The sequence below is a fragment of the Calothrix sp. FACHB-168 genome, assembly GCF_963889195.1.
Lineage (GTDB): Bacteria > Cyanobacteriota > Cyanobacteriia > Cyanobacteriales > Nostocaceae > Aulosira > Aulosira anomala_A.
Map to the genome: position 1 here is coordinate 57,672 of NZ_CAWPNJ010000026.1, position 57,671 is coordinate 115,342.

The 57,671-nt window shown below is 39.6% G+C and carries 50 protein-coding genes and 1 pseudogene (2 of these 51 cut by a window edge); 24 read left to right on the forward strand and 27 right to left on the reverse strand.

Annotation, left to right across the window (positions count from 1 at the left end; all coding sequences use genetic code 11):
- Positions 1 to 549, forward strand: partial view of a DUF6753 family protein gene (locus AACW45_RS16445; protein ID WP_242045682.1) — the 3' portion only. Its footprint begins 198 nt before the window's first position; the window shows 549 of its 747 coding nt (coding positions 199–747); the start codon falls outside the window, past its left edge; the stop codon is at positions 547 to 549.
- Between the two features lie 382 nt (positions 550 to 931).
- Here AACW45_RS16445 and AACW45_RS16450 read toward each other — a convergent pair whose 3' ends face one another.
- Positions 932 to 1,123 (reverse strand): hypothetical protein, encoded by a 192-nt coding sequence (locus tag AACW45_RS16450; protein WP_190633607.1) that lies wholly within the window; start codon positions 1,121 to 1,123, stop codon positions 932 to 934.
- A 220-nt stretch (positions 1,124 to 1,343) separates the two neighbouring features.
- Between AACW45_RS16450 and AACW45_RS16455 the strand changes: the two genes are divergently transcribed.
- The 10 genes from AACW45_RS16455 (at position 1,344) to AACW45_RS16500 (ending at position 19,237) form a co-directional block, all read left to right on the forward strand.
- Positions 1,344 to 5,192: a hypothetical protein gene (locus AACW45_RS16455; protein ID WP_190633608.1), complete on the forward strand. Its 3,849-nt coding sequence runs from the start codon at positions 1,344 to 1,346 to the stop codon at positions 5,190 to 5,192.
- Positions 5,193 to 5,355: 163 nt separating this feature from the next.
- A complete protein-coding gene (locus AACW45_RS16460) occupies positions 5,356 to 5,532 on the forward strand; it encodes a KGK domain-containing protein (RefSeq protein ID WP_313933783.1) in 177 nt (58 codons plus the stop codon).
- A gap of 631 nt (positions 5,533 to 6,163) precedes the next feature.
- Positions 6,164 to 6,532: a hypothetical protein gene (locus AACW45_RS16465; protein WP_190633609.1), complete on the forward strand. Its 369-nt coding sequence runs from the start codon at positions 6,164 to 6,166 to the stop codon at positions 6,530 to 6,532.
- Between the two features lie 67 nt (positions 6,533 to 6,599).
- Positions 6,600 to 9,266: a hypothetical protein gene (locus AACW45_RS16470; RefSeq protein ID WP_190633610.1), complete on the forward strand. Its 2,667-nt coding sequence runs from the start codon at positions 6,600 to 6,602 to the stop codon at positions 9,264 to 9,266.
- 19 nt (positions 9,267 to 9,285) lie between these two features.
- Positions 9,286 to 11,310, forward strand: a complete 2,025-nt coding sequence (locus AACW45_RS16475) for an ARC6/PARC6 family protein (RefSeq protein ID WP_190633611.1) — start codon at positions 9,286 to 9,288, stop codon at positions 11,308 to 11,310.
- Complete coding sequence (locus AACW45_RS16480; RefSeq protein WP_242045683.1) at positions 11,307 to 12,071, forward strand: M15 family metallopeptidase; 765 nt, start codon at positions 11,307 to 11,309, stop codon at positions 12,069 to 12,071. The genes AACW45_RS16475 and AACW45_RS16480 overlap by 4 nt, the downstream gene beginning before the upstream one ends.
- 810 nt (positions 12,072 to 12,881) lie before the next feature.
- Positions 12,882 to 13,094, forward strand: coding sequence for a hypothetical protein (locus AACW45_RS16485; protein ID WP_190633612.1), 213 nt, complete (start codon positions 12,882 to 12,884; stop codon positions 13,092 to 13,094).
- Between the two features lie 118 nt (positions 13,095 to 13,212).
- Positions 13,213 to 14,736: a pentapeptide repeat-containing protein gene (locus AACW45_RS16490; RefSeq protein WP_190633613.1), complete on the forward strand. Its 1,524-nt coding sequence runs from the start codon at positions 13,213 to 13,215 to the stop codon at positions 14,734 to 14,736.
- Between the two features lie 27 nt (positions 14,737 to 14,763).
- On the forward strand, positions 14,764 to 15,564 hold the full coding sequence (locus AACW45_RS16495; RefSeq protein ID WP_242045685.1) for a hypothetical protein: 801 nt from the start codon (positions 14,764 to 14,766) through the stop codon (positions 15,562 to 15,564).
- A 67-nt stretch (positions 15,565 to 15,631) separates the two neighbouring features.
- Positions 15,632 to 19,237 carry a hypothetical protein gene (locus tag AACW45_RS16500; protein WP_190633614.1) on the forward strand — a complete coding sequence of 1,202 codons (3,606 nt, stop codon included), beginning with the start codon at positions 15,632 to 15,634 and terminating at the stop codon, positions 19,235 to 19,237.
- 66 nt (positions 19,238 to 19,303) lie between these two features.
- Here the strand turns inward: AACW45_RS16500 and AACW45_RS16505 are convergent, their stop codons facing one another.
- From AACW45_RS16505 to AACW45_RS16520, 4 genes are all read right to left on the reverse strand, one after another.
- Complete coding sequence (locus AACW45_RS16505; RefSeq protein ID WP_190633615.1) at positions 19,304 to 22,525, reverse strand: RNaseH domain-containing protein; 3,222 nt, start codon at positions 22,523 to 22,525, stop codon at positions 19,304 to 19,306.
- A gap of 2 nt (positions 22,526 to 22,527) precedes the next feature.
- Positions 22,528 to 25,941: a pPIWI_RE_Z domain-containing protein gene (locus AACW45_RS16510; RefSeq protein WP_190633616.1), complete on the reverse strand. Its 3,414-nt coding sequence runs from the start codon at positions 25,939 to 25,941 to the stop codon at positions 22,528 to 22,530.
- 1 nt (position 25,942) lies between these two features.
- Complete coding sequence (locus tag AACW45_RS16515; protein WP_190633617.1) at positions 25,943 to 27,442, reverse strand: restriction endonuclease-related protein; 1,500 nt, start codon at positions 27,440 to 27,442, stop codon at positions 25,943 to 25,945.
- Positions 27,443 to 27,792: 350 nt separating this feature from the next.
- Positions 27,793 to 28,197 (reverse strand): hypothetical protein, encoded by a 405-nt coding sequence (locus tag AACW45_RS16520; protein WP_190633618.1) that lies wholly within the window; start codon positions 28,195 to 28,197, stop codon positions 27,793 to 27,795.
- Between the two features lie 47 nt (positions 28,198 to 28,244).
- Between AACW45_RS16520 and AACW45_RS16525 the strand changes: the two genes are divergently transcribed.
- The 3 genes from AACW45_RS16525 to AACW45_RS16535 all read left to right on the forward strand — a co-directional run bounded on the left by AACW45_RS16525 (position 28,245) and on the right by AACW45_RS16535 (position 33,698).
- Positions 28,245 to 32,147, forward strand: coding sequence for a CHAT domain-containing protein (locus AACW45_RS16525; RefSeq protein ID WP_190633619.1), 3,903 nt, complete (start codon positions 28,245 to 28,247; stop codon positions 32,145 to 32,147).
- Between the two features lie 207 nt (positions 32,148 to 32,354).
- On the forward strand, positions 32,355 to 32,990 hold the full coding sequence (locus tag AACW45_RS16530) for a hypothetical protein (RefSeq protein ID WP_190633620.1): 636 nt from the start codon (positions 32,355 to 32,357) through the stop codon (positions 32,988 to 32,990).
- 60 nt (positions 32,991 to 33,050) lie between these two features.
- Complete coding sequence (locus AACW45_RS16535; protein ID WP_339385083.1) at positions 33,051 to 33,698, forward strand: hypothetical protein; 648 nt, start codon at positions 33,051 to 33,053, stop codon at positions 33,696 to 33,698.
- Between the two features lie 70 nt (positions 33,699 to 33,768).
- Here the strand turns inward: AACW45_RS16535 and AACW45_RS16540 are convergent, their stop codons facing one another.
- The 7 genes from AACW45_RS16540 to AACW45_RS16570 form a co-directional block, all read right to left on the reverse strand.
- Positions 33,769 to 34,527: a DUF928 domain-containing protein gene (locus AACW45_RS16540; RefSeq protein ID WP_199331154.1), complete on the reverse strand. Its 759-nt coding sequence runs from the start codon at positions 34,525 to 34,527 to the stop codon at positions 33,769 to 33,771.
- A 67-nt stretch (positions 34,528 to 34,594) separates the two neighbouring features.
- On the reverse strand, positions 34,595 to 35,824 hold the full coding sequence (locus tag AACW45_RS16545) for a CHASE2 domain-containing protein (protein ID WP_096648870.1): 1,230 nt from the start codon (positions 35,822 to 35,824) through the stop codon (positions 34,595 to 34,597).
- A gap of 72 nt (positions 35,825 to 35,896) precedes the next feature.
- Positions 35,897 to 36,385: a hypothetical protein gene (locus AACW45_RS16550; protein ID WP_096648868.1), complete on the reverse strand. Its 489-nt coding sequence runs from the start codon at positions 36,383 to 36,385 to the stop codon at positions 35,897 to 35,899.
- Positions 36,386 to 36,684: 299 nt separating this feature from the next.
- Positions 36,685 to 37,017 (reverse strand): hypothetical protein, encoded by a 333-nt coding sequence (locus AACW45_RS16555; protein WP_199331155.1) that lies wholly within the window; start codon positions 37,015 to 37,017, stop codon positions 36,685 to 36,687.
- A 10-nt stretch (positions 37,018 to 37,027) separates the two neighbouring features.
- Positions 37,028 to 37,183, reverse strand: coding sequence for a hypothetical protein (locus AACW45_RS16560; protein ID WP_199331156.1), 156 nt, complete (start codon positions 37,181 to 37,183; stop codon positions 37,028 to 37,030).
- A 42-nt stretch (positions 37,184 to 37,225) separates the two neighbouring features.
- Complete coding sequence (locus tag AACW45_RS16565) at positions 37,226 to 37,390, reverse strand: hypothetical protein (protein ID WP_190633622.1); 165 nt, start codon at positions 37,388 to 37,390, stop codon at positions 37,226 to 37,228.
- Positions 37,391 to 37,471: 81 nt separating this feature from the next.
- A complete protein-coding gene (locus AACW45_RS16570) occupies positions 37,472 to 37,702 on the reverse strand; it encodes a helix-turn-helix domain-containing protein (RefSeq protein ID WP_045873569.1) in 231 nt (76 codons plus the stop codon).
- A gap of 142 nt (positions 37,703 to 37,844) precedes the next feature.
- Here AACW45_RS16570 and AACW45_RS16575 point away from each other — a divergent pair, with 142 nt between their 5' ends.
- Positions 37,845 to 38,864, forward strand: coding sequence for a hypothetical protein (locus AACW45_RS16575; protein WP_190633623.1), 1,020 nt, complete (start codon positions 37,845 to 37,847; stop codon positions 38,862 to 38,864).
- Here the strand turns inward: AACW45_RS16575 and AACW45_RS16580 are convergent.
- The 5 genes from AACW45_RS16580 to AACW45_RS16600 form a co-directional block, all read right to left on the reverse strand.
- On the reverse strand, positions 38,861 to 39,358 hold the full coding sequence (locus AACW45_RS16580) for an aminoglycoside phosphotransferase (protein ID WP_190633624.1): 498 nt from the start codon (positions 39,356 to 39,358) through the stop codon (positions 38,861 to 38,863). The two genes, AACW45_RS16575 and AACW45_RS16580, sit on opposite strands and share 4 nt — an antisense overlap.
- 117 nt (positions 39,359 to 39,475) lie before the next feature.
- Positions 39,476 to 39,697 carry a hypothetical protein gene (locus AACW45_RS16585; protein WP_190633625.1) on the reverse strand — a complete coding sequence of 74 codons (222 nt, stop codon included), beginning with the start codon at positions 39,695 to 39,697 and terminating at the stop codon, positions 39,476 to 39,478.
- 211 nt (positions 39,698 to 39,908) lie between these two features.
- The gene (locus tag AACW45_RS16590) at positions 39,909 to 40,187 is read right to left on the reverse strand and encodes a hypothetical protein (protein ID WP_190633654.1); all 279 of its coding nucleotides are present in this window, start codon (positions 40,185 to 40,187) and stop codon (positions 39,909 to 39,911) included.
- Between the two features lie 136 nt (positions 40,188 to 40,323).
- On the reverse strand, positions 40,324 to 40,692 hold the full coding sequence (locus tag AACW45_RS16595) for an aspartyl protease (RefSeq protein ID WP_190545907.1): 369 nt from the start codon (positions 40,690 to 40,692) through the stop codon (positions 40,324 to 40,326).
- Positions 40,689 to 41,006, reverse strand: a complete 318-nt coding sequence (locus AACW45_RS16600; protein WP_190633626.1) for a hypothetical protein — start codon at positions 41,004 to 41,006, stop codon at positions 40,689 to 40,691. The genes AACW45_RS16595 and AACW45_RS16600 overlap by 4 nt, the downstream gene beginning before the upstream one ends.
- A gap of 50 nt (positions 41,007 to 41,056) precedes the next feature.
- Here AACW45_RS16600 and AACW45_RS16605 point away from each other — a divergent pair, with 50 nt between their 5' ends.
- The 3 genes from AACW45_RS16605 (at position 41,057) to AACW45_RS38425 (ending at position 42,499) form a co-directional block, all read left to right on the forward strand.
- On the forward strand, positions 41,057 to 41,254 hold the full coding sequence (locus AACW45_RS16605) for a hypothetical protein (RefSeq protein WP_190633627.1): 198 nt from the start codon (positions 41,057 to 41,059) through the stop codon (positions 41,252 to 41,254).
- A gap of 380 nt (positions 41,255 to 41,634) precedes the next feature.
- Positions 41,635 to 42,102 carry a GNAT family N-acetyltransferase gene (locus AACW45_RS16610; protein ID WP_190633628.1) on the forward strand — a complete coding sequence of 156 codons (468 nt, stop codon included), beginning with the start codon at positions 41,635 to 41,637 and terminating at the stop codon, positions 42,100 to 42,102.
- A gap of 4 nt (positions 42,103 to 42,106) precedes the next feature.
- A complete protein-coding gene (locus tag AACW45_RS38425; protein ID WP_190633629.1) occupies positions 42,107 to 42,499 on the forward strand; it encodes a nuclear transport factor 2 family protein in 393 nt (130 codons plus the stop codon).
- 7 nt (positions 42,500 to 42,506) lie between these two features.
- On the opposite strand, the gene AACW45_RS16615 is transcribed toward AACW45_RS38425, so the two are convergent.
- The 4 genes from AACW45_RS16615 to AACW45_RS16630 form a co-directional block, all read right to left on the reverse strand.
- Positions 42,507 to 43,304: a WGR domain-containing protein gene (locus AACW45_RS16615; protein ID WP_190633630.1), complete on the reverse strand. Its 798-nt coding sequence runs from the start codon at positions 43,302 to 43,304 to the stop codon at positions 42,507 to 42,509.
- A 67-nt stretch (positions 43,305 to 43,371) separates the two neighbouring features.
- Positions 43,372 to 45,051 carry an AAA family ATPase gene (locus AACW45_RS16620; protein ID WP_190633631.1) on the reverse strand — a complete coding sequence of 560 codons (1,680 nt, stop codon included), beginning with the start codon at positions 45,049 to 45,051 and terminating at the stop codon, positions 43,372 to 43,374.
- Between the two features lie 76 nt (positions 45,052 to 45,127).
- Positions 45,128 to 45,325, reverse strand: a complete 198-nt coding sequence (locus tag AACW45_RS16625; RefSeq protein WP_190633632.1) for a hypothetical protein — start codon at positions 45,323 to 45,325, stop codon at positions 45,128 to 45,130.
- A gap of 12 nt (positions 45,326 to 45,337) precedes the next feature.
- Positions 45,338 to 45,724, reverse strand: a complete 387-nt coding sequence (locus AACW45_RS16630) for a hypothetical protein (RefSeq protein ID WP_190633633.1) — start codon at positions 45,722 to 45,724, stop codon at positions 45,338 to 45,340.
- Positions 45,725 to 45,849: 125 nt separating this feature from the next.
- On the opposite strand from AACW45_RS16630, the gene AACW45_RS16635 reads away from it, so the two are divergent.
- Positions 45,850 to 46,005, forward strand: coding sequence for a hypothetical protein (locus AACW45_RS16635; protein ID WP_190633634.1), 156 nt, complete (start codon positions 45,850 to 45,852; stop codon positions 46,003 to 46,005).
- A gap of 210 nt (positions 46,006 to 46,215) precedes the next feature.
- Here AACW45_RS16635 and AACW45_RS16640 read toward each other — a convergent pair whose 3' ends face one another.
- From AACW45_RS16640 to AACW45_RS16660, 5 genes are all read right to left on the reverse strand, one after another.
- The gene (locus AACW45_RS16640) at positions 46,216 to 47,349 is read right to left on the reverse strand and encodes a hypothetical protein (protein ID WP_190633635.1); all 1,134 of its coding nucleotides are present in this window, start codon (positions 47,347 to 47,349) and stop codon (positions 46,216 to 46,218) included.
- A 420-nt stretch (positions 47,350 to 47,769) separates the two neighbouring features.
- Complete coding sequence (locus tag AACW45_RS16645) at positions 47,770 to 48,693, reverse strand: hypothetical protein (RefSeq protein WP_190633636.1); 924 nt, start codon at positions 48,691 to 48,693, stop codon at positions 47,770 to 47,772.
- 117 nt (positions 48,694 to 48,810) lie between these two features.
- Complete coding sequence (locus tag AACW45_RS16650; protein WP_313933784.1) at positions 48,811 to 49,029, reverse strand: trehalase family glycosidase; 219 nt, start codon at positions 49,027 to 49,029, stop codon at positions 48,811 to 48,813.
- 69 nt (positions 49,030 to 49,098) lie between these two features.
- Positions 49,099 to 49,395: a hypothetical protein gene (locus AACW45_RS16655; RefSeq protein WP_096648835.1), complete on the reverse strand. Its 297-nt coding sequence runs from the start codon at positions 49,393 to 49,395 to the stop codon at positions 49,099 to 49,101.
- Positions 49,396 to 49,552: 157 nt separating this feature from the next.
- Positions 49,553 to 49,915: a DUF6876 family protein gene (locus AACW45_RS16660; RefSeq protein ID WP_096648833.1), complete on the reverse strand. Its 363-nt coding sequence runs from the start codon at positions 49,913 to 49,915 to the stop codon at positions 49,553 to 49,555.
- A 189-nt stretch (positions 49,916 to 50,104) separates the two neighbouring features.
- Here AACW45_RS16660 and AACW45_RS16665 point away from each other — a divergent pair, with 189 nt between their 5' ends.
- The 3 genes and pseudogenes from AACW45_RS16665 (at position 50,105) to AACW45_RS16675 (ending at position 51,516) form a co-directional block, all read left to right on the forward strand.
- A complete protein-coding gene (locus AACW45_RS16665; RefSeq protein WP_199331157.1) occupies positions 50,105 to 50,434 on the forward strand; it encodes a hypothetical protein in 330 nt (109 codons plus the stop codon).
- Between the two features lie 87 nt (positions 50,435 to 50,521).
- A pseudogene (locus AACW45_RS16670) lies at positions 50,522 to 50,777 on the forward strand (hypothetical protein).
- 184 nt (positions 50,778 to 50,961) lie between these two features.
- Positions 50,962 to 51,516: a hypothetical protein gene (locus tag AACW45_RS16675; protein ID WP_190633638.1), complete on the forward strand. Its 555-nt coding sequence runs from the start codon at positions 50,962 to 50,964 to the stop codon at positions 51,514 to 51,516.
- A gap of 188 nt (positions 51,517 to 51,704) precedes the next feature.
- On the opposite strand, the gene AACW45_RS16680 is transcribed toward AACW45_RS16675, so the two are convergent.
- A complete protein-coding gene (locus tag AACW45_RS16680; protein ID WP_190633639.1) occupies positions 51,705 to 52,784 on the reverse strand; it encodes a tyrosine-type recombinase/integrase in 1,080 nt (359 codons plus the stop codon).
- A 257-nt stretch (positions 52,785 to 53,041) separates the two neighbouring features.
- Here AACW45_RS16680 and AACW45_RS16685 point away from each other — a divergent pair, with 257 nt between their 5' ends.
- Both AACW45_RS16685 and AACW45_RS16690 read left to right on the forward strand, forming a co-directional pair.
- On the forward strand, positions 53,042 to 53,536 hold the full coding sequence (locus AACW45_RS16685) for a hypothetical protein (protein ID WP_190633640.1): 495 nt from the start codon (positions 53,042 to 53,044) through the stop codon (positions 53,534 to 53,536).
- 214 nt (positions 53,537 to 53,750) lie between these two features.
- On the forward strand, positions 53,751 to 57,671 hold the 5' portion of the coding sequence (locus AACW45_RS16690; RefSeq protein ID WP_190633641.1) for an nSTAND1 domain-containing NTPase. Its footprint extends 447 nt past the window's final position; the window shows 3,921 of its 4,368 coding nt (coding positions 1–3,921); it begins with the start codon at positions 53,751 to 53,753; its stop codon lies beyond the right edge, outside the window.

Genomic DNA, 57,671 nt, shown 5'->3' on the forward strand with positions numbered 1-57,671 from the left:
GCTACCGGACAATTAGAAGCAATGCTGAAAGATGCACCCGACACTTTGCAGTTGCTCTTCAAGAACTGGAATCGGGACTTAGCTCGTAACTTGGAACTAGTGGAACACGTAGCAGTCGAGCGGCAGAAGGTTGCTATAGACCGAGCAGCCCACGCCCTCATTCACAAAGCACAGCTAACAGAGGGCAGACAAATTCTCACCGCCGTATTCCCTGCCGCCCTCTTAATGTTTTTTATCCTGGGTATGGGCTTCATTATGGGACTGAGCGTCCCACCTTTGATTACTGGGATACTGGGTGGAGGATATACAGATGTACAGTCAAACCTCTTGACTTGGAATCAATTGGAGGCAATGAATTGGGCGCTGTCCAAAGAGGGCAAGTTTGCCAAGAATTTAATCGAGTGGAATAAAGGCTACCTAGAAAATGGAGAATGTCTCAAGGATGTCCAAAAGTTAGGGATCGTCTTGTCACAATACGGACGTAAGGCCAAGTCAGGGCATTGCCTTATCTGGGCTACCCCGCCGGAGAAGCGTAAGTTTGTTGAGTGAACACAAACAATAAAGTTCTAAACCCAGACGTAAACTCGTAAACCAACTGTCACATACTGAATAGATTAGTTCAAGTGAAAAGAAGGGTAAAGCCAGATAAATTTTACCCAGAACTTGTTTTGAGTACGAAAATATTCAGTGTGACAGTTTAAGAGTTTATTGTTTGTGCTTCAGCATCAATGGAAGATAAATCTTCTACTCAGTTGAGAACTTTATTTTTAGTTGACTTTCTAAAGCCAACCCAGTATTAAAGCTTTCAGATACTTCCCAGTTGAGAACTTAATTGTTTGCTTACATTGAGCCATAAGTATGGCTTTGATGTTGTAAAGTTTGCAAAAATTAAGCAATTTAGCTATGAGAATTTGCTTAATTCAGCATTTGGCTAAAACTCTTCGCCCTCTTCTTGCCAACCGCTTTCTCTCACCTGTTGTTTTTCTTCTACAAGTGCCTTTTTTTCCCTCTCTTCATTGGGGTCGTATAAGTCATCCAGACTTACATAGCCTTCACTGAGCAGTTCTTCAGCAGTCATCGATGCTACTAGCTGGTATCTACTTGTTTTTGGTTGCTTAACCATCTGCTTCGCCTCTTGTGCGATACCAACTCCTATTCTAATTTGTATTCACCGAATTTTAGATTTTGCATTGAAAATTCAAAATTTAAATATATTCCAGAGCAAGTGAATTTATACTCGCTCCGCGAGAAGCAAGCTACGTGGAGAAAATCAAAAATTATTTCACTTATTCTGCGGAACTGAGTTCTTCACAAAAGTTTTTAATAGTACCTAATATGCTTCTATGACTCTAACGCTAAATCATTTTGATACAAAAACCAAGCAAGATACAGGGGTAAAAGAAAAACTTGAGAACACACTTGCTGAATATTTATTTCCAGGTGTGCAGTTTAGCATTGGTACAGCTTATCCCGAAGCTACAGTACCGGAAGACTTGGGAGAGCATAACGGCATGACTCTACAATTTTCGGCAGGTAAGAGGATGTTCTTTGCCAACAACCCTACTGTCCGCCAACAACTTTACCCCAACCCTTCAGATGGAGCAGCTTACCCTTTACCTTTCACACCCTGTCGAACTTTTCAAGAATTACGAAATGTCAGAATTCTAGTAATTGATGATACGACCGGAGAAAATGGTGGTGTCATAGCCAACAACGATGCCAAAATGTTGGTCGGTGATTGTAAGGGTTTAATAGATAAAAATTTTGCTCAAGCCAATAATATAGAACTGCGTGCTTTTCAGTTCAGACTGGGTATCAAACCCCAACAAGAAAATCCAGAAATGCGAATTGCCAAAGGCACGCTTGCACCTGCAAGCTTAGATAAATTTGGAGAGTCTTTTTTTAGAATGGGTGGCAGTCTAAAAACAAGTAATTTGCGTACTAAAACAGGCTACGACATGGTACTTGCAACCTCTTCCTTTAAAGGCAGAAAAGGAGAAGATGCCATTAAGCCAGGAGAATATATGCTCACCATTGGTTTGGGTGTCAAAGCAGTGGCTCAATATCGGGAACACAGTTTAGGAACTCAGATTTTAGTCAATTATCCTCAAGCAGTGAAGCAAGAAATATTGCCCATTATCAAGCAGCAAGCAGAAAAACTAGCTCAAGACCAAAAAGACTCCAGGCGACTGGCACTGCGATATGTTGAAACTTACGAACGCCGCAAAGCATTGTTGTCCAAAATTATAGGAATTGAACCAGATATCAAAGCAGATATAGAAGACAAATTTGCTATCTTTGATGCTTTAAGTTCGGGTAGCGAAGGCGAAGACATCCAAGAAAGTGAATCTTTAAAGTCAGAACCAAAAGATTTATTAATGTATTCGTTATTAAAAACTGACTTAGAGAATTATTGCCAGATTATTGAACATCCCAAAATCATTGCTGAACTTCAAAATTTTGTGCGTAAACAATGGGTTGAAATTGCCACTGGACGCTCTATCAAATTTACATCAGGTCTGGCTCAACCAAGTTTAGATTTACAGAGTGATGAAATCTGTATACCTTATATCAAAGAGGGAGAAGAAATTATAATTACTCGTTCGCCATTGATTAACTCGAATGGCGTTATTACTTTAAAAAACAAGCATCTGCCAGAAATGCTAGATGGTTGTGTATATATACATCCTAAAACTGCAATGGAAAATATGCAGTGTGATTTTGATGGTGATTTACTGGCTTTTGCTCAAGCTAAAGACTTTCCTCAGCTAGCAGCAGAAGTGAAAGAAAAAAATTTACCAGAAAATCGTTATTCCGATATTGTTAAGAAAGCTAAAGTTCCATATCAAGGTACGTTTGAAGAAATTGCTGTATCAGCAATGGAGAATAAAATTGGGATTATTGCTAATGAAATTCAAAAAAATGTAGCACTGCAATGTGAAATTGATGCACTACCCCACGCAGAAAAAAATAAATATCTGAGTCAAGTATCGGCGCATTTAGGAAAGGTACTGGCTAAACACCAAGCAGGTAAATTACAAATTCCAGATAAAATACTTCAGCAGATAATTCAAGTTACTCAACTACAAAGTGCGGCTATAGATAATAATCAAGTCGAAAATCAATTGCAGTTAATCCAAAAATTATTGAAAGACTGTTTAGCTGAACTAGGTAATGAGCTACAAGTAGCGGCTGATGGCCCAAAAAGTGCTTTACGACCTGAAGATTCTATTATTCAATACTGTCAGACTATAACGGCTTACAAAGAAATCGAGTGGTTGGCTGATAAAAAAAATCCAGAGGCTTTTACGAATAGAAGTATGAAGACTAATGGTTATAGTCCTATTGATTTAATGATTAAGCAGACAAATCAAATTTTTGAACCAAATCAACTTGTATCTCAACCCATTGAAACTTTTAGAAACTTGTATCCAGGAGTTGAATATACCCCTGTCCAGAAAGAGTATGCTCAAGAGATAAAAAATAATTATAACTTATTAGTTAAACAGCAGATTGAATTAGAAGAACAGAGAAAGCTAGAAATAGGCCCATATATGGTCATTACTTCTCCAACTAGTGGGAGAACATTAGAAATTACTAATTTAATTACCTATGAACCTGCTAAAAAACCGGAATTTTGGCAAACTACAGAAATAAATATTCAGATAAAATCAAGAAAACCGACTCCTAAAATGCCACATCATTTGTTGGCTTGTATTAAATACAATACCTCTGATGGAGCAGAGACAGTTGTACCAATTGGCACAATTAGTCTTAAATCAGTTCAAGAGCATAATCCACAGCCAGGAATGATAATTAATCAAGGTAGTATAAAATTTAATTTTGGTATTAGTGAGGGTATGATAGATGCCCTAAAACAGCAAAATCAAGAATATATAGAATCTATAAAAAATAATCTTCAACCTGTAGAGAAGTTACAGTTAGCAGCAGTTATTCACGATGTAAGTCATACAGAAGAAAGTAAAAAATATTCTGGTTTACGTCGAGCTAGTGTAGCGTTTTCTCTGTTCAACGATGAAGTATTAGCTCAACTGAAGCAGTTACAATTTACTAATATGAGAGTAATTGGAACTCAGTTTAATGAATGTGCTAACAGAAATTTTAGAGGTGAAAAGGTTGCCATTAAACTTGAGAATGCTGCTCATCCCCGCGACCCATGCCAGACCGCTCGTTGGATAATAGTCGAGGGTAAAAAACTCGGCACTATTGATGCTCGTTCTCCTCATCTGCTTGCTGGATGTGAGACACTGGCCACTATTACATCCTCTCCCAGTACTAGTATTATTGTCACAAGTTTAAAAAATTCGCATCATAGATTACAGATTGATAATATTAATAAATATGCTTTAGCTGCTCATCAATGGCAAGGAGAGCAAGCTAATATAACTCTGGAAGTGCGGCGAAAAGACCCTCACCAAGCACCAATAGTTTTTGCTAAGATTGGAAATCAAATATTAGGAAGTTTAAACAAACACTCAGTAAGTTTTTTGCAAGAAAGACTAGCAACGGTCGGTAGAGAAATTCACGGTTTTACAATTGTTGGTGCTGTTAATAATGCCCCTGCTAGTTATGTAGATATCGTTATTGATCCCGCGACTGTTAAGTATCCAGAAATTCAAATAGAAGAACAAGTTAGTCAAAATTCGGGTAAAGACAAAGTAGCTATCGCATCTCCTAAAAAGCAAGAAGAGATTGAGCATAAAATCGCCACTGTCGTATTTTTTGAAGCCCCGGTTGATCAAGCACATCAAGCTAAAACCAATATGGTTATGTGTAATATGGTGAAGCGTGCTGTTGACCGAGCAGTAGAGCGAGGCTTTAATACAGTTCACTTTGTGAATGCTTCACCATACAAGTCAGAAAATCCCTCATCAGTTTTGCTGACAATTCAACAACTGGCGCAAGCGCGAGAAGATATCAAAATCGACTTATCTACCGCAGCCAATGTCAAAATTGCTATGCAGCTTTTAAAACAACCCCATGATATCGTTATTGGTGTCAGCAGCATAGAAACATCTGGAATTATTAACTATGCATCTCATCAAGGAATACCTGTGGCAGCATATATTCCAGAAAATGGAGAGTTTGATAGGCGTAATTTACCTGAAAGAGAGGCTACTACTCAGAAGGCAGTTACAGTAAAAACAAAAGATTTAGAACATGAGCGTTAGGTAAGGGGCGTGGGTATTAATAGATACTCTTGGCGAACTCATAGGGGATTTATACCAATTCTATGTGAGGCTGCACATTAACGTCCTCACTGGGGCTAAAGGAACAAAGCCCCCCTAACGCAGGCTAATTATATGCATCTTCATAGAGAATTGGTATCAGGGAATAAATTGCGAGGTGATTAAATTTGGTAGTTCTGGGTGGCAAAAAGGAAGATTAAGAGCCAAAATAGTTTTGGAATTTTGCCCTGATGAGCCACTTATTGAAGAAAAAGCTCTAACCCATGAACCAGAATCATCTCAGGATGGATATTTGTCAAATGATGAAATAGAAAAATTTTAATAGTGATCGCTTCTGTTGAATTTACCACTCGTTTAGAAACAGCATTAAACAAAGTAGTTTAGTTGGTAGGTGCGATCGCCCCCAATCCCCACCTCCATGAACGAAACTCACGCCCTCGGCATCACCGATACTTAATACGCCGGATTTGTGCAACAAAGTTCCTGCGGCGATGATCGATTCCCAATAATGGGAATCAAGTTTTGTATGAGAGCCATCACGTAAATAAAGCTATGTGTGCAAAGGGATTCGGGCAATCTCATAACCCAAAAACCGACAAGCTTCGCATTATTTCGGCTAATAATGACGGGATCGCATTCTTAAAAGTGACTATTGTATTCCGAAGCATATTATAAAGCAATTATATATTCTTTTTATAAAAAAAAGACAGTAAATATACTGTCATAAAAGCTAGTATGCTAACTAAAAAATTTACCTAACAATCTGGATATAAATATAATATTTTCTCTGCTATGTCCAAGGACTATTCTGGTTTTAACCTCCAAAGAAAGGAAAGTCATTTAAAGGGAAAAATCTTCAAGGAGCGGATTTTAGCCATGCAGACATGGACATAATAATGGTGCGTTCTAGCACCATTTTTTATATATAAACCTACAACCAAGGAGATACAGCAATGACTGGTGATCGCAGTATCAATACTGGCGGCGGTAACTACAACGAGCACATTCAAGGCAACTATGTTCAAGGTAATTACTACGCTGCTAGACAACCCCAAAGCCTGGCCGAAGCTGCTGCTGAGATTCAAAAACTCCTCGAACAGTTAGATAAGTCATACTCTACTGAAACGACAGCAGGCAAGATGGCGATCGCTACAGAAACCATAAACCAAATCGACAGTAACCCTACTTTAGCTGCTCGGATACTTAGTGCTTTAAAAGCAGGTGGTATCTCTGCATTCGAGCAATTCCTTAACCACCCCGCAGCCAGCTTTGTAATTGGTGCGTTAGAAGATTGGCAAAAGACTAAGGCAACTAAAGCATGATGTTGCATTTCATCATAGCTTATAGGATTATCTGACTGCGATTTTAAAAATATATTTGGTATAAAAAATGACGGAAGATAATAAACCTAATCAGCGTGATATCAATACAAGTGGCGGTAATTACAACGAGTATATTCAAGGGACTTATGTTCAAGGTAATTACTATTACGGTGGGAATCAAGATAATTTTGTTGAAATAAATTTTGAAGAATTAAAGTCACAGTTTGACAATTCACCAGATGTTAAAACAGACCTTCTTAGTATCCTGGAAAAGGAGAGGCTTTTGGTATTAGGCGGCGATACGGGAGTTGATAAAAATGAACTAGCCTTGCATCTTGCTTTTCTCCTTGCCAAAAAGCTTAACGGTTCTAGCAATAGTGGCGTATCTGTAAAGCAGTGGAAACGTAGTTCAAGTTTACAGATAGTTGATATAGAACTCGAACTGCGAAATACGGAATCTCCCACTATTTTTGTCTTAACTGAGATTGAACCTAAAAATATCGGTTTTTATGGGTTACCACAGGCTCATCAAACTGCGCTCTCTCTAAAGAAACATTGGGTCTTAGCTAGCACTGATAAAAGTTTTTCTAGCTGGCATTTAGAAAATGAGGCAAGAAGATTTTTCCCAATATTGAAGTATGATATTGACGCTTTACTAAACAAAATTGAAGAACAATTAAAAAAATATAACTTGCAGCAAGAATTGTCGGATTGTTTAATCATTAATAATCAATCACTCGAATTAGTTGCTCAAGATTTAAATAATCCAAAAAATGTTATCCACTTTGTTGAACTCTTTCGTCAGGAGGTAGAAAAAAATAGAGATAACTCAGAACCAACACCAATAAATGTCAATACTCTCATTGCACTTGCTAAAAATGATGAAAAGTTTATTCGGAGATTGTACTATCAAGTTTTGACTCCTCGTGAGCAGCTACTTGCATTAGGTCTAAGCTTCTTTAATGGTTGTTTTGAAGACCAGCTTTTTGCAGCTCTTGAGCAAGTTCTTCTGAAAGCTTGGCGCAAAAGAGATCCATCTTTACCAGCTCTGGATTACTGCGATTTAGATGAACTCAAAGATAATTATTTTGATTTTTCTCAAAATGATTTCTATGAAATTACATCATCTAATTTTAAAGTAGTTGACACAAAAAATTATAAAATTGATATTCGTTCTATTAAAATTATATCGTTAGAAAATCGCCGATTACTGTATAAAGTAGCATGGGAAAGTCATCGCAGACAAATCATAAATGCATTAGAAGTATTAACTGATATTGTTAAAGAGTCTGCTGTAGAAGCCAATCACTTTCTTTCAGGAAAATGGGAATTATATGGTGATCCAGTACGCCGTGAAAAACTATACAGTGTGATTAGCCAAACAATCAGCGATATCGGCTTAGTTTCTACCAGTGCACTGAGTACAGTTCAAGGCCCTTTGCTTCGGCTAGCCACAGATGAAAACTCAAAGGTAAGAGCAGTTGCAGCAAGTGCCATTGCACGCTGGTACAGTTCTGGCAATAAACAGCAGCAAGAACTGTTTAGGACTCTTCAAACATTTTATGATATTCCTTTGAAAAAAGAGGATAAATTAGAAGAATTAGAAGAAAATGACTGGAATATTGGAGCAATAAATGAAGAGATTCAATTGGAAAATAAAGGGAATAAACAAAATTCAAGTAAAAATGTTATGGACAAAATAATTAATTTTTTTAATAAGATTTTTAAGGATTTTCAATCAGATGAAGAGAATGAAGAAAAAAATTATTATCTCGATAAAGATGCAGGAGTACCAGACTATATTGGGGCTACTATAGCTGTTGCTATTGGTGATGTAATTTATGAGTACTATGGAGAAAACGAACTATCCAAAGATTTCCATAAATGGCTCGAAGAATTATTGGAAAGTAGACTTCGATTTGTTCATCTTTACTTTGCTTACTATACTCTATTTTGGGTAGTGCCGCTTCATATTAAAGAAGAAGCAGTACGCAATCTTTTAAAAGAGATAATCCAGAGGCATAGAGGCTCGTTGTATCCTGGGTCAAGTTTTACTCATGCGATCGCCACAAGTTTAGCCCATGCCTATGCTTATCCTAATAATCGTCAAGAGGTTCAGGATTTACTGGATTATTGGTATAGTGAAGCTGTTAAAAACCGACATTCTGAAGAAAACCGTAGCAAAAAAATAACTCAAGAAGATGCTTTATTAAAGACTGTAGTACTTACCTACGGACTAATTAAGTACGATGAAAAACCTCCTCTTCAGGTTGATGCAGTATTGAGGCGCTTGGGAGAAATTTTCAAAAAAGATAATAGTTCTTATGTACGTGAGGCTATTGTCTTGGCAATTTGTAATATAACATATCAATACTTTAACAATAAGAAAACTGAGACTCAGTTGCAGAAGAAAATTGAGACTCAGTTGCAGGATTTATTATGCCATTTTAAATCTGAAGAACAAGAAGAAATTGTGAAAATGCTGACTGCAATCTATCTTGAACAGCGTGTCAATATTAAAGGACAAGAAGGCGAGGTTTATCAGAGAAAAATTAGAGTTCAAGAACGCCGCTATCAACTATGGAAAGAACCGGAAAAACGTCCACTAACTGATATAGAAAAAGCAATGAATAGATGGGTAAAGCTTAAGAACAAGGCAACAGCTCAACAAATCGCAATACAGGCTTTAATTTCTTTCGCTAGCGCACTAGGCACAAAAGCACAGTATCAATAAAATCTGGGAGAATATAGTAATGAATGTGCAAGACCAAATAAATAACAAAACCTGGGTTAGTTATCCTACTGTTCAGGTTGTGGCATTTATTGTGACGTTTGGACAAGAAAATCAACAAAAGTATAAAACAATTATTACTGGTTTATTACCTGAAGTTTTGAAGCAACACAAATTACGCAAGGATGCAATTGATTTTGTTTTACGCAGATGGAATATAGCTTCAAATGATAATGAGCTTGAAATCATTTCAAGACTACTAAAGCGAGCAATTAAACTTGCAGAAAAAATTTGGTTAATAGCTTTATTAAGTGGAGTTGTCCTAGTTGGGACTGGAAGCGTAGCGTCCATTTCAATTAATAACAAACAAGAAGTAAAACAACCACCTGAACCTACTCGTAGAATCCCAGATTGTGTTAAACAAAGCATCTGTATTAGTCTTGCAGAATTGGCACAAATTGAGAATCTTTACTTGGATATTAGTGAATTGACTGTTCAATTCAGAGAATTGAGTACCCCTGATGACCGTCTTAGTATCCGTAATCAAGGTATAAATTCAGGTGAAGTAGGTATCGATGGTCAAGATGTTACTTATGAAGGGACTATTATTGGTAGCTTCAAAGGGGGTGATGGCACAAATCCGCTAATGGTTTCCTTTAATTCTAATGCCACTAGGGAAGCTGCTCAATCTGTGATACGTAGCATTACTTATGAGAACATCTCGAAAAACCCCAGTCCTGGCACTCGCACGGTAGAGTTCAAAATTACCGATGGTAACAGAGCTATCAACGAGCCTCCCTTCACCACAAGCTTTCGGATCATCCCTAATACAAATGGTATTGTTTTCAATGCTCCTAATAATGTAATTGCAAAGGAAAATTCTGATTTATTAGTGAGTGGCATTAGCCTTAGTGCTCCTGACAAGGAAGAATTCACCGTTATACTCGAAGTTGCTAGTGGCACACTTAGCGTCAAAACTGATGTGACTAATGGTTTAATTGCTAATAAGATCAGAGGTAATAAAACAGAAAAGGTCACTCTTACTGGTACGGTTGCCCAAATCAACACTACTTTGGCTAGTACTGCTGCTGTTACCTACCGAGGAAGAAAAGGTTTCACAGGCGAAGACTTCCTTATTCTTACTGGAAATATTAATAAGAGAGAGAAGGGCTTAGTATGGCCACCAAAAGCTCAAAATCATGAGCCTGTTAGTCAGCGCACTAGTATTACTGTAAACCCTCTTAACCCTCCTCCTGTTGTTACTGTTCCTGAAAAGGAAATTGCTAACGAAAATACTGAACTGCCAATCAGTCCAATTAAAATCGAAGACCCTAATAACGAAATAATTATTGTCAATCTTGAAGTCTCTAACGGCACACTTACTATCAAATCTGACGTACCAAATGGTTTGACTGCTAATAGCATTAGCAACAATAAAACCAATAAAGTTACAATCAAAAGCAGTATTATCAGAATCAACAACACATTAGCTGATTCTGCTGGATTAATCTACAAAAGTAATCAAGAATATACAGGCGAGGATAACCTGAAAGTCACTGCCAACGATGGTAATAAAATAGGCACGAGCAACATTGGTATACTAGTTAACGATAATCCTGTCCTTAGTGTTCCAGAGTATGTTACTACCAGCAATGGTATGATTATTACTAAGGCAGAAGCTATGAATTTAATTGAATCATGGCTGGTAGAAAAGAAAAATGTATTTGCATTCCCCTATAATTTCCAAGTTATTGATAGGTATACGACAGGTGAATACCGAAAAGCTAGGGAAGGTTCGGTTGAATGGCTGAAAAAATATAATGGTTACTATACTTTTGGCTCACCTAAAGTTAGTTCCACTGGAAAATTTTTTGCACAAGAAAATCAGGTAAAAATCGATGTAAGAGTCTATCAAGAACAGACCCTTCGTGTTAATGAAGAAATTGATCCGACTCAAAGTAGACTTAGTGATGGTGTATATCGGTATACTTTACAGTTGGACAATGGCAGTTGGAAAATAGCTAATTCTCAGGACATCAGTAAATGAAATTTTTCAACAGGTTGTGGACTCGACTACGTTTTGTTGTGCCCATAATCCTAATTACAGTAGGAATTATTCTCAATGGTCATGCAGCAATAAGATTCCTGAGCCAAAATTTACTAACTCCCTCTCCTAGTTCCACTCCGACAATATCTCCCCTGCAAAAAATAACTCCTTCTGTTATACCCTCAGTTATTAAAGCGCCAACTACATCAACAAAAACTGCATTATCAGATAAGACAAAGTTCGGACATTTCCCCTATTCAGAAGCTAATCCTAAAGAAATGATGATAGTCGCAAGTTATGCCCTAAGTGAGTATCAAAGACTTGAAAAATTATCACCAGAAGCAGCATTAGCACTAATGAAACTAATCTATGCAGCACGAGATGAAGGAGTATGGATTATTCCTGTATCTGGCTTTCGCACTGTCGCTGCTCAAGAAAAACTTTTCCAAAAACAGATTGAAAAACGAGGCTCACCAGAAGCAGCAGCCAAGTTAAGCGCACCACCTGGGTATAGTGAGCATCATACAGGCTACGCCGTTGACCTTGCAGATGGTAATTTTCCCAAACAAGATATTACCAATCAATTTGCCGAAACTAAGGCGTTTCAGTGGTTAACTGTTCACGCCAAAGAGTTTGGTTTTGAAATGTCATTTACTAAAAATAATTCTCAAGGAGTAAGCTATGAACCTTGGCATTGGCGTTATATTGGTTCATCCCACGCGGCTGCAATATTTGCCAACGCAAAAAGCTCCCGCTTTTAAAAAAGGTAAAAAGGCGTATGAGTAGCAACAGGTCAGATATCGCCACTACAATTAAGCAAGATTTCTGCTTGTAAGCTTGACTTGGTTAATTAAGCTCATCCCACCCCTAGAAGGATACTGTTGGCGAAACATTGCTTAACACTTTGAATTCCCTGAGATACTGTAGTTGGTGGGTATTAAATGTTGAATTTATGTAATTCGATTAACGACAGAATCAGTATTTCGGATGTGAAGAAATAATTCGCCAACGGTATCCGTATCTCGGCTCAATGCCAATGACCTTATTGCTTACCGCACATTTTCAGAGTTCACTATTTGCCAGCTAAGGCAGACAATTTATCAAATAGATTTTTTTCCCAAGCAATACCCCCACAATGATTTACCATCCCGGTGGAGTATCACCATAAATTGTGACGCAGATGAATTGGAGCAGATAAAGGCTACCGCGATGGCAAAAATGAGTTAATGAAGCATTACAATTAGTCAAGCCGCAGTTTAATTACACTGATGACGTTTACCCATTCTCTGTACCCAGATAATTGGTCAGAAATTGCCATTGCTATTAAACAAGAAGCATCTTGGTGCTGTCAAAAATGCGGGTTACAGTGCATCCCCCCAGGAGAAGACACATCAAAACTTACACGCTCAAAACGCCAAGTTCACACGCTACAGGTACATCATTGGGACAGAAATCCAGCCAATAACCACAGAGGCAACCTTATAGCTCTGTGCAGTGGATGTCATCTTCTATACCATAGAGGTGGGAAATCTAATGTGTCGCCAGGGCAGTTGTCTTTGTGGTAGGTAAGCATGGACGATGATACTCAACAACTAATCGCAATCCAAGAAGAACTTAAGGGAATTAGCGATCGCCTCAGAAAGATTTTTCCGCCAACTCATTCCCAATTTGACTGCGTGTTTGAAAACCTGGGGGCGGCTGGATATTACATTCGTGGGGTTGGTTATCGGCTAGAATCGACTCTCAAAACCGTGCAAGGTGATGAAGAAAATGAAATTGAATAAATCTAACGCCTACTACAACGCATATTCAACATATATAACGTTTTTTGCCTCAAAATCTGGAATCTTGGATACCCAATCTGTATAACAATGTGAATCAAGACACCTTGCTTTAAAAACTATGACCCAGGACTTCTCAGGTCAAAATCTTCGAGGGCGCTCTTTTAAAGGACAAAACCTTAAGGGGGCAAATTTTAGTGGTGCAGATATTCGTAGTGCAGATTTTACTAATACTATTCTTGTGGGTGCAAATTTTACTGGTGCTAAAGCAGGATTGCAGAAGCGTTGGGCTGCTTTTCTACTTGTTAGTTCATTTGTACTATCTGGAATATCAGCATATTTTCCGGCTTTGATTGGAACAATAATAGCCCATCTATTTGTAACTACTAGCTCAGACTTGGCTAATCTAATTTTAGGCACAATTATTTTATTTTTATTAATTATTTTCTTTATAACTATAAGCCGCCAAGGATTAAATTTAGCTGAAAACTTCGCCCAAGTCTTTGCCGTAGGCTTCTTCATGGGCTTATTGGCACTCATCTCCGGGGGAGACTTCGCCAATGCCATCCCAATCAGTTTTGCGATAGGTGTCACTTTTGCCGGAGTCTTCGCCGCAGCCACAGCCTTCACTTTCGCCGGAGCCTTCGCCACAGCAATAGCTACAGCAATAACCGCCACTTTCTCCGAAGTCGTCACCTTTGCCGGAGTCTTTGCCGCAGCCGGAGTCTTAACCTATATTCTCTATGTCGGTGAAACATATATCTTCGATGGAATCGGTTCGTTTACCTATGGCTATGCAGTCGGAAGCTTTGTAGGTTCCGGGTATCTTGCGTTATTAAGCTGTTACATCGCACGGCAATCACTTAAGGGGGATGAAAAATATACTGTAATTTGGAAAGCTACAATTTTTATTGCAGCTATTGGCGGTACAAACTTTTACAATGCCAATTTAACTAATGCTGACTTTACAGGAGCAATCCTTAAAAGTACAGATTTTAGAGAAGCTACCCTAACTTGCACTTGTTTTTATGAAACAAAAGAATTAGACCGCGTTCGCCCTGGAAGAACTTACCTTCAAAAGAAACAATTGCAGGAGCTAGTAATTACAAGAGATGGAAAAAATAAAAACTTTGATCATTTTGATTTACGAGGTCTTAATCTACGAGAAGCTGATTTAGAAAATGCTAGCTTTATCGACGCTGACTTCTATGAAGCTAATTTGCAAGAAGCTAATTTATCCAGAGCCATCTTAGTAAGAACTAACTTTGAAAGAGCAGATTTAAGAAGTGCTAAATTAACTGGAAGTTGTATCCAAGATTGGGTAATTTCTAGAGTAACTAAACTTGATGGAATCGTTTGTGATTACGTTTATTTAAAGTGGGTTGATGGAGATAAACGTGACCAAATGCCACATAGGGACACATTTAAAAAAGGTGGATTTGTTTTTTTCGTTAAGTATATTTTAGACACTATCGAGATTTATCATAACAAAGATATTAAACCTCGGTTAGCCTTATCCGTTTTAAAAAAGATGTCTAGAGATTATGACAAACCTTTAGATATTGTAGCTGTAGGTAAAAGGGGTGATAAGGTTTTTATTAAAGTTAAGCTTTCTGAAACTGTCGAACCCGAACAATTTAAATAAGACTACTTCTCCAGATACGAGGAAGATTTGAAATTAATTTCATCCTCTTCTAAAGCGTTACCATCGGTGGATGAGGTTGTCGAGAATAGACTTGCAGAAATTGCTTCTGATAGAACGGATGAAATTTCATCAGTTAATGTCACATATATAGAATATATCAATACTCCCAAAGATGTAGTTATTCAAGGAGAGGTCATTGTGGAAAGCATTGAGGCTGGAGGAGACACAATTAGCCAAAGTGGTAGCTTTGGTGTTGGTGTAAACAAGGGAGAAATCAAGAATGTTGGACAGGTAGGTTTTATGAGTAATAACCCTGGTGGACTTTCAGTTGGTGGTTCTGTTGGTGGTAACATCAACAATGTCCAAGGCGATAACAACAAAGTAGTTAAAGGAGATACAAAAATGACTGGCGATCGCAATATCAACACAGGTGGCGGACGATATAATGAGCAAATCCAAGGTGATTACTATGAACAGAGTGGAAACTTTGGTATTGGTCACATGAGCGGGGGTGAAATTAAGGAAGGGGCAAAAGTCGCTGGAGTGATAAATGAAGCAGAGAGACAGAATTTAGCCCAAGCTGCTGCCGAGATTCAAAAACTCCTCGAACAGCTAGACAAGTCGTATCCAAGTAATACTACAGTAGGCAAGATGGCGATCGCTACAGAAACCATCAACCAAATCGATAGTGACCCAACCTTAGCTGCACGAATACTTAGCGCCCTAAAAGCAGGTGGTGTTTCTGCATTCGAGCAATTCCTGAATCACCCCGCCGCTAGTTTTGTAATTGGTGCGTTGGAAGATTGGCAGAAAAGCAAGGGAGCTTAAATAGCACGTTGTACATCATTTACCAACCCACAGCCTACTAGGTTGAAAAATTAGCTTATGCAAAAATATGGAAGAGCAGAACCCGCCTGAAAACCGCAATATTAATACTGGAGGAGGTAATTATAACGAAAAAATTGAAGGCGATTATATTGAGAATCAACATATCCATCCCCCTCGACAAAGTAAGCAGGTTGTAATAACAGCAGAAGATTTTTTTCGTCCCTTATTAAATGCCAAAAATCTGTTTAATCACACTTGGTCACTTGTTGGCAGAACTAAGTCTGTTGAAGAAATACATAAATTTGTCGAATCAGAGCAGCAACGGGTTGCTATCTTAACCGGACGTGGTGGTATTGGTAAAACAAAACTTCTCCACACATTTGCACAGCAGTTTGATGAACATCATCAGCAGTTTACCCTGCGCTTTTTGATGCAGGGAGAGGAAGTGCCAATTACTATGGAAAATCTAGAGGAATTGCCGATAGAGCCATGTGTAATTGTTGTAGATGATGCACACCAACGTGATGACTTGTCAGTTTTACTTGCTTTTGTAAGACAAAACTCTCACAGATTTAAGTTAATTTTCTCATCTCGACCTCAAGCTATTGACTTCCTTCACTCACGTTTAACACGAGCAGAATTTGATTCTCGTGAGGTTAGGGAATTTGAAATTCTCAAAGAATTGAGCCGAGATGAAGTGAAAGAATTGGCAATTCAGGTACTTAGCAATGAGTATGCCCATTATGCTGAAAGGCTGGCAATAATCACAAGGGATTGTCCGTTAATTACTGTGATTGGTGGAAAGCTGCTAGCAGAAAAGAAAGTAGATCCACTACTACTTGAACGGGATGAAGAATTTCGGAATTGGATACTAAAAAGGTTTCAAGATGAGTATATCGGAAAAGTTAGCGAGCAAGTCGAACCTCAACTCTGCCACAAACTATTACAGATGATTGCTGCTACAGCACCAATTCGATTAACTAACGAGGAATTTAAGCAGGTAGTTGTTAATTCTCTTGGTATAGATAAACATACATTAGTTAGTATATTAGGCATTCTGGAAACATCAGGTATTTTGCTCCGTCGGGGAGATACCCTACGTATTACTCCTGATGTCCTTTCTGACTATATCTTGCATGAAGCTTGCCTAACAAAGCAGGGAGATTTAACGGGCTACGCACAGCAGGTTTTTAATAATTTTATGCAAATTTGCCCTGAGCAAGTTCTGAGGAATCTTGCTGAACTGGACTGGCGTATCTACCATACAAACGGAGAGGAAACAAATTTACTTGCTGAAATTTGGCGGAATATTAAAGAAGAATTTCAAAAGGCATCAAATTTTGATAGATGCCAAATGTTGAATCTCCTCAAAGGAGTCGCTTATTATCAGCCAAGGCAAGTACTGGAGCTAGTAGAGTTTGCAATGCGTAATCCTGCTACAGCAGCAGATAATGATAGCATACCTCAACTGTACCGCAACTTCACTCATACTGACGTACAAATAAAACTGCCAGCGATATTGGAACGAATAGGCTACACTTTGGACTATTTACCTCGCTGTTGTGATTTGTTATGGGAATTAGCAAAAAATGATAAGCGAGAACTCAATCCTTACCCCGAACATCCTATACGTATTTTAACCAAATTAGCTAAGTATGACATTTATAAATCTTTAGAGGTCAATCGAATAGTTTTAGATTCAGTTGCTAGATGGTTAAAGAAACCAAATGTACATAATTACATTTACTCTCCTCTAGATGTTCTCGAACCACTATTAGATAAAAATTCTCATTCAACTCGTAGCGAGGGGTTAACTCTTAAATCTACCACATTTGCAGTAAGTAGAGAGAAAACGGAGTCTATTCGTGAAAAAGCTATTAGTCTTATTCAACAGTGTGCAACTTCAGAGCAGGTGAAAGTGTCTCGAAGAGCATTAGATAGTTTAAGTAAGGCTCTTCAAGAACCACAAGAAATGGTTGGACTAGAAGTTTCTGATGAACAGCGTGAGGAGTGGATTCCTGAGCAGTTACAAATATTGGAATTTCTCAGCCAGCTAGTTCAGAAAATAAGAGAACCACTCATTCATCTTAAAGTCATAGAAATACTGAAATGGCACATACATTTAAGTTATTCATCCGAAGTTAGACAAAAAGCTTTGGAAATTATTAACTTAATACCAGATACTTACGATTTCCAGCTAATTGGTGTATTAACAGCCTGTGATACTCTTGATTGGTTCATTAGCAACAGAGGCACAAAAGACCTTTATTCTGAATATAACTGGCAAGAGAAAGAGAAACGTATCCAAGACATATTATCTGCTGTTGTGAGAGAGTTTTTGAAAAGACATCCAGATGCGAATGAAGGGGTACGCATCATTAACGAAAAATTAATATTTCTTCAAGAATCAGGTATTGAAATTAATCGGAAGTTACCAGATTTTATGGGTACTTACCGATTAGAATTTTTACAAACTCTAGCAACAAATGCAGAGCCTGAGTATGTTATTCAATTTTGCGAAGCCATTATTAAAGAGCCAAACTCAAACCTTGCACCACAACTGTCATTATTACTGTGGAGAGTCAGACAATTCGATATTCATCGTGCTATTAAAATCGCTCAAATTGCTATAGATACTGAGTCATCTAGTCTTTGTATTTCGATTGCAGAAGGATGTCGTACTTGGTTAAATAACTTACAATCTGAAGATATAGAATTAATAAAAAGGCTACTTGCTCATAAAGACATACAAGTTAGAGGATGTACTATCCACTCATTGTGCATTATGAGGGATGTACAGCCACAATTTGTCACTGCTATGGTTCTCAGTACAGATATAAATGATAGCACGGAGCTTGCCAGCGCATTGTGTGGAATATTTTACCCAGAAATGGGTCTTTCAATAGATACTTTATCTGATACAGAATTAAAAATTCTATTGCAAAAGCTAGAACCTATTTTGAACATTAGTAGCTCTACTATTGGTAAATTCGTAGCTTGTGCATTGCAGCGATCGCCACGTTTAGTAATTCAGTTTCTGCTTAAAAGAATTGAAAATGCTCAGTTTAACGAAAATAAGAATTATCAAGCCATTCCATTTTCTGGGTTGAAATCTTATCTTAATAGGATCGAGAAAAGCAGCGAATATGAGGATATTTTAAGAGAAATTCGCAACCAAGCACTAAAAGTTTTTCAAAAATATAAATGTTGGTTGAATAACCATAACCACTATATATCAAAACTATTTGAGGAAGTCTCATTAGGATTGAACGCCACAAGTATTAAAGTGCTTGAAGAGTGGATTAATTCTGAAGATTGTGAAAAAATTCAGACGGTTAGTAGTTTCTTGAATCATGCTCCTCAATCCTTTGTATTAACTCATGTAGATTTTACTGCTAATTTACTTGAGCAAGCCTACAGTCTTGGAGATGAGTGCTATAAAACAGTAAATTCTCATTTATACAGTAGATATCCTTCTGCTTCTGATGTACGTGTTGTTTTTACTCCAGAAGAGCCAATTCCAGAGGATGTTGCTTTACACAATCAGGCTTTGGCTATTGCAAAACAGTTTCCTACAGGCTCCCCTGTACACAAATTTTATAGTTCTTTGGCTGAATCTGCTAAGGCTTCTATAAAGTTTTGGCAAAAGCAATGGGAAGAGGAACTAGGTTAACTCAATTTCACTTATAGTTCCTCAATCTGGAGCGATTAAATCTCGAACTAATATACTCAGTTTGTTCTATGAGTCTGACTCCCCTTCAGTCTCCTCATCTTCAATTGCAAACTCGCTAATATAGTCACGTACCACACGCTCAAAAAATAAGGGGGCGGGTAAGATAGTCCAATCCCTATAGTGACCGAAACTGTAGCGCAATGATTCTACAAGCAAAGCTAGGCTATCTGGATTATCCTCCTCTTGCCGCAAGGTAATAACAATCTCAAGGGGGTTTGGAGTAGGCCACTGACCCAAAAACGGACTTCTTGTGGCAACTTGGTGAACTATCAGCCCAGCTTTGTTATAAACTTTTTCTTTGGAAGCATCAGCTTTTTCAACAGGTGTGTTTATTAGCGTCTTCGCATAACAACTTTGCCCGCGTGAATACTGATGAAGCATTTTATTTCCCACAGATAGATAAGCAACACACCCAGTTTGGTTTATTTTTGTTTCACTCAGTCGGAACAATCCCGTAGAACTAGACGCTGAAGGAATTTCTCGGCTAGGGAACAAATTCTTTAGTTCTTTGAGAGATCGTGTGTCTTCCAGCGAGGTTTCAGCTAACTGTCTGACTTTTTTGTCGATAATTCCAGGTGCAAGGTCTTGTCGAATCCGAACTATGCGTGCGCCCTGCCACTCCTGCTGCATCCACTGATATTGCTGCCCAAGATCAATTTCATTGACATCAATCCTGATATCAGCAAGCCAAGGCCAAAGTTGGACACAGTTAGAAGAATCAATTATCACCAAGGGTTGCGCCTCTTCTTCCACAGAATTAGAAATAATCTGTTTAACAAATTCCATGAATCGAGTTCTTCGCTCCCTAACTTCCGATGCCAGTTTGATTGGAGAAAGTTGGGCAATAAATGAGATCGCATCAGGAAAGTCTTTCCACGGGCTGATTTCTAAACGATTTGCTTTCTCATAGGCACAGCAAAGCTCGCATTTTCCTGTGTCTACCTTGAGGCGCATTGCTATTGCTAAAAATGTATTATCAATCTGTCCACGAGCGCGACCCCTTTGTTTGCGAACAATTGTAATCGCCAAGATTTCTTTTGGTCTGGCTTCTGGTGGAATATCCTCTAGATACTTGTCAACCTTCTGTTGCAAATCATCAATACGACCGGAATGAGCAGAAAGTAAATCTTTCAAAGCTGCTTGTAATCGATGAAAGAAATTTCCGAGTTTGAAACGCTTAGTGGAAAATGTCTTTGCCATTGGCTCAAGAAACTGCACGCAGGCACCAGCCTTTGCAGCCAGCGCTTGGCGGGTTGAAGGTTTGTTCACTTTATCATCACGTTTAGCAACCTTCTGACCACTAGGATCTGGGTAAAACTTTGGTGCTAGTATCAGGCAGAAAGTTCGCTGTTTTCGGTTTTTAATTTGTTGCGTTATTGAATCCCATGCCTCAACCCGATGGCGCGACCGTTCTTTAGCTTTCAATTTGTTACCTGGCAGTAACTCTCGCGGTCCGTGGCTATTGGCTGGTAAGCGGTTAAACAGAACTTCGAGAGTTTCCCCCCACAGAATGGGAATAATTGCCTTTAGTAGATTTACTTCTGTGTCTAACCCATCTTCATAAAAAATGATTAGCGATAGACCTTCGTTGGGATACAATCGCCGCATAGCAGACTGGTTTGCCTGAATAATAGCTTGAAGTTCTTGCGTCTGATCTGGTGATTTGGTTTTGATAAATTTAAGAGATTTTCTTCCACTATCAATTGCTTCTAAACTGATGCCAAAGTATTTGTTTAGTAAGCGATTGAGTTGACTATCGTCTAGTTTATCAAGGTATTTCGGAGTAAATTGTGAGTTAGAATTTGAGTCTGTATTTGTTTCAAGAGCTTCCAGAACAGCACCAAGTAAGGTAGGTAAATTAATCATACGTGATGCTGTATTATCTAGTTTGTGGCTAGATTTCACAGGAGAGTAACTATTAAACGGTTTGAGTTTTGATGGGTTAAGAATTTTTGCGAGCGCCTCAAAAGCTTCTAACTTATCAATCTCCGGTACACCCTTTTCAATTCCCTCTTCTTCTAAACTTTCTTCGTCTTTTTCAAGATTGTCTTGAAGTCCATCGCGGTAAGTCAGCACTACTTGGCATTGGTCGGTCGAGGCTTTGCCTGACGCAATTTGTTGTCCGTCAAACGGCTGCATTGATAAATTCAGTTGGCGGCGTAAGGCTTCAAAATCTTTATCTGTGATCCAGCACCAGTTTTGATTTTCATCCCGTTGACAGATAACTTTGAAAGTAAAGGCACGGTCAGGATATTTTTGAGAAAATATAAAACCACTAATTGTATTGCGATCAAAGCTAGGAGGTTTTAACTGAGTGAGCCAACGACGTTTGGAAACATCAATTTTCAGCAAAGGCTGATGTAAAGAGGGATAAGTTATAACTTCCAGACGTAGCACTAAGCTGAATTTTCCCTTGATGGGATTGGTAATCAGTTCTGCCACACCAGAAGTAAACATTCCACTACTAGAAATAATGCGTTTTATTGAACCTATCTCTTGAAAAATTTCATGCCCAGCAATTTGACGAGATACAAAATCTGCTAACATCCTATAAGCATGTTTATCTTTAGGCTGAGTTGTACCTGTCTCTTTTGACCAATCCCAAGGTAAAGTATGAGATTTAAACGGAGAAATTGTTAGCAACTCCCCTTCTTCAAGAAGGTCTTCCAATCGCCCAAAAACTTCTGGTAATACCTGTTCTTTATCGGCAAAAGGTTTGAGGAAGTTAGTTATCCAGTCATTGAGAATTGTGTTAATAGCCTTTGTGAGTTCTTCTTCGGTATCACCATTTAAGTATGCAAAAGGTTCTGGGTCACTGGGATTTTTGGCATTTAATGCATATTTACTCAGTCCTAAATTTGATTGAATTCGTTCGGCATTTTTAAGTCCTACTTCTAGGAGTCCTCGCAGTGATGCGTAGGGAAGATTCTTAACGTTAGAATGTCCGTAATGAAAATTTCCTTTTTGAATTTGTGCAAGAATTGCCAAAGATTTCTTTGTCCAAGATAGGGTAAAACCCTCTACTATTATTGGAGAGAGATTATCCGGTACAGTGAAGGCTAGAGGAACTCGTTCGAGGAGCTTGGGTTGTCTTGATAGGGGAATGTAAAAGGTATCTGAAAGTGAAGTAATTTCTGCTATTTCATCTTCATCTAACATCAAGGATTCTTCATCCAGTTCGGATAAATCTTCATTTAAATCAAAGTCATCAGAAAAATTGTTACTCATTCTTACATCTCCAATAATGGTGAAAATTCATCGAAATCTTCTTCGTATGTCAACTCTTCTTTTGAACGCAAACTTTCAGGATAAATTACGCCTTCAATTCGCCGCAAAGGTGTCAGAAATGCGCCGTAAAGTTCATGGTAAATTTCTCTAATTACAGGGTCAGGATGATTTACACATTCTTCTAAGATGATTCGCATCTGCACCAACATACTGTCTCGCCCAGAGTCGGGTTTATCCTTTGTGGATTGAATCGCCCAAGCTGCATCCACAAAATAAACTGCTACTGGACAGCCATTCCGCATACCTCGCCCAATTGTTTGCAAAATGGCAACCATTTGATTAGCTGTAAATGGTCTAAATAGATCGGAACCAAGACGGCTAGCCATCAAGGGTTCGCGTAACAATCGATTGGCAGATCGCCAGAGATTTTTTCGAGACTGGTGCCAAGAAGTAGCGATCGCGCTCAGGTCTTCTGCTTCTGTAAAAACTTTGCTATCAAATTCTTGCGTTGACCGTCCTGCTAGGCTGTACAAAAGCTGCATATCATCCGTGGAAGGATGGGGACGAGTGAGAAAGTAAATCGAGCCAATTGCAGCATCAAGTTTCCTTTGCCCTTTGGTGAAAACAATATTCACGCCCCGACCAATTGCAAGTATAGGGAAAATTAAAATATCGCAGCTTTCATCATCTCCAAGTGCCTCGCACTGGGCAGTTGTGACAAAATCTGTCGGTTGCTCTCCGTCTTTGAGGGAGCGAACAACTGCTTTTGTGCGTCTGCCAACCTCTGGATGATAGTCGTTAAGAAATTTTTTGATAGTGCGAGCTTGCTCGTAGCTATTGACGATTAAGGCTGCTTTGCGGTGTATGCCATCTTTTACATCAAAATTGCGGATAGACTTGAAAATTTCTGATTTTGTAGTGCCACCCCGTACCAATGCGTCCACCATTCGCTTGAGATTGCGTTCTTGAAGTTCGCCAGCACCACTGTATCGCAGGGGTTCATCGCCACGCTCGCGATCGGGAATCCATTTGAAGCGGTAAACGCTGCGTTTTGGGTCATGTTCCGATTGGCGCGGTTTGAGTAAATAATGCGGCCCAGCATTAATGTGGTAAGCCGGACTGGCTTCCAGAAATGAGGTTGCCGAGGTCATTAAAATAGCTGGTTTTGATTGTTCCCCATCTGCTTCTAACAACTTATAAAAGCGGTGCATCAACATTCGCGGCGCACCTACAAAAGTAATATAGGAAAGTTCTACATTTCGAGCGGTAGTACGAGTTGTCTGTGCTTTCTTAAAACTGTATTTCACCCCAGAGAACGAACCGAGAATATTTTCTGGGATAATCTTTCGCAGCTCTGGCGTTGCTGTAGACTCTACAATTGGTTCTCGGATTAGCCCTTCTGCCACCATTGTTCTAGTTCCCGGTACAATGCGTTGGTAACCCAAAATCATGAAAGTGACTGACACCAACAATGTAATTACGTCGTTTGCTTCAGTCGGGAATTGACGGTCGGGAAAGCAGAGGGGAAGAAACAATTCGGCAATCTCTTCCACAATTTTGTCGCGTTGCTTAATCGAATCCTCAGCTAGGTAACGGCGAAAGTGCTGAATTAAATTCTGCCACTGTGGTTCTAGAACATTACGGTTGGTTTCTAGAATTTGAGCGCATAAATCAGCTTTAGCCCAGTCTGTTTCCTCAATACCTGTACGGTTGTAAAAGGCACGGTAAGCTGCTGATTCCCAAACTTCAGTCAGCGCCCGACTTTTACTGAAACCAAGTTTGACTTCAAGGTCATCAAGGCGATCGCGTTTGGAGTATTTCTCAAAGCCATCTAATAAATCACTAACAATCCTCAATACAGTTAGCAGTTGGTTTTCGTAACGTTCTCCCACCCTCGACGAGGGCATATTCTGAATGGCGGTCATCAGCGAAGTATTGTGATTGCCAAATTCCGCTAAGTAACGACTGTAGAGTTCTACATCCCGGTCAGATAGTCGATGATTTTCCCCACGAGCAAAGCGGTTATGGATTTGTTCGAGAATTTCCCGGTGAATTGACGTGTCCGAACCTGAGATGCTTAAAGTTGCTGCCCCGTAAGCATCCAAAACTGATTGCACCATGTCGGCTTCGTCAAACACAACTACATCGAACGTGCGGGCAATCAATTCAAAATATCGCAAATTCTCTCGAATCGCATGAGGTGGCACTTGAGTATCGAGGGAGCGCACATGACCAACCCAAATATCTGCGTCTATCAAATCTCGCGGTGCTTTGTTACGACCGCACATTGTCCACAAAGGACATAGACACTTCTTCATTTGCCCTTTCTTACCCCCACCTTGCAAAATCTCTTCGCAAGGTGCGTAACCAAAACCCCACATCGAAGTATCAGCATTTGAAAAGGCTGGTAAAACACAATTCAAACTAAATACTTCTGCCCCTTCCAAACTGTGGGCAAAGCCACCATTACCTCCACCAGCTGCAATTGCCTCAGCAATATTATCTGCATGACGACGACGAGTCTCATCACTTTGACCCACTAGCATTCCCACTTTAACTTTATGAAATGCCAGTTGAGCCATGTACTGTCTGGCTACTTCAATGGAGGGGAAAAGAAACATGGCTTTGTAACCGTTTCGTCCCAACCAAATAGCTGTTAGCACGAGAAGCGTTGTTTTACCAGCCCCTGGCAAGCCAATTAAATGCTTAATACCCTCTAGTTCCAATGTGTCATCTTCTTTCCGCAGTCCCTTACCAATAGACGGTATCATCAGGTCAAAGTGTTCAAAACGACTCGCCCAGCTCCCAGATCGCCGTTCGGGATTTTTGGACTCTCGCTCGTCCATCTCAATAGCTAAGTCGCGTAGTTCTTTCAGGGGAATGCGGATTTTTCCTTTGGGCTGGCGATTGAGAGAATGCGTGCGACGTTCGGCAAGAGGAGCGGTGATAGGATTGATTGGTACTCTCACTGCCGTTGTCTGTTGACCTAAAGAAACCACCATTGGCTGACGAGGATCGGCAACCGTTGCAGTATGTAGCTGATAGGACATTGGCGCATTGAGAATTTTACGCGCTTTTGCAATCAACGGGTCTTCTAAAGGGTCTGTTCTTTTGAAGCGAAGCGTCTGAGCGTCAATCTCATAGGTTCCTTTTGTTTTATTGCAGTAGTGATGGTCGTTATAAAGTGCTACCGCGTGTTTTACTGACTGCTCTGTAACATAAGTCAGCGACATCTGCCGCATATTGAAAATGGCTTGACGAGCTTGCTTTAATTTAGGTGCATTCAAGATACTCGCCATGCCTGACATCACCACTGGAGCGTACTCCAGTGAATCAGTACCAATAAATTCTTCCATCAAGACACACAGCCAACAAATTCGGTCTGCGCCTTGCCAGAAATCAGGTTTAATTCGCATACTATATCTCTTTCAAAAACTCAATCACTGAGGAAACTGGCAGAATTTCTAAAGTAGCAGGGTCGCTCTTTTTATCGAGTGTTGACAGTAGGGTTGAAATGTAACTAGGGTTATCTTCAATTAGCTGATCGCTAACAGCAATAATGCGGCGACGATAGTGAACCAACCCCCCAATGTTACGGTTAAGGCGTAGACCTAAAGAGACAGGGCTTGTGTAAGATTTAGCATCAATACCAATTGCCCGTTCGTTTATCGAAACATCGCATAAATCAGATTCTGGGTATAATTCAGCACTTAAACCCTGTTGTCTGGCTATATCAAAAATTTCTAATTCATCAATTGCCGGGCCAGTCCAGTAAGTTAAAATTTGAGACTTGGCAATCAACAAACGGTCTTGGCTGGGGTCTAACTTCTCTGAAACTTTTGCTTTTTTGCGGCTATTACATTGACGGATTGGACAGCGCCCTTCTGGAAAAATATTTTTATTAGGATGCGGTCGCATCAATGTACCACAATGGGCACATCGGTGAGCAAGCCCTTTAATTAGCCAAATATCAGGTACTGAATCAAAGAATGTGTCAATTAGCATCCCCTGTAGAGGAGTTAGGTTGTTGTTAACCAAGTATTCTAATAGTTGACGTTCTCCGATAAGCGAATACCTGCCCACTAGTTCCCTTAAAGCAGTGTAGGCTTTGTGCTGGCGACGAATTCCCATTCGCTCAGTAGCCTCGCGCAAGCATCTGTGCAGGCGATGCTCAATCACATTGTCTTCGCCAAAGGCTCCACTAATACTAGCTATCTCCGAACAATCCGAAGTTGGTACGCACAAGTCTGGGTCAATTAGGGTAACAGCACCGAAGCGAAAATCAGAGTCGCGAAAAACCTCTAACTTCCATTGCTCAGAATCAAGGGAGTACCGAGCGCGTTCTAAAACAGTATGAATGCAAGCAGCATTATCGGTTAATCCTTCTTCGATAAATAGACGACCCAACTTACACATCGCTTTGTAGAGTTCGGGTGGCATACTGTCGTGTTGACACACAATTTCTCTACCAGAAAGAACCCGATTATATTGGCGCAGAATTCCCTGCGCCAACAGGACAATAGCATCTTCAGCCAAATCGGATACTTGGCGATGTCCCCCAGATAGTAGAAAAGGATTTGTAGCAAAAGCAGGTGACCATGTGGGGTCTTGTCCATCAGCTTCTGCAATGATTTGCCTTTCTAAAACATCTTCAGGAAATGAAGGCAAAATTTGAGCGATCGCACTTAATGTCCAGCCTTTCTTCAATAAGAGAGTTGTTGCTAACCCCTCTAAAATTTGTCGAAATCCAAATTCTTCGCCTTTGGGTTGGGATAGAAGTTGCTTTGATCGCCATGAGCGAACAGTCCGCAGGGCAGGTGCTTCTACTGACAGTCCTAGCTGCTCAATCTGGCGTTTTAGTTCTTTTGCAAGCGCTTCCGCAGTTCCCTGCCACTGACGCACGTCGTCAAAGTACATGGTTTACAAAAAAATTTTACATTTTTGTATGTTTACAGTAATTGATGTAAATGTCAATCGGTCTTGTTGGCATTGAGTTAAACTAATTTGCCGCAGATGAAACTGCCTCTAGTAAAAACTCTACTTACTACATAGGCTTTAAGTATTTTGACAGTTCAAAAATAGTATTTCTAAATACCATTAAAGTTATTGCTTACAAAGCTGTTCCAGAACGCCCAGGTTGCTGTGAAACACGAGTCCTTTTACGTCGCCCGAAAGCTTATCCTTTAATGACGAAACCTTGGAAGATAAACTTATGAATGGCTGCTTCTGTTACCCTACCGCCATAAAAATACCCCCATGAACATAAACTACCGTGTATACACAAGTCCACAAGTAGCAAGTTTCCAGCCTAAAAAGATAGACTCAAATTGCCGTAAACCGCGAACAAGGGTAGGCATTCCCGGAGGTCGTTGACAGAGATATCCAGACCATCCACCCAAGCGAGCGATGATCCAAATAGCCCAAGGCAAACAACCTTGTGGATAAGGATTTTGCAGTTTTTGGGTATCGCCTTCAACAGAAGATTGAATCACTCCTAAGCATTGTTGTTGCTGTTCACAAAAGGTAAGCGCGGCAGAAAGCAGAGTATTGTCGCGCCCTTCAAGCATTTGTAAGATTCGCACAGCTACGGACAAAGCCAGGATTGTCAGGCGTTGAATAGCGATCGCAGACTCTAGGTTGAAGCTGGGGGCTATACAGATGCATAACACCATAATGTAATACTTATTACTACCACATAGTATTTCAAGCAATCAGTTACATGGCTAGACAATTTTCTATCCTAAAGTACTTACTCCTACATTCTGCCTCTTACCGTGTAGTGCTTTTTAGCATTGCCTTATGCTTATCTAGCAAAGTTGCACTCGCCCAACAGCAAGGTAGCAGTTTATCAACTAAGTTAGAAAATTTGGGGTTGCAGGCTAATCTGACAAACTTAAACTTTCCAACTCAAGATTCTAGCATTGAATATTCTAAAAAAACACCTACCTTTTCACAGTATGTGGAATCAAAGGATAAACCAGAACCAAAAGTGCTAATTGCTGAAGTTGTAGTTACTGGGGTAGAAGGTGAATTACAGCATATAGTTTATGAAACTATTCAGACCAAACCAGGGGGAATCAGCACATACTCATTACTAAAAAATGATATTAATGCTATTTTTGCCATTGGTTATTTTTCCAATGTAAAAGCAGTACCAGAAGATACGGAACGAGGAGTTAGGGTAACATTTGAGGTTAAAGAAAATCCAATTTTTAAAGAAGTTAAAATCAATAGCAAAATCCTACCCAAAAAAATTATCAAGGAAGCCTTTCAGAGTCAATACGGCAGCATTTTAAACTTGGTAAGTTTAAAAGAAGGCATAAAAAAAATTGAAAATTGGTATTTGGATAACGGTTATGTCTTAGCTGATTTTGTAGGTACACCAAAAGTTACTGATGATGGAACAGTTACTCTAGAAGTAGCTGAAGGAGTTATTGAAGATATTCAAGCTCAATTCGTAAAAATAATTAATGGTAAAAGTTTTAATATTCAAAATGGTAAACCAATTAGTGGTAAAACTCCTAAACTTTTAATTATTCACGATTTTAGATTCAAGCGTGGAGATGTATTTAACATAAATAGTGTTAGAAAAGAATTGGCAAGAATAAAAAGAATCAGAGATTTTAATGAAATTACAGTTTCTATAGATTCCGGTAAAAAACATGAAGAAGTAGTTATTAAACTTAATATTGAAGAAAAGAATATTTTCGTGAAAACGGATGAGTCTCTACAGAGATTATCACAGCAAGCACAACCAGGTTCAGATCCAGAGCAAATAATAGCAACAAATCTAGAAATAATTAAAATTTCTAGATTCAAAAATGATAAAAAGCAGGAGATAAATGCGCTTTATAATATCGGTAATACATATAATAGATTAGGTGAATACTCAAAATCCATAGTTTTTTATAATCAAGCACTAGAATTAGTTCGTCATGATGGAATAACCTCTGATGGACTAAATAATATCAATCAAAATGCTAAAAATTGTAATACTTTCACCCAAACTAGAGAAAGTATAAATTATTGCAATCAAGCAATACAAACACCAAAAATAACCCCAATAGAAAAAACATTAATTGAAAGTAATATACTTCTAAGCCTAAGTAATACGTATCGCATAATTGGAGAGTATCAACAAGCATTAAGCTTAAACAATCAAGGATTCTACTTAATAGAAAACAATAATATTAAAATTAAAGATGATATAAATTTAATTATTTTAAAAGCCCTTGCATTTTTTTTACAGAGTTATATCTACATAGATTTAGGAGAAAATCAGATAGCGAATAATTATGTTAATAAAGGACAAGAGTATATTCGTAAAATACAAACATTTTTAATTAATTCTCAAGAAGATTCTAATTCAGAAGACGGTAACTCTTATTTAGTAAATAATAATGCTATACAAAAAGATTTAATCATTTTATTTAGCAATCTTATTCCATTTATTTTAAATCAAGATGAAAAACAATTATTGGTTGTTCAACAAGAACTCTGGTCTCAATTTTTAAAAATTACTGAACAAGTTGATTTAGAAAAATTAGCCATAACTGAAGTAATAAATTTTAATCAAATCTTAAATATTTTCTCCAAGGAATTCTTAAGCGCAATCTGGCTACAGATAGGTAAAAATTATCACCTGATTGGAAATAAACAAAAAGCTCTTGAGATTTACAATCAAGCATTACAAAACTTACAGTATCTCAAAATATCTGAAATTGAGCCAGAGTCAAAGGAACAAGTTAGTGATATTAATCAGGCAAAGAATTTATTAAGTTTTTTTGGTGACTATATAAAATCCATGCTTCTAAATGAAACTGGTAATATATTGGCTGATTTAGATAAAAAACAAGAAGCATTAAGTATTTACCAACAAGCTTTAAAGTTATCAGAATTAACAGGAGAAAAACAAGTTCAAGCATCTATATTAGATGGACTAGGCAGCGTTTATTATAGTCTTAATAAATATGAAGAAGCAATAAATAGTTACAATCAAGCATTGAAAATATGGCACGAACAAGGTAATAGTTTAGCAGAAGCCAACAGTCAATTAGGTATTGCAAGAGTTGAACGCGATCGCAACCATCTTTATGCAGCAAAAGCTCAAATTGAAATAGCAATCCGGCTGATTGAAAGTCAACCTCGTCCTAGTGAAATTGACTATTCTCCAAACGCTAGGACTGAACAGCACACGTTCAAACACTATATTAACCTTGCTTCTTACTTTTCTGCTAAACAGAATTACTACAGTTTTTATATAGATTTACTCATGCGCTTAGATAAAAAATTTCCTTCATATGGATATGTAGTACAAGCATTTCAAGCTAATGAGCAATCTAAAAATCGAAGCTTGTTAGCAATTTTGAATCGGCGCGATCGCTATGTTTCTAATGCTAAAATTTCTAATTATTCTACAACCCAATACACAAACTTAGCGGCTGTTCCTCTTTTATCCACCATCCAACAACAAGTGCTGGATGATGACAGCATTCTACTGGAGTATGCACTTGGTGAAGAACGTAGCTACTTGTGGGTAGTAAGCAAAACTGGATTTTCTAGTTATGAACTTCCTAAACGTGCAGACATTGAAGCAGCATCTCGAAAGTTTTATGACTTCATGACTATACCCAGCTTGAGAATTAGAACTAATAAAGCGGCAAAAGCGGGTAACGAGCTAAGTCAAATGCTTTTGGGACAGGTTGCTAGCCAGTTGGGTAACAAACGTTTGCTGATTGTGGCAGATGGAGTCCTGCAATATATACCTTTTGGCGCTCTCCCAGATTTCAACTCAGGCTTTTCTCAACCACTATTAGTCAATCACGAAACACTAACGCTTCCCTCAGCCTCGACTTTTGCTGTACTCAGGAACAACAAAAATATTCCATCACCCACCAAAACGCTCGCCGTTTTGGCAGATCCAGTTTTTGGTCAAGAAGATGAGCGATTCCAAGGTAAGCCCACTAAACTTAGTTTGCAAACTAAACAACGTTCAGTGATTGGAGAGAATCAACCTTCGAGTTCTCTTACTACAGAACAACTTTTCCCAAGGTTGCCTAGCACCCGAAACGAAGCTGACCAGATAGCGTCTCTTGTAAACCCGGTCAACCAAATTCAAAAATTTGGTTTTTCAGCTAGTCGGCAAGCCGTACTTGAGCCAGAGATGAGCCAGTACCGCATCATTCACTTTGCAACTCATGGTATTTTAGATGCTGAAAAACCAGAGCGATCTGGTATGCTTCTCTCAGTCATCAATGAGCAGGGTGAGCTTCAGAGAAGTTTGCTATCTACACCTGATGTTTTTAACTTACAGTTATCAGCTGAATTAGTAGTGTTGAGTGGCTGTCGTACTGGCTTAGGTAAGCAGATTAAGGGAGAGGGATTAATCGGTTTAACTGGTGGTTTGATGTATGCGGGAGCAAAACGAGTAGTCGTCAGTTTATGGAGTGTAGATGATCAGGCAACAGCAGCTTTAATGAGTCGATTTTATCAAGGAATTCTCAAAGAAGGGCTTTCACCAGCCAAAGCATTACGTGAAGCTCAACTGGCTATCTTAAAACAACCGCGTTGGCAAAATCCTTACTATTGGGCAGCTTTCACACTTCAAGGCGAGTGGAAATAAAATTCTTAAAAGATTTAGGTTTTTGCGTTGCTTTCATAGCATGGCATTAAAATCGAAGGTTTATAGGAAATCTTAAAACCTTAAAACCCATTTATGACAAGATTTACAAAGATAGAAGAGAGTTTTATTTATTATTGGATTCCATTACAGGATAGATAAAACCAAGATTTTGAGTGTTTAATAGTATATAAAGATAAAACATCTATTATGTGTAAACTTGCAATAAAAATAATTTGTTTTATAGTAGATTTTACAATAATAATTTTTGCCTTTTCTACAAGTACTAATTCAGCTTTTGCTAATGATTATTCTGGTCAATTTGTGGCTCAAAAATATAAATATAAAACAACTAATAAAGAAGTATCTAGTGAGCCATTCAGTACTAAATCTGAAGATTTACTTATATCTCCAGATGATGAATTTTCAAGGAAAGATAGATTAGAATTGTTCAAGAGTAATTTGGATAATAGTAATCATAATATTGAAATTGGTGAATCTAGTTGTTATGTAGAATTATCATCCCTATCAAGTTACGGATCAGCTTCCATAATGATTTACAATAACTATCCACAAAATGTTAATAAATTGACATTTTCTATATATACCCCGACGCATGGTATGAGAACTTTAAACTTGGAAAGCAGCAAAAACAGCGAAACTATGTCTTTAAAATCCACATGCAATGAACCTATTAATATTGTATATAAAACAATCTCTTTAGAGAGAAGAGTAGATAACAAAATTAGAGAACTGAAAGTAAATTTGGATATGCAGAAGCCTGTACAAAATCCTTGGCTTGAATTAAATATCCAAAATGATTGGAATCCTCTCATAAAAAAATGACTAAATCAAAATAATTGTTTCTTCATAAACAAACATTTCAAAGATTCAGAATATCTATCAATGGTATGCAAAAATAAATTTATGTATGAATATCTAACCAAAATAATTGTTTATACTGTAGATATTGCCATAATAAGTACTGTTTTTTTTGCCAGTATTAATTCAGCTTTTGCTAATGATTATTTTGGTCAATTTTTAGCTAAAGAATATAATTATAAAATAACTAATAAAGAACTATCTAATGAGCAATTCAGTACTAAATCTGGAGATTTACTTATATTTACAGATAATGAATTATCAATTAAAGATAGAATAGAATTCCTCAAAATGATTTCAGAGAATACTAATCATCATATTGAAATTGGTGAGTATAGTTGTTATGTAGAATTATCATTAGGCTCACTTTCTACAACGATTTACTATAACTATCCAAAAAATGCTAATATTGATAAATTTACATTTTCTATAAATACACCGACGCATGGTATGAGAACTTTAAACTTGGAAAGCAACAAAAGCAGTGAAAGCAGTGAAAATATGGATTTAAACTCCATATGTAATAAATCCAGTAATAGTGTATATAAAATAATCTCTTTAGAGAGAAGAATAGATAACCAAATTGGAGAACTGAGAGAGAAATTGAATATACAGAAGCCTGTAGAAAATCCTGTACTTGAATTAAACATTCAAAATAACTGGCATTTTTGAAATGAATAAATATAATAGTCTTCTCAGAAATAACTACTTATAAACAGGATTATCCATTATTGATATGTAATTAATACAAATGATTTTTTTGAAGATTTTTAGTAGGCTCTGGAAGTGAGTATAATATCCAACCTTCAGAAGAAATTCTCGTTATTCCAAGAGTTTGTTGTAAATTTAGCCAGTTTTTCTTTAGGTCTTCATCCTGTGGGTTATTTTTTAATAAAATAGTAAATGATGTTAAAGTTTCATACCATAATCCAGCCTCCGTATAAATAGAAATCTTCTCTCTAGTAGTTGCTACTTTTAACCGAGAATTCAAAGTTGAACTTTCTGGTACTCTTTCAACCCAACCATTAACGGTTGCATCACCTGACCGATTTATGGGATTACAGATTACGGAAAATACCCATTGATATTTTTTACCTTGTTTGAGGGGAGGGACTGTTAATGGAAGTTGCAAACTTGCAATACCTTCTTTTTGTGACAGAGAAAATGTTGCTGAATATACATCATCTTCATTTTCATCAATGAGAACAAACTCTGCATTTCGACGAGAGACAGGCAGGTATGGGATATAAAACCAAAACGTCGGTCTGTCAGAGATTGTCTGTTCAACAAATGGAACTCCATCTACATCGAAGGGAACCAGGGCAGTCAGTGAGTCAGGCACATTAGGACAGCGATCGCGCCGCGCTCCTCCTCTTTGACGACCACTAGCAACTTTGCTAGGACGCTTTCCTAGAAAAAAGTATTTTACTTTTTCAATCAGGCTTAATTCCTCTGCTCCTATAACATTGGGAGTAACAAATAATGGTAATGAAATAGACATTGTTACTGCACCCAAACAAAGGATAGCAACTCGAGGAATAAACTTTATCTGACGCATGAGTTGAACATTAAGATTTTTTGTTTGGACGGTATACGATAAAAAGAATACTTCCTTGCATTAAGAACAAAGCGATCGCTGACGGAATTAAAGGCACCCAAAGATTACTCCATGTCAGAAGACTCAAGCAAATTACATATAAAACAAGAAATGTAGTTCCTCCAGCAAGACCTACCATACGCCAGGAGGAGCGGAGATAGTAAGCAAGTCCTGCGCCAACTAAAGACCAGCAAGCAATCCACAAAAATTCAATTCCTGGCAACCATACTTTTAATAAACCTCGCTCCCCCTTTACAAAACTCAAAATTTGGCTCACCATATGAGCTTGGACAAACACACCTGACATTGTGCCGTAAGGGGTAGACCAATCATCACTAATGGCTACTTTAGCTGTGATTCCAATTAGAACAATTTTGTCCCGAACATCCTGCTCAGAAAGACGATCATTGAAAACGTCTTCTAGTGATACATGTTTTGCGATCGCTTCAGGTTCAGCACCCGTGGCACGATAGTTTAACAATACTTGATAACCACCGGAATCAACACCTTGATAACCACCTGTAAATGGTTGAAGGTATTCAAAAACAGCATTACCAATTTGTAGTTGACCTTGAGTTTCAAAAGGGTCTTTGTACTTATACTGGTTATTCTGGGTAGCCTCTAACTCTAAATAGCGCCGTGCAAGAGCAAGGCTAAATGACTGTTTTGTAGCACAGTCAGCACCGGACAATTTCTCTTGAGCCATAAGAAATCGGCGGACAACCTGATCCTTATCTGGGATAAAGTCAGCAAAACCAAAACGTTCTCCTTTTACTACCTGTTTTGGTGGGGCTATCCCCGATGCAACAATTCGCTCTTTTTCATCAGTTTCAGGCACTTTACAGACAGAAAAGAAGCGTTCATTGTTCAAACGAGCCACCAAATCCGGTTCGTTGGCAGAAGTTTCAAAGTCACGGTATAAATCTAACCCAATCAAACGAGGCTGATATTTCTCTAATTTCATCAAAAGGCGATTGAGAGAAGTATCTTTTAAAGTGCCTTGCCCATGCTCGTTCCGTTTGATTTGGGTACTAAGATCATTATCTGTAATTTCAATAACTAATAGCCGCGGGTCAGCACCTTCATCCAGGAGCCGAAGTTGCATTAGATGGTCAAATGCTTTCAATTCCATTCCTTGTAGCAAACCAAGAAAGCGTAGACCAAATAAAATACAAGTGACAGTAAAACTAAGTGCTAACAAGCGCTTCCTGGAGAGATGCCGAACGTTAGCAGGGGGATTTGAATCTACCCGTTCCCTATCGGGCGGCTGTAGTCATATTTGGCGTTTATCGATAGTGATGCCACCTTGTCCAAAAGCCTGATAAACTTCGCCACCTAAAATATTTTGATTGTTAATTCCAATTGTTTCGGCTATTTTTGCTGGATTTTTGCTGGTTGATTTTTGAGCCTTGATGGTTTCTGTTAATTCTTGAATAGCCTTGGCCAGTGCTGGATTATCTTGTGCAGAAGCGTTGGCTTGATTTCCTAACTCTTCGACCGCATCCTTAATTTCTGGATCTGTCTGTGCTACTTTTTCTACCTGAGCTATCAAAACAGCTACACCAATATCTTCTCGCTCTGTGGTAGGTAATACTGCCTGTTCTGCTGCGGCTGCTAAAGCCTCTGCCGTTTCAGGAGATTTCTTTGCCAGAACTTGCTTGGCCTTGTCATAAGCTGCATCAAAAGCTTTACCTATTGACCAATCGACGAATTTACTTCCCACAAAAACAAGCATGAGCGCACCAGCAGTCAACGGCTCCATGTACTACCTCTTCAGATGGTGTTGTCTTTATTAATACCACATGGTTGAGATTACAAATTCCTTAATTCAAGAAATTAAAACTGATAACTATCTGGATGCCTAAGCCAAGAAGTCACCCCCCTGACTCCTTGGCTTAGGCATCCAGCTATCGTTTCGGCTTGTGAATCATGCAGCGTTACACATTCTTAAGATTTGGTGCAATAAGAGACTTGATAGAATGGCACGCTTGAAAAGCTCTAAGTTATGCAGAATAAGCAATACAGCGAATGGCACGCTTGAAAAGCTGAAACACTTGTGGTTTAAGCAGTTTGCAATTGCTTGCGTAATTCATGCCGGGGTTTTGTCATCAAGGGATAAACTTTTGGGCGGCGTTTGCGAACTCGTGGTTCACTTCTGCCAGGGCGATCGCTCACAGTCTTGTGAACGATAACTTTTAGTAAAGTGCGATAAATTTCAAGACGTTTTGTGTTGTGAGCAGCTAACAATTCGGGAATAAAGTTATTTAAATGATGGCGAGTACCTTGTAAAGACAAGCGCAACGGAGGAGTACCATAAGTAGTACCTGCCGACCACATCAAACTACGAAGTAGATTATAAGCGAGCAAATAAGCATAAATTTCTTTGCGTACCATTGAAGGGGTTTTACATCGCAAAACATCCATGCCCAAAGTAGTTTTGAGTTTTGAGATGTCTTAAATCTAGTTCAACATCCCAACGTTTACCGTAAAGCCCAACAATTTCTAGCGATCGCGTAAGACGAAACTGCATTAAGGACAATCTTCTGAGCCATCCTTCCATTTTTCAATAGCTTTAAAAGCTGTAGTCCTTACGGAGCATAGCTTAGAGCTTTTCAAGCGTGCCATTCGAGACTTGATAATAATCTTTCACTGATGGGAATTTCTTAAAAAGTTCGGCAATGTCCGAAATCAATTCTTCTGGAGAACAACTCTTGAGATATTGTTTGAGATGGGTGAGATTGATTTTTTGCGGTGTCATTTTATGCATCAGTCAGGTTCATGAGAATTGACAGATCCTACAAATAATTAACTCACTCATAAGCGTGAATTTGAAAAAATTAATTCTGGGTTATTCATCAAAGTTGATACTAAAATTAACTCCCAATACCTCTTCTATGCGCCGTAAAGTTTCGATTGGCAAAGCTTTTGTTTCTTCAGCTTCTATTTTGTACCAATTCATAGTTGTCATGGGAATTTGACGGCAGATTTCAGCTAAAGAGCGCTTATCGGCTTCTCTTGCTTGTCTAATTCTCTTTCCTAGACTGGGGATTTCTACATCTATCGTTCTTCTAACTTTCATTGATGCCTCAACCCTTCAACTCTCCTCAACTATAAATTGTCAGTTTATCTGAAATCATAAACCATAAGTTTATGGTTTATGGTAAGGTATCAAAGATATCAAACGATAGCGACTTTTCTTTGAAGCTAGGGGGGGTAGAAGTATGAGCGAGATGTCCAACATCTCCAGTGAGAGGAACTTGCTACCCCCCAAGAGTGACTTAGAAGCCAACCAGACTACACCAGTTGAAGTAGTTAGTAGCTCCGAACTTACCACAGAAGAGTGGAGCGATCGCATATTTTTAGAAAGGCAAGTTGAACGAGCATTTTACGCAGCTGCTAAAGCATTGAAAGCACTACGAGATAGACGTTTGTACCGTTCAACTCACGCAACATTTGAAGATTACTGTCGTTCCCGGTTTGGCTTCACTCACCGCCATGTGAACTACTTGATAGCTGGTTCTTTTGTGGTTGACAATCTCATGGGAACCAATGGTTCCCAAATTAAGAACTCAAATGAAACGGGAACCATTGGTTCCCAAATTGGGAACCCAGATGAAATGGGAACCAATGGTTCCCAAATTAAAAACTCAAATGAAACGGGAACCAATGGTTCCCAAATTGAGAACTCAGATGAAATGGGAACCATTAGTTCCCAAATCTTACCAACGAGCGAACGCCAAGTTAGACCTTTGGTTCCCTTGAAACCAGAACAACAACGTCAAGCTTGGCAACAGGCAGTAGAATTTGCTGGTGGTAAAATTCCCTCTGGTCGTATTGTTCAGGATATTGTGGACAAAATTCGAGAAAGAACCAAAGTGCCGAATCCTTACCGCCTTGGGGAAGTATGTACTCTACTGCCCAAAGATAACCCAGAACTTAAAGGCAAGAGTGGTTGTTGGGGTGTCATCACTCATGTTGGGGACTATAGTTGCACTCTTGAGACTTGGGATGCTGAGTATACCGTGAAAATAGAACATCTCAAGTCCTTAGAACTGTTAGAAAATGACTGCCAATTTATGCAACAACTGTGTGCGCGACTGCGGCGGCTGCATGAAATTGAAAACCGAGATAGTGCAGTAGATTGGCTTTGCTTAGGATTGGGGAAACAACCCAAACCGTACCTTTCGCCGTTACAAGAAAAATTGCTGGCTGATGTGGAACAAGAGTACGGACTCCATTAGCCAGCAATAACTTTTGCCCTGCTAGTAGAAGTTTGTAGCGTCAATTCACTCAGTACCCGTGCTACTTCCTTTGGTTGGGATGTTAACTTGGCTTTGAGCTGTGTCCGCAGAATCGCCAATCGCTGGTAATGACCATTCACCTTGTCTGCAATCCCTAAACGTCGCGCTGCGGTACGAATGCGAGGCTGGGGCAGCTTTTCTATTAAAAGCGTTAGAGATTCAGTATCAATATCATCTGTTCTGCTTGGCGCGGTGCTGTCAGCTACCGGAATTGATAGGGATTCTGGATTATTTACAGGTTTATTAGAAGGTTGCGAAGTCGGTTTTTCTGCCACTTCCTCGTCGTTTACTTGGTATGCCGTGTTGTTTTGTCGCTGACCGCAAGCATTCCAAAGTTTTACTAAACCTGCAAACAAATCAAGTATCATCAAGATTGCATATAAGGTGGCGATCGCTAAAATCGCATTTGCCAAAAAGTCTTGAATATCTTGCATTTTCCGTGTCTCCAGTAAAATTGCGTGAAGTGTATGCTGGCTTTTTATAGTTCTTTCCCCGTCAGGGGTTGCACATCTTTCAACACCCCTAGCTACAAGCTAGAGGTGTTACTGATTCTAGAAATGCTCAAAAGTTGAGGATTCCGGTTGAAAGGCGATTTCTATCTGGTAATCTCTGTCATGCCAGCCAAGCAGATACCAGTAATTTTCTGAATACGATGGTGGTAAATTACAGGTACGGTCAGCCTCACCTAACTCAAACCAATATAGTGTTAACCTATCGCGCTCCTGTATCAAAAAGTCAATTTCACGGTCGATGTCTGTGGTGATATTGCACATTTTATTGATCAATGGCTATTTAAATTTCATTCCTCAGCAGCGCGTAAGCGTAAAAAAAGCAAGTCACTGGTATTTCACCAATAGTTTGCACACAGACTAAAAGCTACATTTGCTAACAAGAGATTTCCTCATCACACTCCGGAGAAATTATTTTCACAAAATTCTCTATCCTTCTCCATGTTGTGTAAGATGAGGAGGAATAACGAGACTCTTAGGAATAGCTATTGTGTAAATTTTTCAGTATTGCTATTAGCTCGAAATATTCTATTTCTGGAGATTTGGCTGTTCTAAAATAGAGGCGAAAAGAACCATCTCCATATTTTTTGAGGTCTTGTTCGCTAAAGTTGATTTCTTGCCGTTGCAGCCATTTGATAACACTACTGTAAAATTCAGCTAGGAATAATGCCGGAAAGTAAATCCTGCCTGTTTTTGCCCCAGTTTGTATATGAGTGACTACCTGAAATTGTGGTGACACTAACACTTCTGCCATATAAACGCTCACTTGAATCGTTTTAGTTTCTTCAGCCGTAAGGCTTGTGGCAGGCTGCAAGTGAGAGCAATTCTCTAAAGAAGTAAACCAAACTCAAGGAATCAGGAGCCATAGCAAGTGTCTATGTAGAAACTCATTAAATTAACTCTAAACTTACTATATTCTGACTATAATTAGCGACTAATATAAATAATTTCAGCCATCGAGAACCTAGTAAAATTTCCTGTATTTCATCGCCAGCAAATACAGGAATTTCCCACTCTTGATTATCTATTATTACCCTACCAATATAAACATCAAATTCAGTTTCTCCTTGAGCAGTTCTTAATTTGTTTTGACGTAAAAAATCCCAATCAAGACTTTGTACATCTTGTTTGTTCATAGCTAAAAATTCAGTGAATCCTGTATCTAACATTGTTTCTACAGGAAAGCTGAAGTCATCCCCTCCAATTAAATCAATTTCAAAGTAAACTTGACCTTTATCTCCAAATCTCCCCTCAATCATATTCTCCCACTAACTCCGGTTTCATTAATGCCAAAAATATGATGAATCACATGAGGATATTTTTCTCTGGCCATTTTACTTGCTACCTCTTGATCCCGATCAATAAAATAATCCCCACTATCAGGTTCAATGGCAATATACCAACCATAGTATTTATCTAGTATTTCTGGTTTTAAACGCTCAAAAATCACCCAACAACGCTCATAAAATGCCTGTCTTCTGGCTTTTTCTTGAGCTTTTTGTGCTTCTGTCCATTGAATTTCCGGAAATACTCTCCCACGTCTGACAATTCTTTCGGGTGAAGAGTGTGTCATATTTTTGACCTCATGAAAATTTTGTGATTTTAAGAAGATTTTGGAAAGTTTTGGAAGCAGAAGTTGGACAAGTTGTAAGCGGAAATACTTATAACTTCGTTAAGGCATTAATCAAGCGATCGCTTTTTTTGGATAAAGAAAATGGACATAATAACAAAAATGGAAGAAGAACATGGACGCAAATCTATATAAATACTACTCAGATGCCAACTGTTCCCCTAACTCGTGGGATTTCTTACAAACTTTAGCGTAGCTTGCCGCCGAAGGCATCGCTATTACCAAAACCTTTAACTTGCATACAGGCATATAATTTTAACAGTTTAGTTTTCCTTTATGTTATTTTTTGGACGTTTTTGTCACGTAAAGGTGGACAACCTGTCCAAAATCTTCTTCAAGTCACAAATTTATTGTCTATATTTAATTATAAAATGCCAAATGGGAACCAATGGTTCCCAAATCTTACCAATGAGCGATCGCCAAGTTAGACCATTAGCTCCCTTGGAACCAGAACAACAACGTCAAGCTTGGCAACACCGCCGTTAGACCGCTCCGTTTTAGTCTTCAGGAAAGCAACCTAACAACTACCAATTTCAAATTGATGTTGCTGAAAGGTGATTAACACACAACCATGAACACAATTAACTACACACTCCCGCAGCTTGGAGACGAGCATCAAATCAGTGGTTGCATGTGGGCTTCTGCGGTTCTATGGGAACTCACTGATGGCACACCAGAAAGCGTTGCTGAATGGAAAAAGCTATGTAGCCCAGAAGAATTAAGAGACAGAATCTTAAGTAATGAGAAAACGTTAGTTGCAACGTGGAATGAAATCGTTGTTGGATTTATTGCCTTTAAGAGGCGCAATCATTTGTCATTGCTGTTCGTCAGAAGAGAATTTTCTGGGCAAGGAATCGGTCGAGAACTCTTCACTCGATGCAGCTATGATTTGGATGAAGTCACTGTGAATGCCGCCCAAGAAGCAGTTGGCTTTTACCTGAAAGTAGGGTTTATCCAAAGCGGCGATCGCTTTTTCAAGCATGGAATATGGGGGACACCTATGAAATGGATCAACCTTTCACACGAAGTTATGGAGTAACCCGATGGATAACCTGTCACTGCTGTCCACACTCCGCGAATTAGAATGCGAACTTCATCAGCCCAAGTGCCGTAGGGATCGAGAGCGCTTGGCACAGTTGTTTGCGTCTGACTTCAGGGAGTTCGGTCGCTCAGGTGCTTCATACACACGCGATCACATGCTGATGTCGCTGCCGACTGATCCAGAACCACCACAGATCTATGCTCAGGACTTTGCCGTCAACCAACTCTCAGACTCGATCGCGTTACTCACCTATCGATCGGCTCATGTGAACCCATCGGGAGAGTTGTTCCGGCACACCAACCGATCATCGATTTGGCGGCTTGAATCGTCAGGCTGGCGAATGGTGTTTCATCAGGGTACGCCTACAGACCCGTTTGACCAACCTGCAATCTAAACATAAGCTAATTAAATTGGACATAGTAGGAACGATTGTCTAAATTTTCAGTGGATAATGATAGACTTACTGAGTCAATTCCCCACCTTACCCACCAAGAACGGTCATTTAATAAATCAGATGAAGACTGTGTTTGTATAGAGAGCATTTCCTGGCGTAAACTCTCTATTGCTTCTAGTCCATTTTGTAGTAAAGACAGGATTTGTCGCTGCTGAGTAATCAATTGTCTTGTTCCCAGTATTACTCTAGCATCTAGTTTTCTGCCAACTGGTAACGGGATACAACGCAGATAATCACCTACAGCATCATTAAAGCTGCTATTATCCTGGTTATAGCTTCTTTCAACTGCGTTTAATGCCAGAGTAGCTCTATTGATTGTGGATTGATTTATAGCTCCTAAATCAGTGATAAACAAGCCGTGAACGCAGTCAAATTTAATGAGTGTATCTCTGGAAATTTTATCTCCTATAGCTTGAATTCGAGATAATTTTTGTTGGAGTTGATTTACTGCATCAACTGGAAATTGATTCCAATCAAGCTGAGGATTTGTGTCAGTATCTACTGTTGCAAAAGTGTAGCCTTTTTGAGTAGTTTTTTCCCAGACTAAAGTGGCTAGCTTGTTATTAGCTGCATTGCTAGAACCGCAAGCATAAACATGAGTTCGGGGTGTATTTCCTACCCGTCCGTACTCTACCAGTAACTCGCCATTGGGCATTACATAACCGCACCAATATTTGTTATTGTTTGTTCCAGGGCGGACACAAATAAGTTTTTGGACTTTGAGAGCTTGAGTTTTATCTGCCATAATTAAACACCAATAAAGTTGTTACCCGCCCAATCATTTCGTTAGATATTGAGCGGGTTGGAATCACTTAGTTAAAATCAGAAAAATCGATGATGTCGCTGTGCGAATTTTCACTGGTGGAATGAAAGGTGACAGAACGATCGCGATTTCTATCGCCAGCCTCAGTTTCCGGTGCAGCCCATGTTGCGCCACCAGAACGCGCCCATTTTCGTAGTTCTTCCAGTTCTCTGGTGTTAGCTTTAAATTGTGCTGGAGTCCTATGAAGTTCTGCTAACAGGTCTTCAACAGACACATTGACTTTTCGGGTTTTGGCATAGGAATAACTAGCGCATTGTTGAACTATCTTTCTAATTTCTGCACCCGTATAATCTGCGCTCACAGTAGCTAATCTCTCAATTTCAGGTTTCTTAATTGCAACTTTGCAGTGATGTAGCTGTACATTCCAGATATCTTTTCTGGCTGCTAAATTCGGCAAATCAACATAGAATATTTTGGTGAATCTCCTGAGAGTTTCATCTTTAATTCCCCAAGGTCGGTTACAGGTTGCTGCGACAAATACACTGCTTTTCTTTTCCTCAAACCATGTGAGGAAATAGCCAAACATTCTCGCACTTGTACCACTGTCAGATTCTACGGCGTTCCCGCCCGGCATGAGCTTGTCAAACTCATCAATGAACAGAATACTAGGTGCAAGGTCTTCTGCGGCTTGAATGTATTCCCGCAATCGTTCTTCACTTGCACCCAGTTCTCGACTCATCAAACTGCCAGTATCCATAATCAAGCTAGGCAGACCCCACAGTTGCGAGATGGTTTTGACGCACAAAGTCTTACCAGTACCTCCCACACCAACCCATAACGCCCCAGAAGGAAAGGGGATGTTGTATTTCTCTTGAGCTTCTGGTTCCAACAGTGCAGCCATCGTTTCTGCCCATTCTGTAACTGCTGGCAATCCTTGTACAGGCACATCAGGAGATTCTGCATACCGAATACCCTTGGCGGCGAATTTCTTTTGCTTGTGTTTGGACAGAAATTCAATTGCCCCCACATCAACCTTTCTTAAGGATGTGGCACATAGAGAAACGGCATCTTCTATTGCTTCATAAGACATCCCCTGCAAAGCGCGGATCAGGCGTTTCTTATCGGATGGGCTGATGTGTATGGGTAGTTCTGCACCTTGAGCGATCGCACTTTTCCTCAATGCTTCTACTCTTGTGTCAAATATGTGTTCCGTTTCCTGTTGTGTGGGGTTAGGATTGTGCATATCTGCAATCAAGTCTTGAAAGACTTTGGGTGTCCTCAAATTGTCATGCAGGATAACCAGCCGATGGGAGCTACGCTTGGCTGCATTAAAAGTATCGATCGCCAGACGCACAAATACTGGATTGGGGTTGATTCCAGTAATAAAGGGGTAAATATCTTTGAGGATGAAAAGTTTTCGGACAGTTGTGTTGTTAGCACACTCAGCCTCAATGTGTTTCAGGAGTGCTTCTATGGGATGTCCTTTGGCATCAAAATTAGGCGCTGGTGTTTTGGGAAGTCCCGTAACTTTGCCAGAACGCATTTTTGGTTCTACTTTCTGCAAAGACTTAGCTATATCCCAGATGTAACTTTCCATACCAAGCCGCAGAGCAATATCAACAATTAGCTGATTAGTAATGTTGATTTCGCTAGCTGTCGGAGAATTGATTGCTACTGTGGCACAACCAGCGTGAAACGAAGTGATAACTTCTTGTGTGTTAAATGTCATATATTTGGTTTGGTTTCAAAACATCATTGAGCTAAGAGGAAGCGTTCTTAGGTAGTCGCTTCCTCTTAGCTTCTACTTACCCGTCAATTTCAACGGTTGAGAATGTGGTAATCGTAGGTTCAACGTACATCTGTGGTTTTGGTGTTACCTCAATCTGTCCAAGTGCTTCTAAAGGTTCTGTGAGGCTTCGACAAGTAGAGTCAGGTACACCTACCACTTCTACCTGTAAAGGTTGCCCTTTTTTCTGCTTGATAATAATTTGAGTTTGTGACATTTTTCACTCCTATTACTGCCAATTATTCCAATCGTTATCATTTGAATTTGAGACAGTTAAACTTACTTTCTTAGTAAGAGTTGTTTGTAAGCTGCCATCATCGAGAGTAGATTGTTGATAATCCCAAATTTCTGGAGGATAGTGGATATTGATGTAAGCTTGGTTATGAGCAAGTTGCACTGATTCTTGGAAATTTCGCACATTGCCAAAGATGCTACCCAATAAATTTTGATTAAAATCCCAAGCATCTACTTTAATTTCGTAGGCATTTATAGTTGGGTTTTTGGCAAATCCAACATCAACTAAAGCATCACGGTTGCGAGTCTTTAAGTAAGTGCGACGGATAATGATTTCTCCCTCATCTGTATTCCGCCTGTCGTAATCATTGAATAGTTGCATTGGAGATTCATAGATTTCAACTGGAATATCTATCTGATGAGATGCCAATAGTGACTTTAGTCCTTCGACAAGAGCTTGCTTGTCTATTAGTGTTGTTTTTATGCTCGAAAAATGGCTCATAAATTATGGACATCCTTACATTTGGTGATTTATTGAAAGCGGCGGGAAACTCAATGACCGTGGGTGCTTTGGGTGCGCGCCCCGCCGTATGGGGCATTGGGCATTGGTATGTTCTTTCCCATGCCCCATTCCCCAGAGCTAGGGGACTAGTACCGCCGTGAATTCAAAATTCAAAATCAATACAGCGTAAGCGTTTCGTTGATTTGGAATGGGTGGTTTCTCTTACAAAGTTTGGCGGGACGGAAACCGACACCGCCAACGCCAGTTGTTTTAAGCCGGGGAACCCGTCCAACACACTGGCTCAACTTTGCGCTATTTACGCCCTGTTGTACTAGTGGACTGGCGAAATCTCAATTTCCAGTACCCAATCCCTAATCTTCAGAAGTGGCGAACACTACCCAATCAGAACGGTCATCTAGGGAACTTTCAGCAATTGCAATTTCTCTCAGTTTTTGTTGTTCTTGCAGCATAGAAGCTGAAATTTCAGCAATTTTATTTTCCAGTTCTGACCGTCTTGATACTTGCTCTTTTGATGAGATTTTCGTGTCCTCAACTATCTGTTCAATGTTGTTCATTAAGACAGTTAATGAAGGTACAGCACTGTTATCAGCATTGAGCAGTAATACTCGTGCTTTCTTAAGTTGTTTTTCAATGAACTTGCGAAAACGTACTGGTTTCTTTCCCGGTTCCCATGCTGCTAATGCCTCAATAAGTTCTCCAGCAAGTTTCTCTCCAGATGAGATTGCTGCTGTTGCTAAACTTCTTTCCAGATTTTGGTCATACTGCTCGATATAACGAGTAATTTCTCCTAAAATACGAGCCTGTTCTTCTGATAGTTGTGTTGCTAGTGGTTTAACTATTTCCGGTCTAGCAATGGTAACTTGAAGATAATCATCAATTTCTTCTCTGGATGGATAAGCTGACAGCATTTCGTTGCGAGCTAATTCATAATCTTCAGCATTTAAATTCCATGCTTGTAACTGAAGGAACTTATCAAGTCGCCCAGTATATTCTGCCAATCCTTGCTCGTATTTTGTATGTAATTCAGTGCGAAGTGCTGGAGCTAGTTCGTCACGAATATGCAGTAGTTGAGTCCACACAATTTGCGCTAATTCAATAGCACAAACCATGACAGAGCCATCTGGGGTAGTCCATTCTTTGACAGATTCAATTTCTGTTCGCAGAACCGCAGCAGCATCTTCTAAAGCTCTGAATACTGGAATACCACGCAAACCTACTTCACTGCGTGTAACTTTTTCCAGGTCTGATTCCAGGTCTTGTGTATTTTGGTCTGTAGTAACAGTAGAATCTGCTTGGAAAGAACTTTTACCGGAAAGTACCTGATGCCAGGACGGTGCTTTTTTCTTGGTGGCATTTTTCAAGCTAATTTTGAATCGCACCTTGGTTTTATTTAAGGTTCTCAGGTCATGCTTTCTGACGGTAGCAACATTTAGTAGACTCGATGAAGTTTCGGGTATTGTGGGAGAGGTTATTACTTGTGTCATCGTTCTTATTTTTGTAAATTAGTCAGCAAAATTTCTCCAAAAAGTGAGCGCATATATGTTGTTATAGTAATCCTATTTCAGTTGTGAAAAATATCAGTGATGGCGGTTGAAATTCAATGTTCAACCGCTTGTATGCGAAATTTCACAAATTATTTATGACTGCTATAGTTCATTGCTCATTTCTTTACTGAAAAGGAGAATTTTCAAAATCTTTGGTGCGTAAGCACCGCCAAACCAAATCACTCCGTTAAAGACATTAAAGAAGTCGGAAGTACAGTTTTGTAATGGGTATCTAGACCTCACCACAAAACTTGCGACTTTGAGAAGCTGGGGTCTTAAACCCACGGAGTGTGGATAACAGAGTGATTTGTTATCAGCAACTTGTGAAAAGAACACTGAAGGCGAACACAGATAAACCAGCTAGAAACCTATATCGTCTTCGATGTCTTCGATGTCTTCGATGTCTTCGTCATCTATGACAGGTGAAGCTTCTATAGCGATCGCTGTATTGTGATAGTGATGATTGCTACTACTAGTATTAGGTAAGCTGGGAAGCCGCAATCTCAAAGCGCAATCGACACTGTACTTATCTCCTGTTTGCTCAATATGAGAAATCACCAGACACAGAGCTTCACCAGGAGTAGGTCGCCAACCAGAATCTAGAAGCAACGCAACGTTACCCCTAGCCCATACAGACTGACCATCAGCAAGGTGAAGTTTGTAACTTGTGCCGTACTCTCCCTCGGTTTCCGTGATACTTTGAACCTGAAATTCGCCCAAGCCCAATTCATGCATTTTCATGCAAGAGCCACAGGGGACTTGCCGTAAGAAAGGGACTAGGGATTCTTCGTTAATTAAGGTTGCATTCAGGTCTGCCGATGTGAGGTTTAATTCCTTTGTCGCTAGTGAAATGCTAATTTTAAAGACATCTCTAGAGGGAGCAACAAAAGAACAGAAAGCTTTAGGATAGGTTACTCCGGCAGCATCTTTCTCCTCTGTCACCGTGACTTTGCCTCTCAAGTTTCCGAGTATCAGGCGATCGCTCATCTGTTGAACCCGAAAGAGATTTGCTCCCAGCTTCAGGACTATAGAATCATCATCCCGAAAGATAGCGGGGCCATATACACCTTGAGGGACACCATTAGCTGCTTTCACCAACAGCACTCGCTCAACATCAAAATCCCGCAATAACTCTGTTCCAAAGTGTTCGAGTAAATTCAACAAAGCACCTTGTTCAGCATCTGAAAGTTGAGAAATACCAATATCGTTCCAGGTATGAGCCAAGTCTTCTCGCAGCACGATGGAAGGAAACGAAGCCGCACTAAATTCAATTGTTTTCGCCATATTTTTTGCTCCAAATCATCAATATCAATTCCTTTAATCGCGTTAGCGATAAAGTACAGATTTTCTTTTTTTTGAACACCAAATTACTTGAGCGCCACTTTGCAAATGGTCAGAAGACTAAAATCTGTCATCGTAAATAAATCGGTCATGGTAATAAGCTTGTTCTTCCTGCCAAAGTGCTTCCCTAACTGCTAATTCTCGTGATTCTTGTGAATTGGAATCAGTCATTGTTTCTTGTCCTACTGACTCCAATTTTTTGTTACACACTGCTAAATCTTGTATTCTCTTCGGTGTGATAATGTTCATTTTTACTGCAATAAAATTCTTTTGACTGATGCGTGTAAACGCATTTACTGCGCTAACCTACGGAACGGCACTTTCACATCTAATTTCGGGTGAAGATTCTTAATTCGATTTCTTCTTGACTAAACGTTCCCAACTACATCTGCCACGACGACCTGGAATAACTTGCAATTGCTCACGCCTATAAATGAGAATGAGACGAGTATTAGGGACTATTCCTCGCATTCCTTTGAAATAGATGAAATAATCGCCCGTTCTTTGGCAATAAGAATCAACTACTCCAATAATATCTGTAAGGTCTAATAAGTGATGGCAATCATATCCCTTGACCCTAACTTTTGTACCATCTTTAATGACAGAGAAATCAAGCTCTAGCTGAGTTATGTCGTTCTTTTTCATAACTGATTGCTTAACAAAAACTCGCTCTTAGCTGTTGTGTAATTTTCAACATAAGAGCGAGTTGAATTTCAAATTAATGTGCAGTTCAGTAATGTCACTTTTTGTGGTCTTAAGCTGTTACGCCCTTAAATTGGAACGCGCATTAGCTTATTTGAAATCAATTTTCAGTAGGTAACATTAAAACTTTCTGCACTAGATAAAGTTTAGTGGTAGCAAGTGGGAAGTCCGTATATTCAATTTCTTGGCGTAGTACTTCCTGATCTGTATCCCACTCACAAATTAACGTGCCTGATTGATTCTCTACTAACAAACTCCAAATTTGGAAATCTTGTAGCTGGGAATTAGAGAGAAACTTTTGAGTTTGATATGAAGCAATTGCATCAATTAGCCAGTAAGCTTTAGCCGCATCAGCTAGATATTTAACCCCTTCAGTGTATTGAATACCTAGCCAGTGTTTGTAGATGAGTTCCGAACCCGTAAAATATTTGAGTTCAGCAGTTATTTGTTCAGCATTTTTCATGGCTTTAAGCTCATAAGATAATACTTTCATTACCCCAAGAGGCGTAAGCCTCAAAACAAACAACTAATAAGCGATCGCCCTTAACGGTATTGGTTGAAGCTTGGGAACATCTTCGGTGACTCTGCTTTGTTGCCCAGCAGGATATGATGATTATTATGTTGTCACCCGTGCATTTTGCTAATTGTCACCATGATTGCAGCCAAAACCCCTACTAGAAGACACTGGGAACTGTTTAAGGTTTATCAAGCTAAGGTTGAGCAACAGATGGAGCCTGAAGAGTTCCTAAAGCATTGGGCTGTCAATTACGAAGAACTTGCAGAGTTATGTGGACGCTCTAAAAGCACAGTAGCTCATTGGTTTTCCCAAGGTGAGCATCGTCGGGAACCGTCAGAAGCTGACAAACGCAGACTGGCAGAAATTCATGCTCTGTGGACTCAATTTGAAAATGAACCTGCTCACCTCAGAGAAATCTGGGCAAGAAAGCGTCGCCGCAAAAACGATACAAACTGTAATGATTAGTTGTCATAGGTGCATGATTTAGTTGTCACCATGACAACCGAGATTTTATTGTGGGTGATAGCTGTTCCTGCTCAACACAGGTGAATCATGATTACCCAAAGCTTCCTATCCGGTCTCGAAAACCCAAATCCACCCGGACAAAATCAAGCGTCTGACAATACAGTTCCGCAAAGAGAACCACTCAAACATCTATTAATTGGTTCTTCTAAAGCTGTGACTAGCACAATCCACTACTTAGAGGTTTATTGGTTATGCCCAGGTTGGTGATTGGAGCAAACTTCTACCAACTGGTAACCCTGGTGAATTCATGAGTATTTTAAGCCGTCAAATTTTAGTGCAATAGCCTCTACCACCACGCAATCGCCATTTATGCCCCTAATTTACTAGGGGTTTTTTACATTGCTCCTGTCAAAATTGTGTCGATATGTGACAATCTTGAAAAAAATAGACGCAATTAATACTCAGTAGATTCCAGCCTTCTGCCAAACCTTGTACAATCAGTACGTCGATATCAAAAATGATATCAAATGCCTGAGCAAAAGTCCCCACCCAGCGAGATGATCCGCGTGCCCGTTCCACTAATTAAGGTGGTTCGGCGACTATCAAAACTACATAGGCAAGGGCATACAATTGCCTTGCTGCAAGCCTTAGAGGAATTAATAGAAGAATTTGATAGCAAAAATGATATCGATATAACAGCAGGTAGTAAATCAGTTAAACAGCTAGAGAAGCAGCTGTTGAAACTGGAATCTCATCTTGCAGATCAAGGCTCCTCGGTAGAAACAAAACTTGAAACGATTACCAAAAAGCTAGAGCAAATCGAACGGGCGATAGCCTCTGCTAGATACAACAACTCTCGACCTCGCAGACAAACATACTCACACCAGCAACCCCAAGTTGAATTACAACCCAGGACAAACGAAAATCTTGCCCCAAGACTCGGCGTTAGCCCTCAAAGCTTGATTGCAGAAAGAGAAAAACTCAGCACCAAAGAATTTTTGAGTTGGTCTCGTAACCGCGATCCAATGAGTACAGCTTGGGAATGGAATGCTAAAGACGGACTATACCACCCCCAACGGTAGACTCATCTAATTTTTGGTGGCAACATAGCAATCATACTCGTGGCGATGGCTACGCCTGCCGCAGGCATCGCTTGAAACTTCCTGCACCACGCTACCAACAACCCCAACAGCAAATACAAAACAATAGCCTAAAAGCGGCCAGGATATAGTTCAAATTCTATTCTGGAGTTCGCACAAAAAAAACTTACCTAATGTTTGCTTTTTTTACGCAGTGCGTGAGAAGTCCCAACACGCCCAACATGGTGAATGTACTTTGCAGTTGTCGCCGGGGAAGCATGGCCTAAATCTGCTTGCAAGTCAAAATCAGAAGCTCCATTTTTTTTAGCCAGCGTTGCGTGAGTGTGGCGGAGAAAGTGGGCGCTGAACTTAATTCCCGCACAAGCAGAAATTTCCTCCATCATCAGTCGCAACCCGCGATCGCTTAAAGGTTTACCCCTATCCCGCCGACTAGGACTGGGAAACACCGGCTGATCGTTGCTGGCATCGCCACGGTAATCCAGTAGCACCGCACTCGTCTCCGGATCGAGACTAATGGTTCTAGTTTTATTTCGTTTCCCCGTCACAGTTAATAACAGACAATCCCCATCCTCCCGAAACTGCCGCCAAAATAACCCCGGCGTAATTATGCGCTTACCATAATCAGAAGTTTGCCGCGCAATTTCTCCTGCCCTCACCCCACTGTAAAACATGAGAGTAAACAGCAGCCAATGCATCTTATTAGTGTTATGTTGCAAGTCTACTGCCATCGCCGCTTTTTCCAACTTAGCAATCTCGCGTTCCGAGAGAATCCGCTCTGCGAGCTTATCATCCCACTGGATGCTTAAGTCCTTGCCCAAGTCGATAGCAAAATAACCAATAGAAGCTCTAGTACCCCACTCCCACAAACTTTTAATCGCCGCCGTGTACTTAGCCGCAGTATTTTTACTCAACCCATAAGTATTTTTCTTTCCCCGTACTGGCTTTTCATCCTTGAGCCAAGCCAGATAAGCGTGTAGATGGAATAACGTTACCATCCTCAAATCAGATATCCCAAACCGCGACTGCATATAATCAACAAGCTCATAACCAATTTGCCGATATGCCCGTCGCGTTTGGTCGCTTTTAATAGTGACAGAATGTACCCATAGCTCAATTAGCTGCTCCGTCGAATTAATTTTCTGGCGGTTGGGAAAATAATAATCCACAAGCGCAACACGAGCTTCATCAAGCGGTAGAGTCACAACCTCCACAGCAAGTGATTCCACGCTTTTGACGGGTAAATTTTCCATAATCTAAATCCCCAACCCCCACTGATAATTATGATGCCGAGAATGACAATTCCCGGTATCTTTATGATAGTTGTTTCCCAGACACCACATAAATATCATCGAAAATAATCTATATCGTATATACGCGGATATCCCATGTGCGATGATAGTAGGGGGAGAGATGAAAGTGGGGGAAGTAAGTAAAGATTAGACAGAGAAGCAAATGGTTAAAGAACTGGTTAGAAATCACTTCTGGACAACAAAAGCGCGAGGGACTGGTGGAATATCCGCAGATAAATATAAAACTTCTGTCTGAAGAAGACCGGGAGTTGGTGAAGCAGGCCAAGCAGCGTGCTGAGGAGTTGCGCTTAACTTTTAAAGAGTTTGTGCTGAATTGTATTAAACAAGCACTTGTGGAAGAGAGTTTAGATGATGCAGATAGTGCAACTGCTGCCGAAATTGAAGCTTTGAAAGCTCAAATCGCCACCCTGGAAGATAAGGTAAGAATTCCTTCTGCAACTAAAACGGAAGTGCATACCCTCCAGGAGCGGTTGAATCAATTGCGGGTGGGGATTTCAAATGAAATTAAGAAGGATAGAGAGCAACTTGCTTCTCTAACGCAGGCAATCTCCCGACTTGAAAGCCAAATTGAACAGCTAATACCTTCCTTAAATCTTCAGGTGGATGGCGAAAGTAATGCTGATAGTGATAACGACTGGCTTTTTGGGGAAGGCTCCGGTGGTGTGGGAGGAGAAGATGTTGAGGGTTTTTGAAATTTGAAATTAATCGTGCTTGATATCCTTTCACTATGCGTAAAAACTCCCCGCCTTATACGTATAAGGATTTGAAGTATCTGGGAGCAAAATCATCATGTCCCTTCAGAAGAATCAAAAGTCAGATTTGACTGCTTGTGTAATAAAATACCAATAATATCTGTATTTCTTTTCTACCCATTAATCCAAAAAAGTCAAGCTGTTTGCATCGACTATGAAAAAGTTAGTGATCCTTCAATTTGATGGTGAGTTTTCTACAGGATATAAAGTAACTTTAGAAGTGGGCGAAGAGGGAAAACGTCCTGATTTGAGAATCAGGGGAGAACTACCTCAAGCACTTGATATTATTCAATGTTTTCAAAATTGGCGTGATGTTTACCGCAGTTTGGATGAACGAACTCGGATTAAAAAACTTGGTGCTAGGAATGTAAATATTGATGATTTGAAACAAAAATGCGATGAGCGAGCGCAAAATCTACTTAATTCTTTTAATTCATGGTTACAATCACAATCTTTTAATCCTATCATAAATTGCTTATCTCAACAAGATTGGGATAGGGGAGATGAAATCAGAGTAATTCTTAGTACAGATTGTCAAGAAATACGTAAACTTCCTTGGCATTTGTGGAACGGATTTAATGCTATACCTTATTTCCGAATTACACCTTTTGAAGTTGCTTTAAGTGCGCCGGATGCTGAACGCAAAGAACGACCATTTAGAGAAAAGATTAGGATTTTAATTATTCTGGGTGATAGTACGGGAATAAATGTTAAAGCAGATGAACAACTACTGCAACAATATTGTGGTGATGCGGAAATAGTCACCCTTGTAGAACCATTGCGGCAGGAACTAAATAATTATTTACAAGATGAAATAGGTTGGGATATGTTGTTTTTCTCTGGGCATTCTCAAACCCAGGGGACACAGGGGCGAATATTTCTCAATCATGATGATAGTTTAACAATGGCAGAATTGAGAGATACTTTGCTGCCAGCGATCGCCAAAAGATTGCAATTAGCAATTTTTAATTCTTGTGATGGTTTGGGAATCGCAAGAGAGTTAGAAAGTTTGCAGATTCCGCAAGTAATTGTCATGCGCGAACCTGTTCCCGATAAAGTTGCACAGGAGTTTTTAAAGTATTTTTTAGAGTCGTTTACAGGCGGCAGTTCCTTGTGTATTTCTGTGGGATATGCAAGACAACAATTACAGAGGCTTGAGTCACAATTTCCCTGTGCCAGTTGGTTACCTGTAATTGTCCAAAATCAGTTAGAAGTGCCACCTACTTGGCAAAGTTTGGGAATTACTCGCAGTCCATATCGGGGTTTGATGGCATTTCGGGAAGAAGATGCAGAAAATTTCTTTGGACGAGAGGCGTTTGTTGAGCAATTGGTAATTGATGTTACCAGTAAACCTTTGGTGGCAGTAATTGGTGCTTCTGGTAGTGGGAAATCTTCGGTGGTGTTTGCTGGGTTAATTCCCCAACTGCGGCAGAATAATATTGTAGGGGATAATGGTGGTTCGGACTGCGATACGCGTAGCGTCATGCCTCCGGCTTATCGCTCTATGGGCAACTCCCTGAGGGAGCATCGCCAATGGCAAATTATTTCTTTTCGTCCGGGTAAGAACCCTTTTGAGTCTTTGGCTATAGCCTTGGAAGAATTCAGGGGAATAGCGGCGGAATTGCTCACTTCGCCAGATGCTCAAATTTTACAACGTAGACAGGAATTAGAGCTAGAAATTGACTTAAAACGCGATATCTCTGGTCTACAAAAAATTATTGCCGATGTTCTTCACACCCTATCCCCTACTCATCTTCTGCTAGTTATTGACCAATTTGAGGAAGTTTACACCCTTTGCCCAAATGCTCAAGAGCGTCAAATTTTTATTGATAGCTTGCTGAATGCTGTTAATCATACCCCTTGGTTTACTTTGCTGATTACCTTAAGGGCAGATTTTTTGGGTAAAGCCATGTCTTACCAACCTTTGGGCAAGGCTTTACAAGATTATCCCCCTTCCTTGCTAGTACCGATGAGCCGTGAGGAATTAGAAGGAGCAATTATTCAACCTGCGGCAAGGTTTTCTGTGGAATTGGAGGAGGGTTTGGTTAATAAGTTAATTGATGATGTGGGTTCGGGGGAAGGTAGTTTACCGTTACAGCAGTTTGCTTTGACGCAACTGTGGGGAAAACAACGTCCGGGATTGTTGACGCATCAGGCTTATACAGAAATTGGTGGGGTGACGCAGGCTTTAGCAAATCATGCGGAAGCTGTTTATGCTGGGTTGAGTGAGGAGCAACAAAAAAGAGCGCAACGGCTGTTTATTCAGTTGGTGCAACCGGGGGAAGGTACGGAAGATACCCGCAAGTTGGCGACTCGTGATGAGATGGGGGATTATTGGGATTTGGTGACGTTGTTGGCTAATGAGCGTTTGTTGGTGACGAACCGTAATGAGTTGGTTGAGGATACGGTGGAGGTGGTGCATGAGGCTTTGATTCGCAATTGGGGACGGTTGCGGGGGTGGATGGATGATAATCGGGAGTTTCGTGTTTGGCAAGAACGGTTGAAGGTGGCTTTGCAGCAATGGGTGGATAGTAATAAAGATGATGGGGGTTTGTTGCGGGGTGCGACTTTGGCTGTGGCTGAGGATTGGTTACAGAAGCGAGGGGAGGAGGTTAGTAAAGCACAGCGATGGTTTATTGAGAAGGGTGTGGAGTTGCGGGAGAGGGAGAGGAAGCAGAAGGAGAGATTGCGAAGACGGGTTATTGGTGGGTTGGCTACTGGTTTGGTTTTGGCTTTGAGTTTGGCTGGGTTTGCAGGTTTGCAATGGCAAGAGGCACGGATACGGGGAATGAATAGTAGTGTTTTATCGATAGAAGCTTTATTGGCATCAAAACAAGACCTTGATGCCTTAATAGAAGCAGTAAGAATTGGTAAAGACTTACAAAAAAATCCATTTGGAGTACCGGAAGACACCAAAATTAGAACTGTAGTTACTCTACAAAAAGTAGTTTACGGAGTGAGAGAGCTTAATCGTAAACCGCCTTCTGTTGAAAGTAATGACGCTACAGAAGGCAAATTATCTGAACTACCGCCACTGACAATACCTAGTAAAACTTTTGATTACACTGCTAAAGATGGAAATTCTGAGATTGATATCTATGGTTTTAGTGATGGGAAAATACAAATCATAAAAAAAGATGGTCAAATAGTAAAAACTATCGATACAGATACTCCTGATTGTATAGCCTGTATGGAAGGCATAAAGTTGAGTCCTGATAGCAAAACTTTCATCTCGTTTGATAAATACTCCGGAGAAATCAAACTTTGGAGTATAGATGGTAAAAAGATTCAAACTTTTAAGGGATATGAGTATAATCCGAATAAATTACCTTTGCAGGGCGACCCATTACCTATAATTACAGATGTCGAATTTAGTCCAGATAGTAAAATGATTGCATCTAGCGGTTTAGATGGAAAAATTTTACTGTGGAGCAAAGATAATACAGAACCCAAAATTGTTAAAAGTAATCTTCCTACTGTTCAAAGTGTTGAGTTTAGCAATGACGGCAATACTTTAACATCTTTTGATAGTGATGGAATGATTCAAGTTTGGCGTGTAAATACTAAAGAGTTAAAAAGTTTAAAATTACAAAGTGAAGATAATCTCTCCTTTAATAGTATAAATTTTAGCCTTGATGGAAATAATTTCATCGCTGGCGGTTTTTCAGGGCCATTAACTTTATGGAATAAAAATGGCAGGCTATTACAAAATTTCGAGAAAGATTATGGGGCTACTAGTCAAGTCAGGTTTATTTTAAATGGGAATATTATTTCAGGAGGTGAAGGTGGAATTAAAGTTTGGAGCAAAGATGGCAAACTTTTAAGAAATTTTAAAGCTTTTGAAGAAACGGGCTTGGCATATCAGCTTCCCAGGATGGATTTTAGCGTTGATGGTAAAATAGCTGTTATTAATAATGGAGCTATTCAAATTTGGAATCAAGATGGTAAATTACAAAAAACGATAAAAGATGATGATGCTGATGACGTATCTTTTAGCCCTGATGGTAAAATCATTGCTTCTATTGATAGTCAGGGAATAAAACTTTGGAACCAAGATGGTAAACTTTTGCGAAGT

What these genes read in the sequence shown, in the direction of transcription:
- AACW45_RS16450 (WP_190633607.1), bottom strand. Translation starts at nt 1,123, where the DNA reads ATGGTTAAGCAACCAAAAACAAGTAGATACCAGCTAGTAGCATCGATG.
- AACW45_RS16455 (WP_190633608.1), top strand. Translation starts at nt 1,344, where the DNA reads ATGACTCTAACGCTAAATCATTTTGATACAAAAACCAAGCAAGATACA.
- AACW45_RS16465 (WP_190633609.1), top strand. Translation starts at nt 6,164, where the DNA reads ATGACTGGTGATCGCAGTATCAATACTGGCGGCGGTAACTACAACGAG.
- AACW45_RS16470 (WP_190633610.1), top strand. Translation starts at nt 6,600, where the DNA reads ATGACGGAAGATAATAAACCTAATCAGCGTGATATCAATACAAGTGGC.
- AACW45_RS16475 (WP_190633611.1), top strand. Translation starts at nt 9,286, where the DNA reads ATGAATGTGCAAGACCAAATAAATAACAAAACCTGGGTTAGTTATCCT.
- AACW45_RS16480 (WP_242045683.1), top strand. Translation starts at nt 11,307, where the DNA reads ATGAAATTTTTCAACAGGTTGTGGACTCGACTACGTTTTGTTGTGCCC.
- AACW45_RS16485 (WP_190633612.1), top strand. Translation starts at nt 12,882, where the DNA reads ATGGACGATGATACTCAACAACTAATCGCAATCCAAGAAGAACTTAAG.
- AACW45_RS16490 (WP_190633613.1), top strand. Translation starts at nt 13,213, where the DNA reads ATGACCCAGGACTTCTCAGGTCAAAATCTTCGAGGGCGCTCTTTTAAA.
- AACW45_RS16500 (WP_190633614.1), top strand. Translation starts at nt 15,632, where the DNA reads ATGGAAGAGCAGAACCCGCCTGAAAACCGCAATATTAATACTGGAGGA.
- AACW45_RS16505 (WP_190633615.1), bottom strand. Translation starts at nt 22,525, where the DNA reads ATGAGTAACAATTTTTCTGATGACTTTGATTTAAATGAAGATTTATCC.
- AACW45_RS16510 (WP_190633616.1), bottom strand. Translation starts at nt 25,941, where the DNA reads ATGCGAATTAAACCTGATTTCTGGCAAGGCGCAGACCGAATTTGTTGG.
- AACW45_RS16515 (WP_190633617.1), bottom strand. Translation starts at nt 27,442, where the DNA reads ATGTACTTTGACGACGTGCGTCAGTGGCAGGGAACTGCGGAAGCGCTT.
- AACW45_RS16520 (WP_190633618.1), bottom strand. Translation starts at nt 28,197, where the DNA reads ATGGTGTTATGCATCTGTATAGCCCCCAGCTTCAACCTAGAGTCTGCG.
- AACW45_RS16525 (WP_190633619.1), top strand. Translation starts at nt 28,245, where the DNA reads ATGGCTAGACAATTTTCTATCCTAAAGTACTTACTCCTACATTCTGCC.
- AACW45_RS16530 (WP_190633620.1), top strand. Translation starts at nt 32,355, where the DNA reads ATGTGTAAACTTGCAATAAAAATAATTTGTTTTATAGTAGATTTTACA.
- AACW45_RS16535 (WP_339385083.1), top strand. Translation starts at nt 33,051, where the DNA reads ATGGTATGCAAAAATAAATTTATGTATGAATATCTAACCAAAATAATT.
- AACW45_RS16540 (WP_199331154.1), bottom strand. Translation starts at nt 34,527, where the DNA reads ATGTCTATTTCATTACCATTATTTGTTACTCCCAATGTTATAGGAGCA.
- AACW45_RS16550 (WP_096648868.1), bottom strand. Translation starts at nt 36,385, where the DNA reads ATGGAGCCGTTGACTGCTGGTGCGCTCATGCTTGTTTTTGTGGGAAGT.
- AACW45_RS16555 (WP_199331155.1), bottom strand. Translation starts at nt 37,017, where the DNA reads ATGGTACGCAAAGAAATTTATGCTTATTTGCTCGCTTATAATCTACTT.
- AACW45_RS16560 (WP_199331156.1), bottom strand. Translation starts at nt 37,183, where the DNA reads ATGGAAGGATGGCTCAGAAGATTGTCCTTAATGCAGTTTCGTCTTACG.
- AACW45_RS16565 (WP_190633622.1), bottom strand. Translation starts at nt 37,390, where the DNA reads ATGCATAAAATGACACCGCAAAAAATCAATCTCACCCATCTCAAACAA.
- AACW45_RS16570 (WP_045873569.1), bottom strand. Translation starts at nt 37,702, where the DNA reads ATGAAAGTTAGAAGAACGATAGATGTAGAAATCCCCAGTCTAGGAAAG.
- AACW45_RS16575 (WP_190633623.1), top strand. Translation starts at nt 37,845, where the DNA reads ATGAGCGAGATGTCCAACATCTCCAGTGAGAGGAACTTGCTACCCCCC.
- AACW45_RS16580 (WP_190633624.1), bottom strand. Translation starts at nt 39,358, where the DNA reads ATGCAAGATATTCAAGACTTTTTGGCAAATGCGATTTTAGCGATCGCC.
- AACW45_RS16585 (WP_190633625.1), bottom strand. Translation starts at nt 39,697, where the DNA reads ATGTGCAATATCACCACAGACATCGACCGTGAAATTGACTTTTTGATA.
- AACW45_RS16590 (WP_190633654.1), bottom strand. Translation starts at nt 40,187, where the DNA reads ATGGCAGAAGTGTTAGTGTCACCACAATTTCAGGTAGTCACTCATATA.
- AACW45_RS16595 (WP_190545907.1), bottom strand. Translation starts at nt 40,692, where the DNA reads ATGATTGAGGGGAGATTTGGAGATAAAGGTCAAGTTTACTTTGAAATT.
- AACW45_RS16600 (WP_190633626.1), bottom strand. Translation starts at nt 41,006, where the DNA reads ATGACACACTCTTCACCCGAAAGAATTGTCAGACGTGGGAGAGTATTT.
- AACW45_RS16610 (WP_190633628.1), top strand. Translation starts at nt 41,635, where the DNA reads ATGAACACAATTAACTACACACTCCCGCAGCTTGGAGACGAGCATCAA.
- AACW45_RS38425 (WP_190633629.1), top strand. Translation starts at nt 42,107, where the DNA reads ATGGATAACCTGTCACTGCTGTCCACACTCCGCGAATTAGAATGCGAA.
- AACW45_RS16615 (WP_190633630.1), bottom strand. Translation starts at nt 43,304, where the DNA reads ATGGCAGATAAAACTCAAGCTCTCAAAGTCCAAAAACTTATTTGTGTC.
- AACW45_RS16620 (WP_190633631.1), bottom strand. Translation starts at nt 45,051, where the DNA reads ATGACATTTAACACACAAGAAGTTATCACTTCGTTTCACGCTGGTTGT.
- AACW45_RS16625 (WP_190633632.1), bottom strand. Translation starts at nt 45,325, where the DNA reads ATGTCACAAACTCAAATTATTATCAAGCAGAAAAAAGGGCAACCTTTA.
- AACW45_RS16630 (WP_190633633.1), bottom strand. Translation starts at nt 45,724, where the DNA reads ATGCAACTATTCAATGATTACGACAGGCGGAATACAGATGAGGGAGAA.
- AACW45_RS16635 (WP_190633634.1), top strand. Translation starts at nt 45,850, where the DNA reads ATGGACATCCTTACATTTGGTGATTTATTGAAAGCGGCGGGAAACTCA.
- AACW45_RS16640 (WP_190633635.1), bottom strand. Translation starts at nt 47,349, where the DNA reads ATGACACAAGTAATAACCTCTCCCACAATACCCGAAACTTCATCGAGT.
- AACW45_RS16645 (WP_190633636.1), bottom strand. Translation starts at nt 48,693, where the DNA reads ATGGCGAAAACAATTGAATTTAGTGCGGCTTCGTTTCCTTCCATCGTG.
- AACW45_RS16655 (WP_096648835.1), bottom strand. Translation starts at nt 49,395, where the DNA reads ATGAAAAAGAACGACATAACTCAGCTAGAGCTTGATTTCTCTGTCATT.
- AACW45_RS16660 (WP_096648833.1), bottom strand. Translation starts at nt 49,915, where the DNA reads ATGAAAAATGCTGAACAAATAACTGCTGAACTCAAATATTTTACGGGT.
- AACW45_RS16665 (WP_199331157.1), top strand. Translation starts at nt 50,105, where the DNA reads ATGATTGCAGCCAAAACCCCTACTAGAAGACACTGGGAACTGTTTAAG.
- AACW45_RS16675 (WP_190633638.1), top strand. Translation starts at nt 50,962, where the DNA reads ATGCCTGAGCAAAAGTCCCCACCCAGCGAGATGATCCGCGTGCCCGTT.
- AACW45_RS16680 (WP_190633639.1), bottom strand. Translation starts at nt 52,784, where the DNA reads ATGGAAAATTTACCCGTCAAAAGCGTGGAATCACTTGCTGTGGAGGTT.